This window comes from Paenibacillus farraposensis (assembly GCF_020736845.1).
Classification (GTDB): Bacteria; Bacillota; Bacilli; order Paenibacillales; family Paenibacillaceae; genus Paenibacillus; species Paenibacillus farraposensis.
Genome location: NZ_JAFFQR010000084.1, coordinates 72,764 through 130,434 on the forward strand (window position 1 = coordinate 72,764; position 57,671 = coordinate 130,434).

General features: G+C 48.2%; 44 protein-coding genes and 3 pseudogenes. 22 read left to right on the forward strand and 25 right to left on the reverse strand.

Features of this window, described 5'->3' with window-relative positions; genetic code table 11:
- Window positions 1–57 precede the first annotated feature (57 nt).
- Window positions 58–396, forward strand: coding sequence for a hypothetical protein (locus tag JO375_RS13875; protein ID WP_229525023.1), 339 nt, complete (start codon window positions 58–60; stop codon window positions 394–396).
- Window positions 397–820: 424 nt separating this feature from the next.
- Here the strand turns inward: JO375_RS13875 and JO375_RS13880 are convergent.
- Window positions 821–1,847: pseudogene (locus JO375_RS13880) on the reverse strand (transcriptional regulator); the annotation flags it as partial.
- Here JO375_RS13880 and JO375_RS13885 point away from each other — a divergent pair.
- Together JO375_RS13885 and JO375_RS13890 are read left to right on the forward strand one after the other, a co-directional pair.
- A complete protein-coding gene (locus tag JO375_RS13885; protein ID WP_377529323.1) occupies window positions 1,832–2,140 on the forward strand; it encodes a hypothetical protein in 309 nt (102 codons plus the stop codon). The pseudogene JO375_RS13880 and the gene JO375_RS13885 sit on opposite strands and share 16 nt — an antisense overlap.
- Before the next feature lie 292 nt (window positions 2,141–2,432).
- Window positions 2,433–4,526 carry a pectate lyase family protein gene (locus tag JO375_RS13890; RefSeq protein ID WP_229525024.1) on the forward strand — a complete coding sequence of 698 codons (2,094 nt, stop codon included), beginning with the start codon at window positions 2,433–2,435 and terminating at the stop codon, window positions 4,524–4,526.
- An 87-nt stretch (window positions 4,527–4,613) separates the two neighbouring features.
- On the opposite strand, the gene JO375_RS13895 is transcribed toward JO375_RS13890, so the two are convergent.
- The 3 genes from JO375_RS13895 to JO375_RS13905 all read right to left on the reverse strand — a co-directional run bounded on the left by JO375_RS13895 (window position 4,614) and on the right by JO375_RS13905 (window position 9,774).
- Window positions 4,614–4,958 carry a hypothetical protein gene (locus JO375_RS13895; RefSeq protein ID WP_229525025.1) on the reverse strand — a complete coding sequence of 115 codons (345 nt, stop codon included), beginning with the start codon at window positions 4,956–4,958 and terminating at the stop codon, window positions 4,614–4,616.
- Window positions 4,959–5,095: 137 nt separating this feature from the next.
- Window positions 5,096–8,116 (reverse strand): DEAD/DEAH box helicase, encoded by a 3,021-nt coding sequence (locus tag JO375_RS13900; protein ID WP_229525026.1) that lies wholly within the window; start codon window positions 8,114–8,116, stop codon window positions 5,096–5,098.
- Entirely contained in the window at window positions 8,113–9,774 is a 1,662-nt protein-coding gene (locus tag JO375_RS13905; protein ID WP_229525027.1) for an SWIM zinc finger family protein, read from the reverse strand. Before JO375_RS13905 ends, JO375_RS13900 begins: the two co-directional genes overlap by 4 nt.
- A 96-nt stretch (window positions 9,775–9,870) precedes the next feature.
- On the opposite strand from JO375_RS13905, the gene JO375_RS24555 reads away from it, so the two are divergent.
- From JO375_RS24555 to JO375_RS13920, 3 genes are all read left to right on the forward strand, one after another.
- The gene (locus tag JO375_RS24555) at window positions 9,871–9,999 is read left to right on the forward strand and encodes a hypothetical protein (protein WP_267497697.1); all 129 of its coding nucleotides are present in this window, start codon (window positions 9,871–9,873) and stop codon (window positions 9,997–9,999) included.
- A gap of 418 nt (window positions 10,000–10,417) precedes the next feature.
- Window positions 10,418–10,597, forward strand: coding sequence for a hypothetical protein (locus tag JO375_RS13910; protein ID WP_229525028.1), 180 nt, complete (start codon window positions 10,418–10,420; stop codon window positions 10,595–10,597).
- A 211-nt stretch (window positions 10,598–10,808) separates the two neighbouring features.
- Window positions 10,809–11,513: an endonuclease/exonuclease/phosphatase family protein gene (locus JO375_RS13920; protein WP_229525099.1), complete on the forward strand. Its 705-nt coding sequence runs from the start codon at window positions 10,809–10,811 to the stop codon at window positions 11,511–11,513.
- Between the two features lie 62 nt (window positions 11,514–11,575).
- Here the strand turns inward: JO375_RS13920 and JO375_RS13925 are convergent, their stop codons facing one another.
- The gene (locus JO375_RS13925) at window positions 11,576–12,073 is read right to left on the reverse strand and encodes a DinB family protein (RefSeq protein ID WP_229525029.1); all 498 of its coding nucleotides are present in this window, start codon (window positions 12,071–12,073) and stop codon (window positions 11,576–11,578) included.
- Window positions 12,074–12,422: 349 nt separating this feature from the next.
- Between JO375_RS13925 and JO375_RS13930 the strand changes: the two genes are divergently transcribed.
- Window positions 12,423–12,938: a MarR family transcriptional regulator gene (locus JO375_RS13930; protein WP_229525030.1), complete on the forward strand. Its 516-nt coding sequence runs from the start codon at window positions 12,423–12,425 to the stop codon at window positions 12,936–12,938.
- Window positions 12,939–13,003: 65 nt separating this feature from the next.
- Here JO375_RS13930 and JO375_RS13935 read toward each other — a convergent pair whose 3' ends face one another.
- Window positions 13,004–13,933, reverse strand: coding sequence for a response regulator (locus JO375_RS13935; RefSeq protein ID WP_229525031.1), 930 nt, complete (start codon window positions 13,931–13,933; stop codon window positions 13,004–13,006).
- A gap of 5 nt (window positions 13,934–13,938) precedes the next feature.
- Window positions 13,939–15,246 (reverse strand): sensor histidine kinase, encoded by a 1,308-nt coding sequence (locus JO375_RS13940; protein ID WP_229525032.1) that lies wholly within the window; start codon window positions 15,244–15,246, stop codon window positions 13,939–13,941.
- 204 nt (window positions 15,247–15,450) lie between these two features.
- Between JO375_RS13940 and JO375_RS13945 the strand changes: the two genes are divergently transcribed.
- The 6 genes and pseudogenes from JO375_RS13945 to JO375_RS24795 all read left to right on the forward strand — a co-directional run.
- Window positions 15,451–16,713 carry a cation:dicarboxylate symporter family transporter gene (locus tag JO375_RS13945; RefSeq protein ID WP_322098736.1) on the forward strand — a complete coding sequence of 421 codons (1,263 nt, stop codon included), beginning with the start codon at window positions 15,451–15,453 and terminating at the stop codon, window positions 16,711–16,713.
- 246 nt (window positions 16,714–16,959) lie between these two features.
- Complete coding sequence (locus JO375_RS13950; protein ID WP_229525033.1) at window positions 16,960–18,471, forward strand: methyl-accepting chemotaxis protein; 1,512 nt, start codon at window positions 16,960–16,962, stop codon at window positions 18,469–18,471.
- A 148-nt stretch (window positions 18,472–18,619) separates the two neighbouring features.
- On the forward strand, window positions 18,620–18,982 hold the full coding sequence (locus JO375_RS13955; RefSeq protein WP_229525034.1) for a DUF1304 domain-containing protein: 363 nt from the start codon (window positions 18,620–18,622) through the stop codon (window positions 18,980–18,982).
- Window positions 18,983–19,046: 64 nt separating this feature from the next.
- Window positions 19,047–19,281, forward strand: a pseudogene (locus tag JO375_RS13960) (hypothetical protein); the annotation flags it as partial.
- Window positions 19,282–19,667: 386 nt separating this feature from the next.
- The gene (locus JO375_RS13965; protein ID WP_229525035.1) at window positions 19,668–23,759 is read left to right on the forward strand and encodes an RCC1 domain-containing protein; all 4,092 of its coding nucleotides are present in this window, start codon (window positions 19,668–19,670) and stop codon (window positions 23,757–23,759) included.
- A 95-nt stretch (window positions 23,760–23,854) separates the two neighbouring features.
- Window positions 23,855–24,109 (forward strand): annotated as a pseudogene (locus JO375_RS24795) (GNAT family N-acetyltransferase); the annotation flags it as partial.
- 187 nt (window positions 24,110–24,296) lie between these two features.
- On the opposite strand, the gene hxlB reads toward JO375_RS24795, so the two are convergent.
- The 8 genes from hxlB to JO375_RS14010 form a co-directional block, all read right to left on the reverse strand.
- The gene (hxlB, locus tag JO375_RS13975) at window positions 24,297–24,845 is read right to left on the reverse strand and encodes a 6-phospho-3-hexuloisomerase (protein ID WP_229525037.1); all 549 of its coding nucleotides are present in this window, start codon (window positions 24,843–24,845) and stop codon (window positions 24,297–24,299) included.
- Between the two features lie 148 nt (window positions 24,846–24,993).
- Entirely contained in the window at window positions 24,994–25,692 is a 699-nt protein-coding gene (locus JO375_RS13980; RefSeq protein ID WP_229525038.1) for an orotidine 5'-phosphate decarboxylase / HUMPS family protein, read from the reverse strand.
- 47 nt (window positions 25,693–25,739) lie between these two features.
- The gene (locus JO375_RS13985) at window positions 25,740–27,041 is read right to left on the reverse strand and encodes an MFS transporter (RefSeq protein WP_229525039.1); all 1,302 of its coding nucleotides are present in this window, start codon (window positions 27,039–27,041) and stop codon (window positions 25,740–25,742) included.
- The gene (locus JO375_RS13990) at window positions 27,038–28,000 is read right to left on the reverse strand and encodes a sugar kinase (protein ID WP_229525040.1); all 963 of its coding nucleotides are present in this window, start codon (window positions 27,998–28,000) and stop codon (window positions 27,038–27,040) included. Before JO375_RS13990 ends, JO375_RS13985 begins: the two co-directional genes overlap by 4 nt.
- A gap of 16 nt (window positions 28,001–28,016) precedes the next feature.
- Complete coding sequence (locus JO375_RS13995) at window positions 28,017–28,889, reverse strand: sugar phosphate isomerase/epimerase family protein (protein WP_229525041.1); 873 nt, start codon at window positions 28,887–28,889, stop codon at window positions 28,017–28,019.
- A gap of 534 nt (window positions 28,890–29,423) precedes the next feature.
- The gene (locus JO375_RS14000) at window positions 29,424–30,434 is read right to left on the reverse strand and encodes a LacI family DNA-binding transcriptional regulator (protein ID WP_229525042.1); all 1,011 of its coding nucleotides are present in this window, start codon (window positions 30,432–30,434) and stop codon (window positions 29,424–29,426) included.
- 481 nt (window positions 30,435–30,915) lie between these two features.
- Window positions 30,916–31,152 carry a hypothetical protein gene (locus JO375_RS14005; protein ID WP_229525043.1) on the reverse strand — a complete coding sequence of 79 codons (237 nt, stop codon included), beginning with the start codon at window positions 31,150–31,152 and terminating at the stop codon, window positions 30,916–30,918.
- A gap of 59 nt (window positions 31,153–31,211) precedes the next feature.
- Window positions 31,212–31,559, reverse strand: a complete 348-nt coding sequence (locus JO375_RS14010; protein WP_229525044.1) for a copper amine oxidase N-terminal domain-containing protein — start codon at window positions 31,557–31,559, stop codon at window positions 31,212–31,214.
- 330 nt (window positions 31,560–31,889) lie between these two features.
- Here JO375_RS14010 and ppdK point away from each other — a divergent pair, with 330 nt between their 5' ends.
- Window positions 31,890–34,562 (forward strand): pyruvate, phosphate dikinase, encoded by a 2,673-nt coding sequence (ppdK, locus tag JO375_RS14015; protein WP_229525045.1) that lies wholly within the window; start codon window positions 31,890–31,892, stop codon window positions 34,560–34,562.
- Window positions 34,563–34,848: 286 nt separating this feature from the next.
- Window positions 34,849–36,147 (forward strand): ABC transporter substrate-binding protein, encoded by a 1,299-nt coding sequence (locus tag JO375_RS14020; RefSeq protein WP_229525046.1) that lies wholly within the window; start codon window positions 34,849–34,851, stop codon window positions 36,145–36,147.
- A 193-nt stretch (window positions 36,148–36,340) separates the two neighbouring features.
- On the opposite strand, the gene shc is transcribed toward JO375_RS14020, so the two are convergent.
- Together shc and JO375_RS14030 are read right to left on the reverse strand one after the other, a co-directional pair.
- The gene (gene shc / locus JO375_RS14025) at window positions 36,341–38,233 is read right to left on the reverse strand and encodes a squalene--hopene cyclase (protein WP_229525047.1); all 1,893 of its coding nucleotides are present in this window, start codon (window positions 38,231–38,233) and stop codon (window positions 36,341–36,343) included.
- A gap of 170 nt (window positions 38,234–38,403) precedes the next feature.
- Entirely contained in the window at window positions 38,404–38,988 is a 585-nt protein-coding gene (locus JO375_RS14030; protein WP_229525048.1) for a helix-turn-helix domain-containing protein, read from the reverse strand.
- Window positions 38,989–39,059: 71 nt separating this feature from the next.
- Between JO375_RS14030 and JO375_RS14035 the strand changes: the two genes are divergently transcribed.
- The 5 genes from JO375_RS14035 (at window position 39,060) to JO375_RS14055 (ending at window position 45,938) form a co-directional block, all read left to right on the forward strand.
- Window positions 39,060–40,346, forward strand: a complete 1,287-nt coding sequence (locus tag JO375_RS14035) for a Gfo/Idh/MocA family protein (RefSeq protein WP_229525049.1) — start codon at window positions 39,060–39,062, stop codon at window positions 40,344–40,346.
- A 193-nt stretch (window positions 40,347–40,539) separates the two neighbouring features.
- The gene (gene adhP, locus JO375_RS14040) at window positions 40,540–41,556 is read left to right on the forward strand and encodes an alcohol dehydrogenase AdhP (protein WP_229525050.1); all 1,017 of its coding nucleotides are present in this window, start codon (window positions 40,540–40,542) and stop codon (window positions 41,554–41,556) included.
- Window positions 41,557–41,772: 216 nt separating this feature from the next.
- On the forward strand, window positions 41,773–42,795 hold the full coding sequence (locus tag JO375_RS14045) for a LacI family DNA-binding transcriptional regulator (protein ID WP_229525051.1): 1,023 nt from the start codon (window positions 41,773–41,775) through the stop codon (window positions 42,793–42,795).
- 179 nt (window positions 42,796–42,974) lie between these two features.
- Window positions 42,975–44,450 (forward strand): glycoside hydrolase family 32 protein, encoded by a 1,476-nt coding sequence (locus JO375_RS14050; RefSeq protein WP_229525052.1) that lies wholly within the window; start codon window positions 42,975–42,977, stop codon window positions 44,448–44,450.
- 69 nt (window positions 44,451–44,519) lie between these two features.
- Window positions 44,520–45,938 (forward strand): sucrose-specific PTS transporter subunit IIBC, encoded by a 1,419-nt coding sequence (locus JO375_RS14055; RefSeq protein WP_229525053.1) that lies wholly within the window; start codon window positions 44,520–44,522, stop codon window positions 45,936–45,938.
- 255 nt (window positions 45,939–46,193) lie between these two features.
- On the opposite strand, the gene JO375_RS14060 is transcribed toward JO375_RS14055, so the two are convergent.
- Entirely contained in the window at window positions 46,194–46,982 is a 789-nt protein-coding gene (locus JO375_RS14060) for a helix-turn-helix transcriptional regulator (protein ID WP_229525054.1), read from the reverse strand.
- 197 nt (window positions 46,983–47,179) lie between these two features.
- Between JO375_RS14060 and pyk the strand changes: the two genes are divergently transcribed.
- Window positions 47,180–48,595, forward strand: a complete 1,416-nt coding sequence (gene pyk / locus JO375_RS14065; protein WP_229525055.1) for a pyruvate kinase — start codon at window positions 47,180–47,182, stop codon at window positions 48,593–48,595.
- 66 nt (window positions 48,596–48,661) lie between these two features.
- Here pyk and JO375_RS14070 read toward each other — a convergent pair whose 3' ends face one another.
- The 7 genes from JO375_RS14070 to JO375_RS14095 all read right to left on the reverse strand — a co-directional run bounded on the left by JO375_RS14070 (window position 48,662) and on the right by JO375_RS14095 (window position 54,727).
- Window positions 48,662–49,057 carry a hypothetical protein gene (locus JO375_RS14070; protein WP_229525056.1) on the reverse strand — a complete coding sequence of 132 codons (396 nt, stop codon included), beginning with the start codon at window positions 49,055–49,057 and terminating at the stop codon, window positions 48,662–48,664.
- 241 nt (window positions 49,058–49,298) lie between these two features.
- Complete coding sequence (locus JO375_RS14075; RefSeq protein ID WP_229525057.1) at window positions 49,299–50,417, reverse strand: GerAB/ArcD/ProY family transporter; 1,119 nt, start codon at window positions 50,415–50,417, stop codon at window positions 49,299–49,301.
- 295 nt (window positions 50,418–50,712) lie between these two features.
- Window positions 50,713–51,006, reverse strand: a complete 294-nt coding sequence (locus tag JO375_RS25050; protein WP_377531989.1) for a hypothetical protein — start codon at window positions 51,004–51,006, stop codon at window positions 50,713–50,715.
- Window positions 51,007–51,057: 51 nt separating this feature from the next.
- Window positions 51,058–51,309 (reverse strand): hypothetical protein, encoded by a 252-nt coding sequence (locus JO375_RS14080; RefSeq protein ID WP_229525058.1) that lies wholly within the window; start codon window positions 51,307–51,309, stop codon window positions 51,058–51,060.
- A 74-nt stretch (window positions 51,310–51,383) separates the two neighbouring features.
- A complete protein-coding gene (locus tag JO375_RS14085) occupies window positions 51,384–52,589 on the reverse strand; it encodes a Ger(x)C family spore germination protein (RefSeq protein ID WP_229525059.1) in 1,206 nt (401 codons plus the stop codon).
- A gap of 45 nt (window positions 52,590–52,634) precedes the next feature.
- On the reverse strand, window positions 52,635–54,230 hold the full coding sequence (locus tag JO375_RS14090; RefSeq protein ID WP_229525060.1) for a spore germination protein: 1,596 nt from the start codon (window positions 54,228–54,230) through the stop codon (window positions 52,635–52,637).
- A gap of 155 nt (window positions 54,231–54,385) precedes the next feature.
- Window positions 54,386–54,727, reverse strand: coding sequence for a DUF805 domain-containing protein (locus tag JO375_RS14095; RefSeq protein WP_229525061.1), 342 nt, complete (start codon window positions 54,725–54,727; stop codon window positions 54,386–54,388).
- Between the two features lie 326 nt (window positions 54,728–55,053).
- On the opposite strand from JO375_RS14095, the gene JO375_RS14100 reads away from it, so the two are divergent.
- On the forward strand, window positions 55,054–57,489 hold the full coding sequence (locus JO375_RS14100) for a LamG-like jellyroll fold domain-containing protein (protein WP_229525062.1): 2,436 nt from the start codon (window positions 55,054–55,056) through the stop codon (window positions 57,487–57,489).
- Window positions 57,490–57,671: the final 182 nt, after the last annotated feature.

Consider the following 57,671-nt stretch of genomic DNA (forward strand, 5'->3'; position numbering starts at 1 on the left):
TTTTTTTTCAAATTCGCTCATAACGATAACCCACCTTAAATTTTTTTGATAAATCCAATGAAACCAATCAAAATAATGGCAAAAACCGCAATATTGGCAGCAATGACCGCTCTATTACTACCATACGGTGCGCTTGCTTCTGCAAGTGAAGCACCAAGCCCGTTATCTTCTACAATACAAGCCGAAACAGGAAAATGGGAAAAAACAGATGAAATAACATCTGAAAATGGACAAGTTTATAAATATACAGATCCAACTAATGTTGGAGATGATGTTTATTACTATTATGTCAATTATGACAATCTAATGCAAGAAAAAGGTAATAAAGGTTTGATCTGCAGGCGATGCAGGAGCTGCTTTTTTGTTACCTTGGCGCGGCCGACCTTCCGGTACTGATCAGGCTTACTATGAGCAATCGTTCCAAGCATAGTCAGCCTGGCTACTACTGCGAATGCAAAGTTTGTATCTCAACCAATTTATATACATTTAATGACATGAGAATGTATATAAGTCTCAGATAAATCATTTTATAGAATAATTATGATTGTTATGTGGGGGAAGTAATAGTTTTACAATGTCCGCAAGCATGTCCGAAACCATATTGTTCATAAAGAGATCATGCAATCGTTGTCTGGCACTTTCCATTTGTTGATGTAATGTTAAAGTTTCATCTATGTTCATACCTTCACTACCTCCTGGTGAATCTCATTTTAGGAGGTGATGAATAAATACATCATGATCGTTTTTTAGCTGAAAAATCGCAAAATAAACAAAAAAGACCAGTATGAAAGCTGGTCAATAGTAATGAACCAGTAAAAAGCTAGTTACCATCTAGAACAAAGCCATCTTTTTGGTCAATTCTTTCCCACATTTCATAGTGAGCCAGTATTTCAGGAGTGGCATAGGCTTTGAAACGCTCAAACAGGCCAACACAATTGGAAATGAGTAGTACATGGTTCATTGTAACAGCTTTTTCAAAAGCAATTATTAAATATTTGAAACCATATGGATATCTACCTTTATTCAGACTGTATTTAGCCAAAAACGTACGTATTCTTCCGGTAAAACTTGCTGTGCATACGTATCAGAAGATGATGGTTCCTGATACGCTGCAATTTGAGGTTCAAAGCGCTTTAAAATGTGGTCAATATCTAAATTGTAACGATTGGCTGCGTCAACAACATTCAAGAGCTCGGCGAAAATTTCTTGTTCACCTGATATATATTCTACGTAATCTGGAAGCACACTGACGTCTCCAGACATGAGCCGGTTTATGTAAATATTAATTTTCGCCCACCCTTAATATAGTTGCAATCACCCCTTGCATCACAAGCATATGCACACAACAAGTCTGCGTAAGCTATGTATACAAATAGCGGTCTGCTAGGCTTTTTATGAGATTCTTGTTTCATACCATAGCTGATTTTTGCTCTATGTCTCATCATCTGTGCATATTTATATACTTTATCTCACTGACTCGACGCTCTATATAAGTTTGCTAAGTTTTTCAATGCATCCAGTTGGTCAACTTCATCTAATCGATCGACAAAAGGTTCAAATCTAGCAGCCGTTTGTAGATTTTGGACTTGATCTTTCCCTATTCGAAGTCTGAACAACCGATACTGACATACAGCAAGCCGTTCTGAATGCTGCTTTCTTTCACTCTCAGCTACATTTTCATAAAGGTAAGCAGCTGCGTCCCGGTATCCTTTTTGCAGCAATTCCTCAGCTAGTTCAAAGAGTGAAAGAGTGTAGATAGGATTGTCTAGCAGCATACTCACAACGCACTGTAAGCAATCCAACCGTTCAAGCTCCACGCAGCGATGTAAAAATGGGTGTATTTTCCGTCAATATTCAGTGGTGTTTGTGCAATTTAGCTGATAATTTAACCTATTTCAAAAGTGCACTTTTATGCAAGCAATGTATACTCGACCTGAAGGGGAATGTAGGTGTTAGTCCCATTCCTGTTGCTAAGGGTCCTACGCATAAAGAAAATAAAGGAATTCGGTCTTCGTCACAACAAATGGTTGAAAGTCTACAGAAACTCATGCGTGAACATCCAAAAGCCAAGCAGGGCGAATACGCCGAATGGCTTGGCGTGTCACAGGATCGTATATCTCAGCTAAAAAAATTATTATAGGAATAATCCCGATTTGAATAAAACACCTTTAATGGGTGTTTCAGGAATATAGAGGCCATAGAAAAAATAGCGATTCTTGTGATTTTAGGAAATTGCACTTGGTGTGTTCACGAAAATGGATGGCAAATTTAATAGAGAATTTAAGACAAAAGATAAGTAATTAGGCATATTTTAATATTTTTTTATATGTCTATAATTATGGGAGGTAGTGCTAGAACATGCAGTGATGTAGCTATGGAAGGTTTTTTGACTGTTTGACACTCAAATAATTATTTAATAAGGAGGATGTTACATGAAGTCGAATTTGATGAAAAAATGTGCAAACGTAATGTTGACCAGTTCGTTGGCGCTGTCTCTATCGTTACCGTTGCTAGGTCATGCGTATGCAGATGGAAATTTACAGGTGAGTGATAACTTTGAACAAGGTGAAGCTCAAGACTGGAAAGTAGATTCGGGGAATTGGTCTGTTGTCAAGGGAGGGGATGGCTTCACATACCAGCAATCTGGTCGAAGTGAAGGCTGCTCTGTTAAAGGCGATGCTTCCTGGACGAACTATAGTGTGCAAGCAGATGTGTATGTAGATGATTTTAACGGCTCCAATCGGGTATATATCGCAGGCAGATACACAGATGCCGATAACTTCTATGCAGCTTCGTTGTACAACAAGAAGGGCGGAGCTCTCGAAATTCGTAAAAACGTAAACGGTTCCATGAAGACACTGGCTACCAAAAAGAATTACAAACTGGACACCCATACTTGGTACAGAGTAAAGCTGGAACTGTCCGGTTCGGAAATAAAGATGTACGTCAATGATAAACTGGAGTTGTCCGCAACAGATGCCAGTCTTACTGCGGGAGCTATTGGTTTGGTAACCTCCAAGACAACTGCTCAATTCGATAATGTGATCGTATCCGGTACCTCCCCGGAAGGGGATACAGGTACATCACCTGTGAACCCGGTACCAGGCAAAGATCAGCCAACTCCTGGTGTGAATAATAACGCAACCTCTAAGAACAACTATAATTTGACCGGCTTCTCGTATGGTAATACAGGCGGTGGAAACATTGCAGAAACCGATGCTAATTACAAAAAGGTCTACAACGCTGTAGATCTCAACGAAGCACTGAAGAAAGGAACCAAAGTCAAGGTTATTGAGATTATGAACAATCTCGATCTCGGCTGGAATGAAATTCCTAGTGCTGCCAAGGTAATTCCTTTTGGTGCCAACAATCCTGTACAGACACACCCTGTTCTGAAGAAAACAGGTGTGAGCAAAGTCTATTTTGAGAACTTGCATGGAATCACGATTTTCTCGGCAAACGGCGCTAAAATCAAACATGCTGGCTTTGTTATCAAAAACTGCTCTAATTTGATTTTCCGCAACCTCGAATTTGACGAGCTTTGGGAGTGGGATGAAGCAACCAAAGGCAACTATGACAAGAACGACTGGGATTATATTACCATTGAAGGTACAAGCTCCAAGGTGTGGATCGACCATTGTACATTTAACAAAGCCTATGATGGCTTGGTAGATGTGAAAAAAGGAAGTAACGGAGTTACGATTTCCTGGTCTTTGTTCAAAGGAGATGACCGCAGTTCCAACAGCTGGGTGACCCAACAAATCAACGCTATGGAAGCTCACAAATCTTCCTACCCTATGTACGCTTATTTGAGAAGCAGTGCAGTAGGCATGAGTAAAGAAGATATCATTGATATTGCAGCAGGACAAAAGAAAGCTCATCTGATTGGTGCTACAGAAATGGCTGGTGACAATCCGGATCTGGAAGTAACGCTGCATCATAATTACTACCTGGATATTCAGGATCGCATGCCTCGTCTGCGTGGTGGTAATGCCCATGTATATAACATCGTTATGGACGATGCCGGATTGGCCAGAGCCAAAACAAGAATTACGCCTGACATGGCAAAAGCGATTGCTGCCAAAGGATACCACTTTGACGTCGTAGGCAACGGTGCGATTTCAACCGAAAATGGCGCGGTACTGCTTGAAAAATCGTATTTAATTGATGTATTTTCTCCAATTCGCAATAATCAAAATGATGCTAAGAAAGCCGAATATACAGGTAAAATCAAAGCAGAGGACGTCATCTTCTCGGATAAAGGCACCGTATTCAGAGGAGGCAGCGAAGAAGCAAACAGTCCGTTAGCTCCGTATCCTGCGACGGCAAAGGATTTCTCCTGGAATGGATTCACAAAACTGCCATACAGCTATACAGCCGAAAACCCTGAAAACCTGGTTGCTCAATTGCAGGGCAAGGATGGAGCAGGTGCAGGCAAGCTGAACTGGTCAAAAGAAAACTGGCTCAAAACAGCATACAATGGAGCCGCTTCGAAAGTTGTGCAAGCAGTGGAAGATTCCGAATAAATAAATATATATAAGCAGCCAGGACAGATATGCTCTGTTCCTGGCTGCTTTTTTGTTAACTGCATTTAGGCTGCGTTCGGTATGTTCTTAGCCGATAACAACAAATGAGGATACGCCAGCAGGTACCGATCTAACCCGGAATAACGTTCCATCGTCTCTAAAGGTACGCAGAGTAAAAGCCTGGTTCGTAGGTGTGCGGACTCTGTTGAATCGGACCGTACCAAAACTGTCGAAGTTTGCAGCTTGTACAAAGCTTCCATCTAGACGCCGGAGTGTAGCAAAGAATCCAGTCGTGTTAAAAGGCACACCGTTAGTGTTAGCCCAGATGACTGTAAAACGGCGAAGGGTTTGTGTCGGGCTTACATTGCGATATCTCGTAATAGGAACCTTTCTGCCTGTGGATTTCAGTGTTTGCGGAGGACGAATGGCCACTTCAAATCAACTCCTTTGTTGTGATGAGATAGTAGATGCATACAAAGGAGTTTTGGATTGTGCTATGAACTACTTTTAAAAGAAATAGGTACATGTCGAACTCAAAATGGCATGGAAGCGGAGCAGGCGGGACCTCCTCATGCCCAATCGCGCCGCAGCGTGAAGAGTTCTCTCAATGCGTCTGTCGACAGCTCGGTAATCCAGCCCTCGGTGCTGGAAATGATCTGGTCGCTAAGCTGTTGCTTGCTCTCCAGCATTTCGTCAATGCGTTCTTCCAGCGTGCCCAGCGCAATGAATTTATGCACCTGAACGTCCTTCGTTTGTCCCATTCGGTAAGCGCGGTCTGTGGCCTGATTTTCGACGGCCGGATTCCACCAGCGATCAAAGTGAAAAACGTGGTTGGCCGCTGTCAGATTGAGCCCTACACCACCAGCCTTGAGTGACAAAATAAATACAGACGGCTGCGCTTCGGGCGGCAGTGCGTGAGATTGGAATTGATCAATCATCCGGTCGCGTACGGTTTTGGACGTGCTGCCGTTCAGGTAAAGCACAGGCTCTTGCAGCTCTTGCGCGAGTACCTGCTGAAGCATCTGGCCCATGCCAATATATTGTGTGAAAATAAGGCAGCGCTCGCCTTCCGCCCGCAGTTCCTTAACCATGGCCAGAATACGCTCAAGCTTGGAAGAGCGACTGACAAGCGCTTCGAGCTCAGATGGGCTATATCCGGAACTCGCGACCTCCAAAGCTGTTTCCTTGGTCAAAAGAACAGGGTGATCACAAAGCTGCTTTAGCTGGGTCAGAGCGGATAAAATGGCTCCTTTCCGCTCAATGCCCTCCAGCTTTTGCATCCGTTCCATCAGCTCTTTGACAATCTGGTCATAGAGCGCTCCCTGCTCGGAGGTGAGATGAATGTAGGTTTTCATCTCGTTCTTGTCAGGCAAATCCAGCTGTATAGCCGGGTCCTTTTTTTTGCGCCGCAGCATGAAGGGCTGAACCAGCTTTTGCAAATCGGTCATTCGCTGCTCGTTATGCTCTTTCTCGATGGCATTCATGAACCGATTGCTAAAGGCGCGCAAGCTGCCCAGATAGCCGGGATTGATGAAATCATAGATGGACCATAGCTCTGATAGCCGATTCTCAATAGGCGTCCCGGTCAGTGCTATGCGATGACGCGCAGGGAAGCTGCGAACAGCTGTGGATTGCTTGGTCTGTGCATTTTTAATGTTTTGCGCTTCATCCAGGCAAATCGAGTCCCAGGTCATGCCTTGAAGCAGCTCTTGATCAAGGGCGGCAGTGGCAAAGGAAGTCAGGACGACATCGGCTTGCTCGGCTTCTTCGCGGAACAACTCTCCCTGATCCCGCTTGCTTCCATAGTGCAGCAGGACCTTCAATGAAGGGGCGAACCGGTCAAGCTCCTTCTGCCAGTTGCCCAGCACCGAGGTCGGGCAAATCAGAAGGGAGCTGGAGCGTGTGCCCGTCTCCGCCGCAATATCTTGCAGATGCAATAAATAGGCAATAAACTGCACCGTTTTGCCAAGTCCCATGTCATCTGCCAGACAAGCGCCCAGCCCAAAGCGGCGCAAAAAGGCAAGCCATGCATAGCCGTCTCGCTGATAGGTCCGCAGCTCGGCTTGCAGTCCGTCCGGCGTGTCCAACGCAGGCCACTCCGACTGTCTGCCGAGCTGGCTGATCAGCTTCAGCAGATGGGCGTTCAGCTCGACCTCCAGCCGGATGCGTGCCGCATTCTCCGGTTGTTCGCCTGAGCTATCGCCTTCAGGCTCATCGCCATCGCCGAGCAGGTGCAGCTGCAGAATGTCCTGAAAGGACAAGCCCTGACTGCTGTCGATCCCGGCCATCGCCCGGCGAATTTGGGCGAGCAGCGCGGGATCGAGCGCGATCCATTGCCCCCGGAAGCGCACCAAGCGCTCATTGCGGGCCACCAGCTCGGCGAACTCGGACTCGCTCAGATCAGCATCACCAATGGCAACACGCCAATCGAACTGGACAATCGAGTCCAGTCCAAACAGCGAGCCGCTCTTGGTGCTCGCTCCTGCGCCTTCGCCTGGGCGAACCTTGGCCCGCAGCTTCGGCTTTTTGCGGGTAGCGGCCTCCCACCAGGCCGGCAGCAGCACCTGCCAGCCGCCTTCCAGCAGACGCTGGCTGTCGGTCGTCAGGAATTGCCACGCCGCTTCATCCGTGAGCGGGCGATTCAGCACGTCAGCGCGGCTTCCGCTGCACAGCCCGGCTGGCAAAATCGCGCTCAAGCGTTGCAGCCATCCGGCTGAGCGCTCGCGTACATGCGTCGCCCACGCGTCGGGCCATGAGCCGGACGCGTATCCATCCGCGCCAAGCTGTACAGGCACGAGCAGCGCCGCGTCCTGCTTGTCCTGCAGCACCAGCTTGAGCTGCCAGGTCGGCTCGTCGTCCTCCGGTGCTGGCTCCAGCAATTGTAGCAGTGGGCGAAATGGCGCCGTGTCCGCTTTCCAGCCGATGGCCACAAGCCAGGCCCGCGCATCGAGACCTGCGGCTACCGAGCGGCCCGGGGCGAAGAGGCTTGGGTACTCTCTTCGCAAATCGGCAGCTTCCGCTTCGGTGCCGTACCAGCGCTGGAACACGGCGGCCGAGAACGCTGCTGCCACCCCTTCGCGCTCTTCCTTTTCCAGGCTGTCGAGGAGCCGGGTAAGCTTCGTCAGTTCTAGGCTTTTCAGCACTTTTTTTGCTGATAACGAATCTGATGATTCTCGTGATTCCTGCATCTCCAGTGACTCCGCATCCCAAATCCATTGCAGCTTGCCTGCCTGAAAGGCGGTGAAGCTGGGCACATAGCCTTTTGCTTCAATGCAGCGGGCAAGCAGAGGGATGGAGCGCAGCCAAGGGGCATGAACCTCGTCCCAGGTCCATTCGATATGCTCCAGCAGCTCGCCCTCGGCCAGAAAAGGAATCACCTGATCGGAGGGAAGAACGATAACATCGGTGCCCTGAACGTGCTGCACCTCCAACTCAGTGCCATAAAACGAAGTTTCATGCCAAGCAAACAAACGCTGCTTTAATATTTGGCCGGAAATGCTGTAATTCATGGAGGAATCGCCATAGATCAGCGCGTCTCCATAGGTGGTTAACCGGATGTGTACCGTGATCGTTTCGGTATATTGGCTCATGATAACAATTTCCCTTTCCGTAATTCCTCCTGAAGCGCCCGAAGGCGGCTGTGGCGGCTGGTGAAGCTGGTGAAAAACAGCTCCCAGCGCGTCTCCTGCTTCATTTTCTTGTATAGCTTGAACAGCCGTTTCAATAGCTTGACCGCCGCTTTATAGCCGGCTCTGTTTTTTTCCAGCACATATCGTTCTACTGCCTGATGGTAGAAGGGGAGCAGCAGCTCCGGTGCGTTCTTTTCAATGGGCTGCAAAACGCTCACGCGAAAGCTCAGCGGCTCGCTGCGTATACTTAGCTGATAGTCGATCCATTGCCGCCATTTTTTATGGGCAAGCAGTGTTTCTTCATACATTCCCCCGGCAAAAGGCAGCATGCTGACCAACGTGTCCCACATTTCCGGCTCTGCTGCTGGAAGGTGATGCAGGACCAGATTCCAGTCGTGTATATAGTCCTGCAAATGATCGTCCCGATGGCTGTGAAGCAAGGGACCGATATGCCGTAGCCCATCCTTGAGCCGAGACCATTCCCCGGCTTCACGCAGCGCGTGTAAGAATAAGATCAGCTGATTTGAGGAGATTTTCAATGGAAAAGCCTGTTCAGCTTCTTGGAGCAATGTCCAGGCATGATCATCCTGCGATTGGTACACGTGCATCCAGCTTTGGGCCAGCATCCAGGGAAGTCGTGCCAAAGCCGTACCCAGTTCCTCCTCGGCGGCCTGTAGATGCTGTAATTCCTCTGCATATATGCGAGGGTTTTGCTGTTCGGGATACACCCAGTACAGCCAGAACCGATAATACGCGTCTGAAAAATAAGTGCCGTTCCGCGATTCTGTCAGCATTTTTCGCCGCAAATAGGCCAATGTCTCAGCCATGCGGGCTTCCTGCTTTGGTTCATTCATTGGCGGGGGCGGCCCCTCCAAATCACGCTCGATCGCTTCTTTAAGTTCATCTGCGGCAATTTGCGTGTAATACCCCATATAGGAATGAGCGGGGTAGCCTGGCATGGGGGACTGAGGTACCAGCTTTTCGAGTACACGCAGATGTGCGTGCAATCCAAATAGCTGCTGCATGCCAGGCGCAAGCGGCGGTTGCACAGCATAGATCGAGGCCAGGGCACGCTGGACGTATTGGGAGTTTTGGGTGTTTACAGGGTTGAAAGCGATGCACCGATCGAACAGATCGTGCCACTCCGAAATGGGCATGTCCGCTAGCCGGCTAGCTGTTTTGCCGAGAGCGCTCCTGGCTGCTTCCCTGTGATCTGTTGCCAGGTTTGGCCGGGAAGCAGAAGCAGGTGCAGTGCGTGTATCCGCTTTTGCAGCCAACCGAGTAAAGCCCGCTGAATGAGCATTCAACAACGCGTGCACGGGACGTTTCTGCTCGTTCGCGTATTTTAGCAATACGGCGATCATATGCTTGCAGTTAGTGCGAACCGGACACGTGCATCTGCTGACAGCAAAAGCGCTCAAGTGGAAATCCACCTCATACAGCTCGCTTCCATCCACCACAGCCGCAATATGCTCGCCATCAGGCATGACGAATTCCTTTACCTTACCTTGCTTGAAATATTGAAAGCCTCGTTTGATCGTTACATCATTAAAATGGTCAGCGACGTTTTGGATAAGCTGCTGCCACTGTATATCATCCATGAGATAGGCTGGTTTCATATGCATTGTCTCCTAAGAGAGAATAGTCTTTTTGATGTTAGCTTAACTCTTCTATTATATCAGTTTACACACGTAAATTGAGAAGGAGGAGCGATTTTGCCCATGTCACTTGCACTCACACTGGGCAATCGGTTGAAGGGAATTGTGGCGATGAATGGCGGGATGTGCTCCAATGGTTGCGTGAGGATGCGGGAATCTTGTATTGATGGCAATATGTATGTATAGTAAAATATTTACAGATGGTGTAGTAAGCACTCCGGAAAGGAGAACCTAAGACGATGGGGACCGCGATTGTACTTTTACTCACGGCACTGGTTAATCTCGCAGCTGCTTGGATGAATTTTCAGACAGCTAAGACAAATAACCGCCGGGTAAGTAAAAAGCCCCTTACGTTGCAGCGTAAGAAGGCTTGAGTCATCAGCAAGGTTGGGGAGCAATCCCCTTCCTGCACCCTATCATCTTATGCTTATCTTACCCTCTTCATTCTCCGTTGTAAATTATTTTGTAAATTATATTTTACTAATTCGAGTAACTATAAAGGAGGCATCAGGATGCAAACTGTTACCCTTATTATCGCTGTGGTCGGCCTGGTTATATCACTGGCTGCTCTATCACAAGCAATTAAGAATAGGAGGTAATCACTTTGGCAAGGAATGCGCTATCCTTTAGATTTCCAGAAGAGTTCGCTACAATGCTGCGTACCTGGTCATTTGTTACCGAAAAAGATCAAAGAACTATTTTGCAAGAAGCCTTCACAGAATATGCGAATAATCACCCGGACACCAAAGAGAAGGTTCTTCAAGTCATAAAAATGTTAAAATGACCTGTCACAAAGATAGGTCATTTTTTTATATTCGTCTCCCTTTTTTATCCCCGGAAAAAAGCTCCTTTAACACGCCTAAAGAAAGCTCGGCGGTGGAGGCCACCACGATATCCGCACCCTGCATTTGCGAAGGTGCTCCTACACTAACCGCGAACATCCCGGTGCCCTTGATCGCCTGAATTCCCGCCTGTGCGTCCTCTATACCAATACAATCCGCAGGCTGAAGGCCCAGGTTGGCGGCTCCGGTCAGGAAAATGAACAGCAGTTTGATGTCATTGCTTTGCAGGAAGTGAATCAGTCCATGGAAGAAGCGCCTATGTCCCCGGACGAATTGGGCTTCTACTATAGCGCTGATCCTGAAATCGTCATTAAGCGTGATAACTATGCCTATGTGCTGAACGGCTTATTGTCCGATGCCTATCACTGGACATGGGCTCCTGCACATGTTGGTTTTGTCAAATACGACGAAGGTTTGGCGATTTTGTCCAGGACACCGATTACAGATTCGGTGAATGAATATGTATCCTCGCTGCGGGATTATAATAACTACCACTCGAGTAAAATTGTGGGTGTTCAGACCGTGGTGGACGGAGAGCAGGCATGGTTTGTCAGTGGACACTACAACTGGTGGAAGGATGAGGAATCCTTTCGTAAGCTCTGGGATCGTACCACGAAAATATTGAATCCTTTGACCCCGGCGCCTGTGTTCATGATGGGGGATTTCAACAATGCGGCTGAAGTGCGCGGCGAAGGGTATGACTATGTGCTCCAATCCGGTTGGGCGGATACCTTTGTGAACGCAACCGTACGTGATGAAGGGCACACACAGGTTCAAACTTCGCGTGTTGTGCTGAACGGGAAGACGGGAGCGGTTGTATCCGATCATTTCGGGGTTGCTGTGGAAGTGGAGCTATAGTTCATCACAAAAAGGAAACAGGCTGCCTGCTTATGCAAGCGGCCTGTTTTTTAAGGTTTGTGTTACGCGGGAAAGCCGCCTCCAGGTGGCGGCCAAGCTCCATAAATACGGCGCAGCAGCACAATTTCACCCAAATGGTAGGAGTTGTGGGAAGCGATATTCCGCAGCATCCCCGCTTTTGTTTCACCGGGGAAATGGGCCAATGAATCATCGAGCTGTGCGGTTTCGGCAATCTGTACCGCCCGGTCTACGCCTTGTAAAAATTGTTGGATGGCGGCCTGCCAAGCCTCTTCGCTTTGCGGACCGGTTTCTTCAGGCCAGCTTTCCATGACATTGCCCGGAAGCTGGGGCTTCCGTCCTTCCAAATGCTCCAGCATAAATTGTTGCCAGTAGATCATGTGCTTCAGCAATTGATAAATGCTGTAAGGCATTTCTGTATGTTTCTTTCCTGCCAGCTCGGCATCGATATCCGGTAACGCGCGGGCCACTCGAATATGTCCGCGTTCACCGACCAGCGACTTAACCAAGGCTTGACTGAAGAGTTGGTTTGCATCTGACATGTATCATCGTCCTTTCTATTAGAGAGCTTATATCTGGTTTGTACTCATTTAACAATTATACAATTTAATTTTCAAAAATGAAAATAATAACGTGCTAGAGAGACGAGGAATTTAAAAACTAGTTGATAATCATTATCAATTAGACTAAAATAAAATTGTTTCGATAGAAACAAAGCATCATAGATTTATATGATTTTATATGGATATGGAATGTTAATATAGAAATGATTAGGTGGAGGAATATGACTTCTATAAAGGAGTGTGATGTATAGATTAAGAGGTGATTGATGAAAGAAACATGGGTTATAATGAAAGGAGGAGGATGTCAAAGGAGTGACCATCTGTTTGTATGGAAAGAGCTACGTCAATTCAGCATATCTATGATTTGCTAATTAAAATGAATCACCAGTTGGAGCAGCATCAGCAGAAAGGGAGCATGTCCTTTCTTGAAGAAATCCATGAGCACTTTGACGGGATTGCTACGCTTAATATCACTGATGTCCACGTCATTGACTGCATCGGGAGACATGAGCCGATTAATGTTACCACCTTGGCCGAGCGGATAGAACTCAGCAAAGGTACGGTGTCGAAAGTCAGCGCCAAGCTGCTCAAGGAAGGCTGGATTCGCAGAACCCAGCTTAACGATAATAAAAAAGAAATTTATTTTCGGCTGACCTCGTCAGGGAAAAAGCTCTTTCTCGTGCATGAGCGGCTGCATGCCAAGATGCAGCATCAGCTAATTCAATTTTTAAATCGTTACAGCTCTGAAGAACTGGAAGTCATAAAGCGTCTGCTGTCCGATGGCATTGGTTTTCTGGAAGCCGTGGAGTGGCAGGACAAGAGCCTGGAATCAAAGGACATGTAGAGTGAATTGCACCTGTGTAATCCTGTGTGATAGACACATGATAGGGGGATACAGGTGCATTTCTTTTAGTGTAATAGCCGCTTGGCTTCCGTATAGAGCACTTGCACAAATTTTTTTGTATTAATTCGGGCCTGGGACAGTGAAGGCTCCACATTGTTTTGCAGCTCCAGCATTTTTTTGCGAATTTCCGTGAAATCAAAAAATTTGGAGGCATAATTCTCAAATTTGGGATGGGTATAGTCGGTCAATCCGAGCGATACGATATGGCTTAGCGTCTGGAAAATGGCGCGGCGGACTCGCTGCTCCGATGCCTTGATTTCCTTGCTTAGCTCTGCCGCAGAGGCCGTGTCCCCGAGCCGTTTTAACGCTACATTGGCGAATATGTCCTTTAGCGGCGGAAACAGATAAGGGGACAGATTGCCTGTTTCCTCCTCATATTGGTCCAGATACTCAAGCATGTCCAGCAAATCCATACTTCCCGCCTCACCGATCATTCCCATTTCGGAGAGCAAAAACTGTCCCGAAGTCACGATGTTTCGGGTCGGTTCTATCGCTGCCGATGAACTATTTGAAGTGAACATCGATAGCCCTTGCAGTGTGCGCTGGATATCTGTAATCGACTGCTGCATTCGCAGGCGTTCGGCCACCTTATGAATAACCGCAATAATCTCCAGCCGGTTCAAAGGCTTGGCAATGTAGTATTCAATGCCAAGGGAATAGGCCTCGCCGATCATGTTTTTGGATTCAATCCGGGAGATCATAATGATTTTCCCTCTGAATTGATCTCCGAGCGCACGCACCGTCTGAATGCCGTCACGAAGCGGCATCAGCAGATCAATCAGCAATATATCAATCCGGTTCAGTTCCAGCAAGCCGCTGTTCACATGGGAGCCGTCCTCTGCTTCCCCGGCGACCTCCCCTAGACCTTCGTCTTCAATAATGTCTGCCAGCATAGAACGAATTCCCTGATCATCATCCACAATATAAAAACGCATCTGGACTATCTTCCTTTCTCCGTCAGTTTCCGTAAAGGCAATATAACTCTAAAAGTGGTCTGTATCTTGCCAGTATTGTTTTTTTCATTATTTTGTGCCAGTTCAATCGTTCCCCCAAGGCTCTCCGCGACCTCGCGCACATAAAACAATCCCATGCCGGTCGAAGGCTGTCCCTTCTCATCATACTTGGTCGTGTACCCTGGTGTGAAGACCATTTCCCGTTTGCGCTCAGGAATACCTGGGCCGTTATCGGTGACACTAAGGGAGACAATATCCTTTTTTTCTAGCAGAAAGCGAATGGCAACGTCAATTCTTCCACTGTCTTTTATCGCTTCAACCGCATTGGATGCGAGGTTATTAATAAGGGTCAGAACTGTATAAACATGCAGCTTGGGCAGCGAAGCATCGGAATTCAGGGTGAAGCAGATCGACTTGTCCAGCGAAAGCGCATATTTGCTGTTGGTGCGGACAATCAGCTCGCCAAGCTTTTGTGGTGTCATATAATGGACTTCGCTTTCGGAATCAATGAGTTTGGACAAACCGGCATAAATCCGCTGACTGTCTTTCTTGATCTCATGAACCTGTCCGGAAATGCGAAGGGCCTGTCTGGCATAATGATCCCTATCCTTCAGAGATTCATTCTGCTGCAGCTCACGGTACAGTTCGTAGCTTTCACGGGTAATTTGCTCCGCGTGCGACAGGGTTTTGCCTAACTGGACTGACTCCTCATATAGATCGGATACAAGGAGTAAAATCCGCTCAGTTTGCTGCCTTTGCGCCTCTTCATGCTGAATTGACTGGTTCAGGCGAATGATATTATAGAACCCAAGCACGAAGAAGCTGCGGATCATGGCCATGAAAGCCACTTTCCCGATCTTGATGATGTCCCAGAAATCACCGTTAATGCTTCGCCGGACACTAAGTTCCGCGACGCTTGCTGCAACCTCTATTCCTACAGCGAGGATGCCCACGCGAAGCGCGCGGTAAGGCTCTGCATTAATGCCCAGGACCTGGAAGAGCAGCCCGTAGACCATATAATAAAAGAAGGCAGGCCCGTGCAGTAGCAGCAATTCTTCAAAGGAATAGCCGGGTTGGAGGAAATGATTGAGTAAGATACGAAAAGCAACTACAGCTATTCCGGTAAGCACACCTGATAATGCAGGCGGAATATGGCGAATGGATAACAGAAAGAAAAAAAATACAGGCGTCCCGAAGCTGAGACGGAATGTATTAGCGAACGGGTGAATATTTAATTCGCCTGCCAGCGGCACGATGATAAGCATCAACAGGAAAAGGAGTGTATTTACTTTCATTCATATTCACCTCCGTGTATTTATTTCAGAAAGGCAATGTAAGATAAATTCACAGGCTCTATCTTGAAGTCTGTGAATTTATAGAAAAAAATAAATGAATATGTAGATAATTGTCGGTTTTTATAGTTCAGATTGTAGTATAAATAACATCATTTAAATATTAAGAACAGCATACTGCAAAAATATACGGCCAGGGGGTACAAAGTGAAGAAGATAAATTTGACGATGCAAATCTTTATCGGGCTGACTTTAGGGATTATTGTTGGCGCTTTATTTTACGGCAATCCGGGGGTGGAAGTCTACTTAAAGCCGATCGGTGACATTTTCATTCGTCTGATCAAAATGATTGTCGTGCCAATTGTAATTTCAACGCTCATTATCGGCGTAGCTGGCGTCGGGGATATGAAAAAACTGGGCAAGCTCGGCGGGAAATCTATCCTGTACTTTGAAATTGTGACGACCATCGCCATCATATTCGGATTGCTCGTTGCAAATCTGTTTCGTCCTGGAGTAGGTGTGGACATGTCCCACCTGGCCAAGAGTGATATCCATAAATACGTGGAGACGGCGGAAACTACAAGCCACAACTTCATGGATACAATTGTTCATATTGTTCCTACCAATATTATTCAAGCGCTGGGCGCAGGGGATATGCTGGCCATTATTTTCTTCTCCGTCTTTTTCGGACTGGGAATCGCAGCGATTGGTAACAAGGGCAAGCCTGTGCTGAATTTCTTCGAGGGCGTAGCCGACGCCATGTTCTGGGTAACCAATCAGGTGATGCGCTTGGCTCCGTTCGGCGTATTCGCTCTGATCGGAACGACAGTAGCCAAGTTTGGCTTGGCTTCATTGTGGCCGTTATTGAAGCTTGTTTTATCTGTGTACGGTTCCATGTTATTATTCATTGTGATTGTTTTTGGAATTATTGCCAAAATCTGTGGTATTCGCCTCTGGACGATGATTAAAATCTTGAAAAGTGAGCTGTTGCTTGCTTACTCGACCGCCAGCTCGGAGAGTGTTCTGCCCAAGATCATGGAGAAGATGGAGAGGTTTGGATGTCCAAAAGGAATAACTTCCTTCGTGATTCCGATCGGATATTCCTTCAATCTGGACGGATCTACCTTGTATCAGGCGCTGGCGGCAATCTTTATCGCCCAGATGTATGGTATTCACCTGCCGATCTCTTCACAGATTACGCTGATGATCGTGCTGATTATTTCTTCCAAAGGTATTGCAGGTGTGCCGGGTGCTTCATTTGTCGTTCTGCTTGCCACACTGGGAGCAGTGAACCTGCCGCTGGAAGGCTTGGCCTTTATCGCGGGTATTGATCGTATTCTAGATATGGCGCGTACGGTAGTCAATGTATTGGGCAATTCGCTGGCCGCTGTGGTTATGTCCAAATGGGAAGGCGAATATGATAAGGAAAAAGGCGAAAAATACGTTGCTTCTCTAACGAATAACCAATAAGTTAAATTATTGATAAAAAGGGCGCTCTTGCAAATTGTGCAAGGGTGTCCTTTTTATTTGTAAATTTGTTAAAAAAATTTATATTTCGACATTTTCCGATGTTTTTGTATGAATATTTAGGCATAAGGGCTTGAAAAATGATTCCTTTTACCTAATTAAATTAAAGTTTAATTTATAATGATTCTTTGGAAAATTCCGATATTAAACTATACCGTTTTATATCTTGCCTAGAAGGGAAGAGCATATATGTTTTTCAAGAAAAATGAGATCCACTCACTTGCTCCTTTAATAGAAGAAAGCCGTAAACTTTTACAAAAAACACAACAGAAGGATTATTCTGCCGCAATCCGAGTTGCCTCAGCATCTTCCGAGATTCGGGAAATCGCAAACAATGTTAACCAAGCGCTTGAGTCCCTTAAAAATGATGCTCAATATGTTGATATTCGTCTGAAGCTCGTTACCAAGGCGATAGATGTTGGCTTATGGGATATGGAAGTTATTGCAGGCGATCCCGTTAATCCCAATAATACATTCACGTGGACAGATGAATTCCGTTTCATGCTAGGGTACCAGGATGAAAATGATTTCCCCAATGTATTGGACAGTTGGGCATCCCGACTACACCCTGAGGATCATGAATGGGTATTGGAAGCTTTGTCAAATCATTTGCTGGATCATACAGGGAAGATCCCTTACGACATTCAGTATCGCTTGAAGCTGAAGCATGGAGAATACCGCTGGTTCCGAGCCACCGGAACGACGATTCGCGATCAGCAGGGGGTTCCGCTTCGTATTGCAGGTGCTTTGCTGGATGTGCATGACCAGAAGATCAAATCTGAGGAATTGGAAGCATTAGCTACCAGATATGAGCTTGTTAACCGTGTATTAATCGAAGCTCCATATGACATTATCCTGGTCAACGGAGATGTAGAACATCCGGATAGTCAATTTTGGTGGTCGCCACAATTTCGCAAAACACTGGGCTTTAGTGATGAGAAAGACTTTCCGGGTGCGCTTAGCAGCTGGAGTTCACGCTTGCATCCAGATGATGTTGAAATAGCGTTGAAAGCTTTGCACGACCATTTGAATGATTATTCAGACCGCACTCCCTATGAAGTCACCTGCCGCTTGCAGAATAAAAATGGCGAATATCGCTGGTATTATAATAGTGGAGTAAGCATACGCAACAGCAAAGGAGTGCCAATTCGCATGGCAGGAACCATCCGTGATGTAACGTTGGAGAAACAAAAGCAGGCCGTTGCGGACGAACTCACGCTCAAAATACAGCATCTCTCCGATTCCATTGCGGAAATGGTGAACGGCGTAAACTCCGTTAGCAACCAGGCGCAGGAGCTGGCTACGGCTCAGGAGCAATCGACGGCGGCAGCGAATCAGGCCAAGGTCAGCGCAGAAGAGACGCAGAACATCTCCAATTTCATTAAAGAGATCGCCAATCAAACGAATCTGCTTGGCCTGAACGCCGCCATTGAAGCCTCTCGCGCGGGGAATCAGGGACGCGGCTTTGCCGTGGTTGCAGATGAAGTAAGAAAGCTGGCTATTCACAGTGCTGATGCCACCGGAAATATCGAGACCAGTCTGGATGAAATGAAGTCGCTCATCGAACGGATTTTGCATAATATCGGCAATATGACCACGCTGACACAAAAACAGGCAGCACTAACGCAACAGGTAAACGCAGCTACGGACGAGATTAACAGCATGTCTAAAGCTTTGCTGGATTTTGCGAGAACGATGTAAGGACGCGAGAACGATGTAAGGAATTGTTCGGGAATAAGGCCGGGCCTTGGGTTCAGCCTCTTTACTGTTTTTGGAAGATCATTTATACTTTTGGAGGATATAGCTGGAACATCTCATGAATAACTTTATATGGAAATGAGGAATAGACTTGAGCCTGCTTAGTTCAATATTGGTCGGAATCGTTGCACTGGAGCACGTGTATATCTTAATACTGGAAATGTTCCTATGGACGACTCCACGAGCAATCCGCACGTTCGGTACCTCAAAGGAACTGGCGGAAGTAACCAAATCTCTAGCAGCAAATCAAGGGCTGTATAACGGCTTTTTGGCTGCTGGATTGGTGTGGGGCTTGTGCTATCCGGACGCTGTGGTAGGACGGAAAATTCAGCTGTTCTTTGTCATTTGCGTGGTAGTGGCCGCGGTGTATGGTGCGATGACAGCCAATAAATCTATTTTATTAAAACAAGGATTACCCGCTATTCTGGCCTTAATCAGTTTATCGGCCCTATAATACACCCTTAACGGGTGTTTTTTTGTTGAATTCCATCACATCATGTATGAACTGCTAACGGTACACGATCCGAGGCATCCATTCGTGGAATGCCGCTGCGTTCGGACGGGAGTCTGAGCTGTCCTTGGAGGAAGGAAGCGAAGCCGTTACATCCGAGCTGACGGCAAGCCGAGCATGATCGGCTAGAGCGGGTGCTGTCACTTGGTTGGGACGTACAGGAAGTACGGCCCGTGACTGATAGTGCGGCGGGGTTGTACCGGATTGTGCCTGCTGTGCAGACCATGGGCGGCCTGCCTTGATCCTGTCTGTTATTTAAGATGATTTCCTTCCTTTAAATTTGGCCGTTCCTAAAGTCAACATGTTGCGGCTATCGTCGGGCGAATAACTTCAGGTTCTTTTTGCCTTAACCACTAAGGGTTTGATTGCAAAAATCCGATGATATATATGTATTTGAGCGGGCGCCTGGCGAATGTTAAATAAAACATATGAAATATGGAAGTTATCTTTAGGACGTTCCCTACTAAGGGATTATTCGGTTTCCTAACCGAGCGAAAGCACTCCCTGGTTGTCAGGCTCAATATAAAAGACAAGTAAGAGAAAGGAGAATGATGTTTAATGAATGATTATGTTACGTGATGAAAGTCATCTTATGCCTGAGAAGGTCAGATTTGGAGGGTTTAGCTTGTTGAAAAGGAAATCTTTCATAGCTATTTGGGTATGTATGTTTGCTTTGTTTGTATTCTCTTCCAATGTTTTTGCTGTTCCATCGGACCTGGTCACAATAAAGAGCATTGCCGGCGGCGACAACCATACATTGTACCTTACGGAGTCCGGAAAGGTATATGCAGCGGGCAACAATGAATTCGGACAATTGGGTTCTGGTGATACTCAAATGCGGGAAATTGCTGTGCGGATTGATCATTCGAAAGAAATTAGGAAAATTAGCGCGGGCGGCAATCAGTCTGCCTTTGTCGATGCAACGAATGATCTTTACGTTACAGGCGCAAACAGCGAAGGCCAACTTGGCCTAGGAGATACTATAAACAAATCATCATTTATGAAAGTAAGCGGCTTGCCGCCTATCGTAGATGTGGCCGTCGGCAGGGATCATATACTTGCGCTGGATATGGACGGAAACGTATGGGCATCCGGGAGTAATGATGCCGGCCAATTAGGTCTGGGGAATTTTTCATCGCAGCTTAACTTTACAAAATTATCGTCATTGAACGGGGTTGCCTCTATTTTTGCAGGGAATAAAATATCGGCAGCTATTTTGACCGACCATACCGTTATGATGTGGGGCTCAAATTGGGCCGGCCAATTAGGTCTTGGAGATGATGTCACGAGAAATTCACCGACAGCATCCCCAATCCATAACGTCACAAAAATCGCGTTTGGATACTACTCTACGTTTTTCATTAGTTCGGGAACAACGTATGCAGCAGGGTATAATGCTAACGGGCAACTCGGAGATGGAAGCACTTCGTATGCGCTGACACCTGTTCCTGTCGGTGATTTTATGGATGCTGCCTCCGGATCTGTTCACTCCATTGCGGTAAAACGAGATGGCACTGTTGTTGGAACAGGGAGCAATTTTTACGGCCAAATCAATCAATCAAGCCCTTGGGGAAGTACGAACTGGACATTATTTAACAACATCCATAACGCAAAAGCAGTTATAAGCGGCGAATCTTACAGCGCCATTCTAACTTCTGATGGAAAAGTGATTGGCAGCGGCTGGAACGGATATGGACAACTTGCTATAGGAACAAATTTAACCAACGGTTCCTTTTCTGCAACAATAAAGGGCTCGGCTCAGTCCATTAGCATAGGATTAAATCATGTAAGCGAAATTAACAAAATGGGCCAGTTATTCAATTGGGGGAGCAATCTTGTCGGACAGTTGGGTAACGGCGGGGTTTATGTGCAATCTCCGCAAATGATTTCAAGCGTTCCGGGGACCCTAAAGAAAGTAGTCTCAGGCAACTCTCATACCCTAGTGATGACAGACAATAACGGTGCCATCGAACTATATGGAACCGGGAACAACGCATTTGGACAATTGTCCGACGGAACGACTAATAGTAAGTATTCTTTTGGTCGGATCGGTGTCGGTTTGCCTAACATAAAGGATATTGCCGCAGGCGATAATGCCTCATACGTTCTTGATCAAAGCGGAAATGTCTGGTCCTCCGGAGACAATGCGAAAGGACAGCTGGGACTGGGTGATTTTACTCCTAGATCGACATTTGTCCAAATGCCGAGCCTGAGCGGAATTCAAGCTATCTCTGCCAATGGGGCCACTTTCATTGCCCTTAAAAGTGATGGAACGGTTTATACTGTCGGAGAGGGAGTAAAAGGGCAGTTAGGGAATGGAACTAATACGAATTCCAATACTCCTGTTCAAGTGAACGGTATAACGGATGCTGTCAAGATTACAGCCGGCTACGAGCACAATTTGGTTTTGAAAGCGAATGGCAAGGTTGTTGCTTTTGGTTTAAATAATTACGGACAATTAGGCGATGGTACGAATGATAATAAGAATGTACCGGTAATGGTTTCCGGAATCGGGAAGGCACAAGATATTTTTGCAGGTTATCTCAACAGCGGAGCTATAGATCAAAGCGGGAACACGATGCTGTGGGGACGAAACGTATATGGACAACTTGGAAATAACAGCTTTGCTTCATCGAACATTCCATTAAACGTCAACGTACCGAATGTGAAGGCTATTGTTTTCGGATTGAACCAGACGGGATTGATTAATGCATCAGGTGATGTATTGTTTGCGGGTTGGAATGGATATGGACAATTTGGCGACGGCGCCACTGTTAGCAGCAATGAGCCCGTATCCATCAAATATGATAAGCCGTCTATTTCGTATAGTACAAACACAGTCCAAGAAACGGCAACCAATGACGGGACCATTACCGGGGCTTTAACCGTTACTTTGACCGGAGATGAGTTTAATGACACCGTAACGAATGATGTTTATGTTGGCAACTTGCCTACTGGAATTACATATACCGTTACAAAAGACAGTGCTTCTAAGCTTACTCTCCAATTTGCGGGACAAGTAGTACAACATAAAGCAGCGGATAGTGTGACTAATGCCTATGTAACTATTCGGAAAAGTGGACTGGTACATACCCCTCTCGAGGATATTACAGCAGGCTTATTTTCTATTCCTTATCTCGACCCGAATTTGCCGTCCGTTGTCTCGGATGTCACTGCAACGTATGGGGGGAGCACAGCGACAATTCGTTGGACAAAAAACCCTTATGCGACTTCTTATGAATTAAAAAGGAACGGGACAACGATCTACACGGGAACTGATACCGAATATACGGATTCAGGTCTTGTGCAGGGGACAACGTACACGTATACGGTTGTTCCCGTGAATCCAAACGGTAAAGGGGAAGAAAAGAGCATTTCGTTCGTGATGGATAGCAAATACCCGGGCAGTCCCGGAAACCTCACGGCTGTTCAAATGAGCAGTGTCACGATGTCCGTGTACTGGGATGTCGTTCCAACGGCGACAAGCTATATATTGAAGCGGGATAACGTCGTGATTTATACGGGAAGCGCTACGAGCTTCACGGATACGATTGCGGACGGCAAGCGCTATGAATATTCGGTTGCGGCGCAAAACGCATATGGAGTTGGCAACGCAAGCACGCTGACAGTAACGACGGATACGGATACGGATACAGATACGAATGAAAGTGAAGCGCCTCTGTCGCCGCAAAATCTCACAGGCCAACCGCAAAAAAATAGTGTGCTTCTGACATGGAATGCTGCCGCCGGGGCGACCAAGTACAAAATTAAACAAAACGGAAAAGAAATTGCTCAAGTAACTTCTCTCCATTATTTAGTGGATCAATTAAACAGTAATACGCTCTATACTTTTACGGTAACGGCTTCCAATAATTATGGAGAGAGCGCGCCAACGGAAATTATCTTGTCCACTCTTTCCATGAGCGGTGACAATGACAACAGTCAGAACGGCAGTAAAAACGAAAGCTCTGGTCAAGCCCAAAAAGGACGCAAGCGTAGCGATCCAAGCAGCGATAACGAAGATAGGCTTGGCCAAGGCAGTGAAAACAAAAGTAAAGACAGCGATCCAGGCAGTAGTAACGAAATCCAGTCTGGTCAAGGCAACAATGAAAACAAAGGCAGCGCTCAAAGCGGCAGCATTATTCAACATACGTTTGAAGATATTTATGATCCGCAATGGGCAACCGAGGCCATCATAAAGCTCTACAATCTGAAAATTATTAACGGCTACTCCGCTAAGGAATTTAAACCGAAAAAGAACATTACACGAGCGGAGTATGTCAAAGTGCTTGTTCTCGCCTTGGGAGAACCTGCTGCAGTTGAACAGGATAAAACCCCGGATTTCGAGGATGTAACCAATCCTGATTGGTATTACAACTATATTAAACTGGCGAGAAGGATGGGGCTTGCAAAAGGAGATGCATATAACCTTTTTTATCTTAATAAGGAAATAACAAGGAAAGAAGCCATTGCGATATTGGTTAGAGCTTTACGGTATCGTGAATCAATTCCAAAAAGCGAAAACCCGGAAAACCAGTTGAATAAGTTTAAAGATACGGCATCATTGAGAGATTGGTCTTCCGATGAAATCGCACTTTCTATCGAAAAACATCTGATAGAGGGATATGAGGACAGTACTTTAAGATTGGATAATCAAATAAACCGTGCTGAAGTGTGCGTATTGGTTACTCGGCTGCTGGACCGTCTTCATGGCAAATAACCATAAATGAAACAGGGCTGTTTCATAAGTCATCGGAGGATGACCTGTGGACAGCCCTGTTTTACAGTGGCAGGTATTCAGAAAGTAGAAACCTGGACGCTGATTCCAAGGGAGGAACCTCCGTATATTTGCATCGGCTGGTAGTCAATCGGGATCGTCCCGAGAAGGGACTAGGACGCGAACTGATGCAATGGATTGAACAAGGCATCCGTTTTGCAGGCAAGGATCGAATCCGCTTGGATTGTATTGCGGGGAATGACAAGCTTAGCCAGTTTTACAAACAATGTGGCTATACCCATATGGGGGAAACAGACGGTTTTAATATTTTCGAAAAGATGTTAACTAAGTAAAATTCCTACAGGTATGCAGAGGGGAATTTTAAAATAGACAAAGAGGCTGTTTCCAAAAGTCATCAAATATGACGGCGGGAATTCTTAGTTTCGGCTTTCAGAGGGGAAGCCTAACACACAACAAGCCGCTCCGGCGATTAACAGCCTGAGCGGCTTGACTCTAGCGTGCGGTGGAGGTATGGCGCCGCTATTCCAAATTGCTGTGCTGCTTGAACGCAGCGGCGTTGTCGACGCCGCGAGACTCTGCGTAGCACAGGCAGACCGCGTCTAGCATGAGGTGGACGCATTGGTCAAACAGCGAGCCTAGCGGCTGCACGCTCGCGCCTTCGCCTTCGCGGCGGTGCTTCGTCGCCGCAGGAATGGCGAGCACCCGCATGGCGGACCGGGCGAGCGGGGATTCGGCGTCGGTCGTCAGGGCGATAACCGATGCACCAAGCTCCTGCGCCTTCTCTGCAGTCCAGACGACGCCATGCGTTGTTCCGGAGCCGGAGACGGCGACCACATAATCGCCACCGGCTATCGAAGGAGTGATCGTCTCTCCGATCACATACGAGGTCGCACCGAGGTGCATCAGCCGCATAGCAAAGGATTTGGCCATCAGGCCCGAGCGGCCTTCACCTACAACGAAGATCCGGGGCGCGCCTGCCAGAAGGGCGGCCGTCTCGTTAACAACGCCCTCGTCTACCCGCTCCAGCACAGCACGGGCTTCCGCGAGTATAGTCATCAGCTTGTTCATAATCGTTCAGTCTCTCCTTCTCTATTCGCGATCAAGTAGAATCCATCCGCATTCGAAACCATTCGGCTGGAATGAAATCCGCAACTCGGACGGTACTTTTTTAGTTTGTATATATAATCTGTTCAGTGGTAAACCGCTTGAGGTCCCGTTATCTTCTTCCCAACTCCCGGATGCGGTCCTGAAACGCGCGGGCAGCGGAGGCGGGGTCCGGGGCTTTCGTAATGGCGGAGCCAACAATGAGAACCTCCGGCTCCAACGCCAGCACCCACGGCAGCGACTCCTTCGTGATCCCGCCCGCAACGGCGATCCGAAGTCCCGTTGGGCTTTCGCATGTGGAACCGCGGACACCAGATACGTCGGAAACTATACCTCTGGGCAGCGCGTCGCTAGCACCGATCCCACTGGTTCTATTGATCCCGCTCTCATCGGTATCCGTAGTGGCTCCATATGCGCCCAACCCAGTCAGGCGGGAGCCGCCGCCCTCCTGCTGGTCCTTGCTGACATGGACGCAATGGACTGCCTCCCGGTACCGGGCAAGTGCAGCCTGTTCCTCCGGCGTCGTATGGAGCAGGTCGATCATGACCTGCCTGTCCCATGTCCGCGCCGTCTTCATGCAGAAATCAACGGTGACTAACGGAGCGGAGCCCATGACTGTCGTCACATCGGCCCCTGCCTTATAGCATAGCTCGAACTCGTATTTTGCGTTATCGAAGGTTTTGACATCCGCTACGATTGTCTTGTGGGGAAACTCACGCTTTATCGCTTCCACGGACGCCATGCCAAATTCTTTGATCAGCGAAGTGCCGACTTCGATCCAATCGATATAAGGCTCCGCCAATCTCCCCATATTGATGGCCTCCTGTATGCTCATCCGGTCCAGCGCCAGTTGAATGTTCATCTTGTAGACACCTCAAGCTTTCCCCCCGTAGACGATTCCGCCGCTTTCCGGGATCTGCCCACGGTTATAGTCAAAATTGCGGACAGCAGAAGCGAACCGGCCATAAAGAGATATGAAGCGCCGAAGCCGCCAGTGGAGCTGTTCAGGTAGCCGACGATGTACGATCCGGCAAAAGAACCGAGCGCCCCCATACTGTTAATCAGCGCCATGGCGCCGCCTGAGACGTTCCGGGGCAAAATTTCCGGCATGATGGCGAAAAACGGTCCGTAAGGGGCATACATGGCTGCGCCGGCGATGATTAGCAGAATAAAGGAAATCCAGAAATGATCCGCTCCCAGCAAATAAGAAGCGTAGAAGGCGACGGCGCCTACCATCAGAAACGGCCAGACAAAGGCTTTACGGTTCTCCATCTTATCCGAAAAGTATGACGCTGTCAGCATGCCGATTACCGCGAGCACATAAGGTATGGAGGTCAGCCACCCTGTGGCAACCATGCTCATGTCCGGAGCGACCTTGATAATCGAAGGAAGCCACATTACGAAGCCGTAGACACCAATGCTCCAGAAGAAATACTGCAGGCACAGACGGATGACAAGCGGCGATCGGAACGCTTCGCCGTAGTTCTTGACAGGCTTCAGTCCCTTCTGTTCTTCATGCAAAGCACTCTCAAGCTCTTTTTTCTCCTGTGAGGTCAGCCAGTTCGCTTCCGCAGGCTTGTCGTTGACGAGCTTCCACCAGAAGAACGCCCAAATAATCGGAGGCAGACCTTCAATGATGAACATCCATCTCCAGCCGACAGCAGCTACGAGATAACCGGAGACAATCGACATCCACAGCACGGTTGCGGGATTGCCAAGGATGAGAAAGGTGTTGGCGCGTGAGCGCTCTTTTTTCGTGAACCAGCGGCTCAGAAAGACAAGCATTGCAGGCATGACTGCGCTTTCAACAACGCCGAGACAGAACCGGATAACGATGAGAACATGAACGTTATCGACGATACCAGTAGCTGTCGCCAGCAGTCCCCACAAAATCAGCGAACCGAACACGAGCTTCTTGGCGCTCTTGTTCTCGGCGTAATGGGCGCCCGGCACCTGGAAGAAGAAGTACCCTAAGAAGAAGAGCGCGCCCAGCAGTGAAGACATCCCCGCCGAAATTTGCAAATCCTTGGCCATGCCGGCAGCCGCACCGAAGCTGTAGTTCGCCCGGTCGAGATAGGCAAGGCTGTACGTTACAAAGACAATCGGCATCAGACGCAGCCAGCGCGAAGCGACAAAGCCGCCTTTGTTCGAGTTGTTCATCTCGTTCTCACTCCTGTCAGATGATAGTGAAGATATGCCTTAAGCTCTTCCTTAGTCGGGTATCCGTCGTGGTCGCCTACAGACTGCACCGCAATCGAGCCAATTGCGTTTCCCTGCCGAATTGCTTCGGTGATGCTTAACCCCCTCAGAAGTCCCGCGATCAAGCCTGTGGCAAAGCCATCCCCGGCCCCGACCGTATCCACAACCTTCTTCACCTTGAAGCCCTGAACCGTCCCCTCTTCATTCGGGGTGCGGAAATATGCTCCTTCCGGTCCCAGCTTGACGGCAACAAGCGAAACGCCCTGGTTCAGATAAAAATCGGCGATTTTCTTCGGGTCCCTTGAGCCAGTCAGGAATTCCCCCTCTTCGATCCCCGGCAGCACCCAGTCCGCCCGGCAGGCCAGATCGTTAATGACCGCCCTCATCTCCTCTTTCGAAGACCAGAGCGAAGGACGCAGATTGGGGTCAAAAGAGACGGACCTGCCCGCACCCTTCATCGTCTCCATCGTCGCATAGGCGAATGCGCGTGTGCTCTTCGTCAGCGCGGGCGGAATGCCGGTCATGTGCAGATGTCGGAAGCCGGTCAAATAGCCGGAGTCTACATCAGCCTCGCCAAGCGAGCTTGCGGCGGAACCTTTCCGGAAATACTGCACTTGCGGATCGCCCTCCAGCACCTTCGACTTCAGCTGGAACCCGGTGGGATAGCGGGAATCGTGGGTAATCCCGTGGATGTCCACCTGCTCCCTGGCGAGATACTCCGCGATATAATTGCCGAAGGCATCCTCGCCCAGCCTGCTGATCCACCCGGAAGATAGTCCAAGTCTCGAGAGGCCGACGGCAACATTAACCTCCGCCCCGGCGAGGCGGCGGATGAAGGTGTCAATGTCCTTCAAGGGGCCGGGTTGGCCCGCTACGAACATGACCATAGCCTCTCCAAAAGTTACCGAATCTTTTAACATGACTGCCATTCCTCCTTCAGTCTCTCTCTTTTCGTCCCTTTTCAGGCATGCCTTGAGCTTGCCGTAGCATCTTCAAATATCCTGAAAGACTATCCGGTCCAGGAATCGTAAACTCAATCGCCCGGAACGCGCGTTCCGGCAAATAAGCCAACAGCACTCGCCAGAACGCATCTTCTTCCTGGGGAATGGGAACCGTTTGCAAAGTATTGTCGTCCGAATATACGACATGCTTGAAGTGAATGTAGGCGGTGTAAGGAGCCAAATCCAGCGCCGCCTTCACGGGCTCCTCTCCTGCATACATCCAGTTGCCGGTATCGAACGTCATTCGCACTCCGTCGAGCCCGGAACGCTCCACCGTCTGGAAGAACGCTTTCAAATTTCCGGCGTTGCCTCCATGTGGCGTTTGGTCGTTCTCGATCAGTAGGGTCAACTGTCCATGCAAGACCCGGTACTGATCAAGCAGGCCCCCCAGACGGGTCAGCTGCTCGTCGCTGCTCCGGCTTGCCTGGCCTTCCGAAGCCTTCCGGACCCCGGGTGCTTCCGTCACATTTTCCTCTGTATCGGCCTCGGCCGCTGCCATGAAATGCCCAAGCGATACCTTCAGCATCTCCGGCCTTAGAATCGCCGCCTCCTCCAGAATCTCCGACAGCTGCGTTTCATTCAGCCTTCCGGATTCGTCCCACAGCTCCATCGGAACCGAATATACGCAGCGCAAGCCGCTGTTCCGGTTGGCTTCGCAGCAATCCGCAAGCGGCAACTTGCTCGGCGGGAACAATTCTCGCCTGATTTCGATGCCGTCTGCGCCGGCGGCGCGAACCGTCGGCGTCCATTCATGCTGCAGGCCGGGTGTATTGCCAAATACAGAGGTTGGAACAAAGACCGCCTTCATATTGTCATCCTCCTTCATGCTCAGATCGACCTATGAGGTTCCCAGAAAAGCCAATCTCTTTGTAAATCGATTTAGTAAACCGATTTACGTAATTCTTGAGTTCATTATAATCCTGGCGTCTTCGTTTTGCAAGCCCTTTCATTAAAGCGTTATCTTAATTCTAAAAGGGAGAAAATAGGCCTAGGTGATTGCATCCAGTGAAGGAATTTATCGGTCAACGGGTATTCCCAGAATAAAAACGTCACTTTTCCACCCACGGTCATTGGCGTTGTTCGTAGGTTACTCTTCCAACTAGCTCTGGCCTCAAATCCAGATCGTGTTCCTTGGCCCGTGTATTTGTCTCCTGCTTCTATCAGATTCCGCCTCGCGGTGCAAACCTGGTCTATATTTAACGTTAGTTACTCGCCAGCCCCAGTTCTGGACTTTCACCCTGAAGATATCGCCCATTGCTAGGCGTACTACAACAAAGACAGCTCCCGGTCCCAGACCTGAAGCTGTCTTTGTTAAAAATGAATTTTGTCCCTCTCAACACATTCAACGGGCCTGGCCAGATGATTCTCGCACCGCAAGCTCGCATTCAAAGACGAACTCGGCCGCATCCGGCGCCTTCTCCGACCGGATGCGGGTGATCAAGCGCTCAGCCGCCTTTCTGCCCATCTCCAGCGAAGGCTGGTTGATCGTCGTCAGCGTCGGCGTCAACAGGTGGGCGAATGGAATGTTGTCGAATGCGACCAGTGCCAAATCCTCTGGCACCCGCAGCCCCTGTTCCTTAACAAAAGCAAGTGCTTCAAGCAGAACCAGATCATTACCCGCAATGAGCGCCGTCGGCGGCTCCGGCCCCTCTAATCGCTTGCGAAAGCGGTCTTTAAGCAAGGAAATTTCCGCATTAATGATGTTGTTACATATCTCGTAGTCCAGACCGAGCACACTCATGGCCGCCCGGAACCCCTCCGTCCGCTCGGTTCGCGTGCTGATTGTGAGCGGTCCCGTAGCCAAGGCGATGCTCCGATGCCCCAGCGACGCCAGATGATCCACTGCCCGGGTGACTGCCTCCCGGTTATTGACCACAATTGTATCCGCTTTTACGTTTTCTACGCGACGGTCCATGAAGAGGATCGGATATCCCTGCTCGGCGAGGCTTTCATATAATGGCCCGTTCTTGCCCGTAGGCAAGAGAATTATACCGTCGACCTGCTTGGTCAGCAGCATTTCGGCATATTTCTTCTCCTTTTCCTCGTCCTCGTCGCTGTTACACAGAATGACGCTGATATTCTGCTCCTGGCAATAGTCCTCGATGCCCCGGCAGATTTCCGTGGAGAGCCGGTGCATAATGTTGGCCACGATGACGCCGACCGCACCGGTCCGCTTCTGCTTCAGCCCTCTGGCAAGCACGTTGGGCCGGTAGTCGAGGGCCTTGATCGCTTCTTCGATTTTGATCCGCGTCTCCTGACCCATATGCTGGTATCTTTTGTTTAGAAATTGGGATACGGTGCTTTTGGATACGCCGGCGCGCGACGCCACATCCCCGATTGTCGCTTTTCCCACAGTTCTCTACTCCTCTGCCCGATTATATTCCTACTATATGACGCATCGGAGTGCTTTGTCTAATTAGATACTTAGCCCGGGAACCGTAGTTATACTTGCTTATGATGACTTATTGGGAGGTTACTTTTACGGTTAATGCTGCTATGGTCATACCCCTATCAAGTAAACAGGACTAAAAAGACACTTTTAGCAGCAGCCGTTTCTCGGTCTTCAATAGGGGAACGGTTGTTTAATTTTTTCTGGAATCTACTTTGGTTATTGAATCAGATATTTCACATACCTGTTGTTCTGCCTCAGCTAAGATTTCGGATTTGCTTAAATAAATCTTTTCTGTTTTCAGGTGAGAAAAAAAGGACTCTATGCAGGTTCCCCTAAAACGTCTTTTGATAATACAAATATGAGCCAAACTGTAATTAAGATGCATATTGTCAGAATAGTAACTAGCAGTAGTCCTTCTTGTTCTGCCCGAAAAAAATCATTATTATTGCTGTTCCGCAGGTATGGTTGCAATAATGTCTTTCCCTTTATTAGGAAGGGATTTTTCGCCCTCATAGATGACATTTCCATTTTCATCGAAAGTTCCAAATTTAACTTGCTCTGTCTTCCACAAGTCCTTAAAGAAATCTATTTTCCCTGTGAAGGATGGTCGATCTCCCCATTCCTTACTACTTACTTGGAGCACATTTGGAATCACACTCTTGTTGTTTGGTTTATTCATGCTTATTTGGCCTTCCCATTTAACCCAAGCAGCCCCATCTTTAACCTCAGCATATTGAGCTATTCCTCTATAGGCATAAATAAAGCTGTTGCTCTTTTTGTTGGGAAGTAATAAGTTCCTCCATCCCCTCCTTCTTCAGTGCCGGCGAGTTCCTCATGTAGAGAAATCCTTGGTAATTGGATAGCTGCGTTTCTGGATTCTTCTAGTTTATTGCTGGCAAAGCGTTGAAGTAGAGTTTGACTAGGCTTATAAATAACAACTGTTTTGGAATCAGGATTCCACAGTACTTTTGCATTTAATGCTTCCCCTATAAAACGAAAAGGTACATATACAGCGCCTTCTTTAACAGTAGGATTTACCCCCACAGAAACCTTCTTATCGTTGACAAACGCACTATTACTACCCACGGTTAGTTCAGTTTATTTTTCTCTGAATCGGTTACCGTAACCGTGCCATTGAAATTATGGCCTCTTTTTGTTTTAAACTTTCATACTGGAAGGAAATGATCCGGGTGTAGTGAATTCAACAGCGTCAAGTTAGTTCAAAATATATTTTAATCACAAATTAAAGTTTTAATAAATAAGTTTATTCATTGGATTAAAACATCATAAATGAATGTTATTAGCATATATTACGTCATATATATTGAAAAACCCTCCTGCTTTGTGTTACAACTTTATATAGACAGATAAATTTAATTCAGGCATATATCTCAATAAGTGGAGGGAATAAATTTAATGCAAAAGAGAGTGTACTCATTTAACGAAGGTAAGTTGGGGATGAAAGCGCTATTAGGAGGAAAAGGCGCCAATCTCGCGGAAATGACGACACTGGGTCTCCCGATCCCTCCTGGCTTTACAGTGACCACCGAGGCGTGTCGAGCCTACTTTACTTCCGGCAGCAGACTCCCGGAGGGCTTATTGGGGGAGATCGTAATTGCCCTGCACGAGGTTGAGGAAGCCCAATCGGCTATATTCGGAGATACGAAGCGGCCTTTGCTGGTATCTGTCCGTTCAGGCTCGGTAACCTCGATGCCTGGTATGATGGATACGATTTTGAATCTGGGTCTGAATGATGAAACTGTTCGTGGATTAGCAGAACAGACGAGCAATGAAACCTTCGCCTATGACTGTTACCGCAGATTTATTCAAATGTTTGGCGAGGTAGTGCTAGGTATAGATGCCATCCATTTTGAGAAGCTTCAGGAACAGAACAAGCAAACCAACGGGCGTGCCAGTGACCAGGAGGTTAGCGCAGAAGAATGGAAGGAATTGATCGCAAATTATAAAAATCTTGTTGAAGAGCACAGCGGACAACCGTTTCCACAGGATGTGTATCAACAATTGCAACTGGCGGTAGAAGCTGTATTTCGCAGCTGGAACAATATGCGTGCCAAGGTGTACCGAAAGGCTTATGGCATTCCGGATGAACAAGGAACAGCAGTGAATATCCAGGCCATGGTGTTTGGCAATCTCGGGAACGATAGTGGAACCGGGGTGCTGTTCACTCGCAATCCCTCCACAGGCGCTAAGGAATTGTACGGTGAGTATATGGTGAACGCCCAGGGCGAGGATGTTGTAGCCGGAGTACGCACCCCGAACCCTATAGCACAGCTTTTGGAGGAGCAGCCGCTAGTCTATGATCGTCTGGAAGAGCTGGCTTCCTTGCTGGAACGTCATTACCGGGATATGCAGGATATCGAGTTCACGATTGAAAAAGGTAATTTGTATCTGCTACAGACGCGCAGCGGCAAAAGAACGGCGCAGGCGGCTGTGAAAATAGCTGTAGATTTGGTGGAGGAAGGGATTATCAGTAAAGAGGAGGCTATCCAGCGAATCGAACCGTCCCATATGGATCAATTGCTGCATCGCTCTATTGATACCTCCACACCGCTGACGGCGATCGCCCAAGGTCTGCCAGCCTCGCCCGGTGCAGCAAGCGGGCGTATCGTATTCGACGCGGATACAGCAGAGAAATGGTCGAAGGATGGGCAGAAAGTCATCCTGGTCAGTGTAGAGACCTCACCCGACGATGTTCACGGGATCATTGCCGCTGAAGGCGTGCTGACGAGTCGAGGGGGGATGACCAGCCATGCTGCTGTGGTTGCCAGGGGCATGGGAAAACCCTGCATTTGCGGCTGTGACGCACTGAGTATTGATCTGGACAGTCGGAGCGTTAGCATTGGTAAACGTACTTTCCAGGAAGGGGAAAATATTTCAATCGATTCGACCTCCGGGCAGGTGTACGAAGGCAGTCTGTCGCTGAGCGAGCCGGTTATTACACCGGAGCTGTTGAAGCTGCTGGAGATTGCAGACGGCATCCGGACGTTGAAGGTCTACACCAATGCCGATACGCCACATGATGCAGTCAAAGCCAGAGAATTTGGAGCCGAAGGCATCGGACTTTGCCGGACGGAGCATATGTTTTTCTCGGGCAATCGACTGCCTATCGTTCAGGCGATGATTTTGGCCGATGATCAGGAGGAGCGGGTTCTTCATTTGAATCGTCTGCTCCAAATGCAACAATTTGACTTTGAGGCTATGTTCAGTGCGATGGACGGTTTATCGATGACGATTCGCCTGCTGGACCCGCCGTTGCATGAGTTCCTGCCGAATCTGGAACAGCTTCAGGAGCGACAGCAGGAGCTTGAGCTTTCCGGTGGCCATGCGGAGGAGCTTCAGCGTCTTAAAACCACCATCTCCAAGGTACACGAATTGCGTGAAATTAACCCTATGCTGGGTCTGCGCGGTGTTCGGCTGGGCATTCTGTTTCCAGAGATATACGATATGCAGATTGAAGCGATCTTTAAGGCCGCGGAAGCCGCACTGCGCAAGGGCGTAGATGTGAGACCGGGGATTATGATTCCTCTGGTCGGTCACCCTAATGAACTCAAGCAAATGAGAGAGCTGGTTGATAAGGTAGCCGCTCAGGTGCTTAGCGAGGAATTCAAAGGGTTCAGATATCGGGTGGGAACCATGATTGAGGTTCCAAGAGCCGCCCTGCTGGCAGATAGCGTCGCCCAGTATGCAGACTTTTTCTCCTTTGGAACCAATGATCTGACACAAATGACCTTTGGTTACAGCCGGGATGATGCCGAAGGTAAATTCCTCGGTTCATATATGGAAAAGAATATTCTGGAAGCCAATCCTTTTCAGGTGTTGGATCAGGATGGCGTGGGCAAGTTGATCGAATGGGCTGTTGTCAAAGGCAGAACGAAGAAACCTTTTCTGGAGACAGGTATCTGTGGTGAGCATGGCGGAGATAGTGAATCTATTCTCTTTTGTCACCGCAGCGGACTGGACTATGTTAGTTGCTCACCGTACCGGGTGCCATTTGCCCGCATTGCCGCTGCCCAAGCAGCCTTGCTTGTCGGAGCGGAGCAGCCTAAGAGAGCGGCGTCCGCTTTGTAGCTGATACATCTTCATAGCATATTCAAGGGGCAGTCCCATAAGTCATCAAGAAATGGCTTAGGGGCTGCCCCCTTTTCCATATTTCTGGAATAAACTACCCATGGGATAGCCTCTTGTTCGTTTTACGACCCATTACATCCATATGCTGTAGGAAAGAAAAAATTTATACATAAATGATATTGGGGATATCGCGTCTCTTTTCTCTACATATGATGATAGGGAATGATCTGTAAGCGCTTCAATCCAAAACGACATATAACTATGTGAGGTACAGGAGGCGGTAGAGATGGACGATTACATGAGCTGGATCAAGATTGGCTTTTTTCTCAGCGTACTGTTTTTACTTGCAGCGGCATGCAGTACCTCTCCCAAGCTGGAGAACGCAGAGGGGCAAAAAGTGCGGCTGACCATGCAAGTCTGGGGCAATCCTGCCGAGGTGAAGGTGTATCAGCGGGCACTGGATGCCTTTGAAAAGGAAAATCCGAATATTGAGGTTAAGCTCGTGCCTGTACCGGGAGATCAGTATGAGCAAAAGCTGTTGACGCGGCTTCAGGGAAGTCGCGGACCGGATGTATTTTATTCGTATGAACCGACGATTGCGGGTTTGATTGAGGCGAAGCAGGTACAGCCTTTGGGTGAATTTCTAAAAAGTGATGCGAGCAATGTGAAGGCAGAGGATTTTCCGGAAGGCTTGTGGGGGCCAGCGAAGCGTGCCGGGGAAAGTTTCGGGATCACTCCCGATTCGAACCCGATGGTGATGTACTATAACAAAAAGGTATTTAAGGAAGCAGGCGTGAAGACACCGCAAGAATATGAGGACGAAGGCCAGTGGAACTGGGATGCTTTTGAGGAAGTCACATCAAAGCTGAAGGCTGCCGGAAAGCAAGGCTATATTGCGGAAAGCTGGTGGGCGCATTGGTATTCATGGGTGTGGTCGAACGGTGGACGGATTTTTGATGAGCAAGGCAAGTATGTACTGGATCACAATGAAAAGGGCAAGGAAGCCTTCCGTTTCATGTACGATATGGTGAACAAGAGAAATGCAGTATACCTCGGATCGCTTCCTGAGGGGCAAGGGGCAGATACGATGTTCATGTGCAATCAGGTCGGCATGCTGGCAGCGGGAAGATGGCTGGAGCCTTTGTTTAGCCAAAATGAAAACCTCGATTTTGATTATATTTACTGGCCCTCGAACACGGGCAAAAATGAACCTGTCGCCATACCGGTTGCCTATGTAGCCGTAAACAGACAGAGTCCGCATTTACAAGAAGCCATGAAGCTGGCAGCGTTCTACGTCTCAGTGAAGGGGCAGGAGGCCCGACTGGTTGAAGGCGGGAATGCGATGGGTACGCTGGCCGCTGCAGATGAAAGTATCATGAAAAAGGCGACGATTGAGCATTCCAGCTACTTGACCGAAGGACGGAACAAAGGGCATGTGCATGGCTCTGCACTGGCCTATGATGCCCGGGTGCCGGGCTTAACCTCGGATATCACAGAAGCGATTGACCTGATGCTCCTCGGGAAACAGGATGCTGATGCCACGATTGAGAAGCTGAATCAGCTCATATCCAAGGCGGTCAAGTAAGCACGGGATACGACCGTGACGGGGGAATATGTCGGGATCGGCCGTCGGATTTTTCAGGGTCCAGAAAGGCCGTTTTCCATGATCCCCACATCGGTATTGCTGGAATCAGTTAAGGCAAAGCGATCCGGTAAGGCAAAAAAACGTCCCGACTCCGTTTCCAATCTGGAGCACCGAGGCGTTTTTTTTTCAAAAATTACCCTCCCCCGTATTTCTTAACATAATGGCCCAGCGCCAGAAGCGGCCAGATGTACCGGTAGCTGTGATAGCGGATGTAAAAATACCCCGGTAAACCGGCACCGGTCGGATACGCGCTTGCCCAGCCGTCTTCGTGCAGCAGTTCGATCAATCTGGCGGTACCTCGCTCGATCTCGGGCGTAGGCCGGTTGTGCACCGCGATCAGCGCGTCGAGCGCCCAGGCCGTTTGCGAAGGCGTGCTGGCGTAAAGCGGTACATAACGCTCTGCCTGATCGCTGCGGCACGATTCCCCCCAGCCGCCGTCCGCGTTTTGGATGGCAAGCAGCCAATCCGCCCCTTTGGTTACAGCGGCATGATCGGAAGGAAGCCCCACGGCCTTCAGGCCCGTTAGCGCCGCCCAAGTCCCGTAAATGTAGCATATCCCCCAGTGGCCGTACCATGAACCGTCCGGCTGCTGATGGCTGGTCAGCCAGTCGGCTCCGCGTTGGATAAAGCCGTGCCGGATGCCAAGCTTGGCAAAATTCCCAAGGTACTCCAGCGCTCGACCGGTGAGATCCGCCTCTGACGGATCGGTGGCCGCCGATTTCGCCCCTTCGATCGCCAGCCAGGTGAGCATTTGCTTGTCGGTGTTTTTTTCAAAGGCCGGCCAGCCTCCGTCGTCGTTTTGCATCGATATCACCCAGTTAAGGCCGCGGTTCCAAGATTCGAGATAAGCGGGATCGCGTTCGGACAGGCTGTGAATGGCGCGAAGGGCGGCCGTGGAGTCGTCGACGTCGGGGATGATCGTATTAGTGTCGGAAAATCCCCAGCCGCCGGGAGCGGCACCGGGGTTGTGAATCCGCCAATCTCCGGCTTTGCGATGCTGCTTGGACCGTAAATAGGCGGCAGCTTTTTGCATCGCGGGATACCTGGCGCTCACTCCGGCTTCCTGCAGCGCATAGGCCAGTAGGGCAGTATCCCAGACGGTGGAGGGGGAGTTTTGGATGGTGGTGTATCCGTCAACCTTGCAGCGCATGGCGAACAAGCCGTCAAGCGCGTGCGTGATCACCGGATGCTGCGGGTCGTATCCAAGGGCCAGCAGCGCGAACAGCATCAGCACGGTGCTGCTGGCGTACGTGTACAGGGTTCCGTCTTCCTCAATCCGTTCCAGCATATACTGCTCCGCCTTTTTTACCGCCGTTTGGTGGATTCGCTGCGGTGTGCCGACCAGATGGACGAGCGCGGACTGGATGTGCTCCAGCAGCTTGCGGTTTTCCCGGGAGAGCGGCTCCTCGTCTGGGCTTCGGTTGGTATAAAGCTCGCTTAAATCGGGAGTATGGGGGGATTTAACGGAAAAACCCCGATCGGTCATAATGAGCAGCGGGACCAGATGGACGCGGGAATAGGCGGAAAAATCAAAAAAACTGAGCGGCAAAGAGGAAGGTAGCAGCAGCATTTCAATCGGAATGAGCGAAAGCGGGGCGGGCCATTTCCTTTGCCCGGTCGCAGCCAGCAGCGCATTGGTTAGGAGGCTCGCCGCTTTTCCAATGCCGCCCTGGTCCAGAATGTAGCGCTTTGCCCGCTGAACCGGTTCGTCTTTTGGCTGACTGTACCCGGAGTACAACAACGCGTAATACGCTTCGACCGTCGCGGAAAGGTTGCCTTCTTCCTCATCCTTATACCACCTCCAGCAGCCTTCAGGTTGCTGCGCGGCAAGGATGCGGTCATGCAGCCCCCGGATCAGGTCCTCCTTCTCCACGTTTAACGTGCGAAAAAGAATGATCGTGTATGTGTCGAGCATCGTCCCGTTTTCAAAACAAAAACGCCAGGTGCCGTCCGGCTGCTGCCTTTGGATGAGCTCGCCGGACAGCCGGCGGATCTCCTCGCGGATTCCGGTAATGTTTTGGCCCATTCCCTGCTCCCTCCTTGTCATCGTCATCCCCATTATATGAGACCCGGGAAACCAATTTTCACGTTTGTAAAAAAATATGCCGGGCAAGCGACGTGGCGGAATGCGGGCGTAAAATCATCGCGACCACTTGTTGCAGGATGGCTTTTCCGTTTTTTTCACGGCTGACAACATTAGGCGTTCCTCTGCTCCTTTTGATGCTTTTTTCGATACTGCAACGGGGTATGTCCGGTGAAATGCTTGAATACACGGCCAAAGTGAGCGATGGTGTCAAAGCCAGTTTTTTCAGCAATAGCGGTCACCTTCCAGCTTGTTTCTCTCAGATATGCCCGGGCCTGCTGCACCCGGATGTCCTGGAGATACTCTATCAGGGTAAAGCCTGTGGTCTGCTTGAAAATTCGGCACAAATATGTGCTGCTAATATAAAAATGCCCTGCCAACTGCTCCAGCGACAGCTTCCCGGCATAGTGGGCATGCAGATATTCAATCACCGAATACACTCGCTGCTGCTTCTCGCTGCGCTCTGGCGCTATCGTATCGGGAGCGGCCGATTGTATGCGGTGGATGCGGATCAGCAGCCGGATCAGCAAGCTTTGGAGATACAGATGGCGGCAGGCGTGTTCTTGATGGTATTCCTCCAGCATTTGCCGGAACAGTTGCTCCAGCTCGCGCTGCTCCTCTACTGAAGGTCGGAGCAGGAATCTTTTCCCAGGAAGAAGCGTGAGGATAAAATATGTATGCTTTTCCGATAAATTCACAATAAAAGCGAAGATTTTGCTCTTTTTTATACTATAAAATAGAAGCAATTCATGTAAAGGGTGTGAAGGTATTGGCTAAAACCAAATATGCACTTGTAGGCATCGGAGGCAGAGCCGAATTTTTTTACGGTGAGGTTGTCACCGCTTTCAAAAGAACATCGGAGCTGATCGCATTCTGTGACGTAAATCAGACAAGAATGGATTATGCCAATCGGCTGCTGCAGGAGAAATACGACCATGAGCCGATTCCGACCTACAAAGCTCATGAGTTTGAACGGATGATCGCGGAAACAAAGCCGGACATCGTGATTGTCACGACGATTGACCGGGTGCATCATCGTTATATTATTCGGGCAATGGAGCTGGGCTGTGATGTCATTTCCGAGAAGCCGATGACGGTGGATGAGGACAAATGCCAGGATATTTTGGATGCAATAGACCGCACGGGACGGAATTTGCGTGTCACCTTTAATTACCGCTATGCGCCCCATAATACGAAGATCCGCGAGATCATCATGGATGGAACGCTTGGCGACATTTTATCGGTCAATTTCGAATGGTTGCTGAACACACAGCATGGTGCGGATTATTTCCGGCGGTGGCATCGGGATAAGCGCAATAGCGGCGGTCTGCTGGTGCATAAATCTACGCATCATTTTGATCTGATGAACTTTTGGCTCGGCTCGAAACCGGAGACCGTATATGCGATGGGCGATCTGAAATTTTACGGCCGGGAAAATGCCGAGCAGCGCGGTGTGACTGCGTTCTATCAGCGGGCTTACGGCAGTAAGGCCGCGGAAAATGATCCGTTCGCATTGCATCTTGACCGCAACGAGCATCTGAAAAGCATGTACCTCGATGCGGAGCATGAGGATGGCTATCTGCGTGATCAGAGCGTATTTGGTGACAATATCAGCATCGAGGATACGCTCAGTGTCATGGTGAAGTACAAGAACAAGGCCGTGATGAATTACTCGCTGAATGCTTACATGCCTTGGGAAGGCTTTATCATTGTATTTAACGGCACCAAGGGACGGATGGAGGTTCGGGTATCCGAGCAATCCTATGTTAATTCTGGTGGCAGCAAGGCAGATGAGGGGGCGCTAAAAGAGAAGACGATCACGATTTATCCCCATTTTGCAGCACCTTATGAGGTCGAAGTGGAGGAAGGCGCAGGGGGGCATGGCGGGGGAGATCCGGTCATGTTGCGGGACATTTTTGATAAGCCGGCAGAGGATCGTTTTCATCGTGCTGCTTCACATATCGACGGCGCATGGTCCATTTTAACAGGCATCGCTGCCAACCGCTCTATGCTTACAGGTCTACCGGTAAAGGTGGATGAACTGGTGCGTTTGTAGCGAGGCAGCAAGATAATAATCAGACAGTCCCCTCCTTATTGGGCTCGCGGAGGGGGCTGCTTTTTTGTTGATGTAATTGGAACTTTTATATTGTGAATTATTGCACAAATCCCCTGCGTGAGTATAATGAATTAGAGGAAAGGTTGAGATATATTTGTGTATTACAAGATAATTCTATATAAGGAGTGATCACATGAAAGCAGCAGTTGTTACCAAAGACAAGAGAGTCAGTGTAGAAGAGAAACCTTTGCGTTCCCTGAAACATGGAGAAGCTTTAGTCCAAGTGGAATATTGCGGGGTTTGCCACACAGATTTACATGTGAAAAATGCAGATTTCGGTGATGTCACAGGCAGGGTTTTGGGGCATGAAGGCATTGGAAAAGTTATTGAATTAGGTGAAGGGGTAACCAGTCTTAAAATTGGTGATCGCGTAAGTATTGCCTGGATGTTCGAAAGCTGCGGTCACTGCGAATATTGCTTAACCGGGCGGGAAACGTTGTGCCGTGAAGTTAAAAATGCGGGATACACCGTAGACGGTGCAATGGCAGAACAGTGCATTGTCACAGCTGACTACGCAGTCAAAGTACCGGATCGTCTTGACCCTGCCGCTGCAAGCAGTGTAACTTGCGCAGGGGTTACAACATATAAAGCAGTTAAAGTAAGTGAAATCAGACCAGGACAATGGATCGGTATCTTCGGCATTGGCGGCTTGGGCAACCTGGCTGTACAATATGCAAAGAACGTGTTCAATGCTAAAGTCGTAGCCTTTGACATCAGTGATGAAAAGCTCGAACTGGCCAAAAAAGTCGGTGCCGACTATGTCGTTAACAGCCTGAAAGAAGATCCGGTCGCCCGGGCCAAGGAGCTAACGAACGGTGCTGGTCTGGATGCAACCGTGATTACTGCTGTTGCCAAAACACCTTTCAACCAGGCAATCGATGTTGTGAAGGCTGGCGCGCGTGTTGTAGCTGTAGGTCTTCCAACCGATAAGATGGATCTCGACATTCCGCGTCTCGTTCTGGACGGTATTCAAGTGATCGGCTCCTTGGTCGGCACTCGTGAAGACCTGAAAGAAGCGTTCCAGTTCGCTGCCGAAGGTAAAGTCGTTCCTATTGTACAAAAACGTCCGATTGAAGACATTAATCATATCTTCGATGAGATGGAGAATGGCAAAATCCAAGGGCGCATGGTCATTGATTTCACGAAATAAATGCCAATCTTCGGGTAGGCCCTGACCCAGACAACTTCGACTTTTAAATTCAGCTTATGACAAGCGCCGTTTCTTTCTTCGTCGAAAGGAGCGGCGTTTTTGCATGCGATGGGTCAGTGAGTCACAGCATCCCACCCCCTCTATATGTTATGATAGGGTTATGAGAAAAGAGACGGTTGGGAAGTTTGTTAAAATGAAGACACCCCGGAGGGCCCGATGAACAAGACAATTGCAGATATAGCCCAAATGGCCGGTGTGGCCAAAAGTACAGTATCGCGATATTTAAACGGAGGTGCTGTCAGTGTAGATACGAGACGCAAAATTGAACAGGTGGTCAAGGCTACAGGTTATGTGCCCAATACCTTTGCCCAGAGCCTTAAAGCGAAGCGGACCAACATTATCGGAACTGTTGTGCCGCGCCTGGATTCCTTTGCGACATCTCACACGCTGATGGGCATTGACGAGGAACTGCGCTCCCGGCATTATCAGATGCTGATCTCCAATACGAGCCAGGATGTGAAGCGTGAAATAGAAGCTCTCTATGAGCTGGGACGACAAAAAATTTCCGGCATTATTTTGCTGGCTGCCCAAATTACAGACGAGCATCTGACCGCGATTCGCGATATTCGCATTCCGGTGTTGCTGGTGGGCCAGCAGCATGAGCAGATTCATAGCCTGATCCATAATGACTACCACGCAGGATATGATATTGGCGCGTATGTTCTTTCACAAGGACACCGTGAAATTGCCTATGTCGGTGTTACAGAGAAAGATGTTGCTGTCGGTGTGCAGCGCAAAGAGGGCTTTAAGCAGGCTGTTCGGGATGCCATGCCTGCGGGGACTTATTCAGACGATGCGTTGCTGGCTGCAGGGTATGATATCAGATTCTATGAAACCGGATTTAAAATGTTTGATGCACGCATGGCTGCGTCTGCCATTTTAGACCAGTTCAAGCCGTCATTAATGGTGTGTGCAACCGATAATATTGCGCTTGGCGTGATCAATGCGGCTTATTCCAGAGGGATTGCAATCCCGTCGGAATTATCAGTGACCGGCTTCGGGGGATACGATATTACAGAGGTCATACACCCTGCGCTGACAACTGTTCAATACCCGTATATGGAGGCTGGACGCGTAGCGGCGCAAAATATTATGCGCCTGGTAGAGCATCAACCGGTAGAGCAAGTGACAGTCATGAATTATGCACTTATTGAAAGAGAAAGCGTTGACAAGCGCTGAACAGATGGATTATAATTTCTTCGAAACCGGTTCCATAGTATTCGGGCACAGATTGGAATCGGTTGCAAATCCATGGATGAGTTATTTTTTTAATCAGTCTGGAACCGGTTCCTCTTCTTTTTTTATTATATTGGAACCGGTTCCTGTTACAGAAGTTTTAATAAAAATGAGGTACACCTATGAAAATGACAAATGAGCAAAAGTATCGACTGATTGAACAGGCAGAGCCCGGCGAGATCGCCAGCTTGCAGGAGAAGGTCAAGCAATGCCATTGGCGGCAGACGTTTCATATTCAGCCATCGACAGGCTTGCTCAATGATCCCAATGGCTTTTCCTATTACCAGGGTGAATACCATTTATTCTATCAGTGGTTCCCTTTGGGAACGGATCATGGAATGAAGTACTGGTATCACTTGAAGTCCAAAGATTTGGTGACATGGAACAATGCAGGCATTGGCATCGAACCGGGAGATTACTTTGATTCGCATGGGGCCTATTCGGGCAGCGCATTGGAGCATGAAGGCAAGCTGTATATGCTGTATACGGGAAATACACGGGATGAGCACTGGATCAGACATCCTTATCAATGCATGGCTGTTATGGATGAGAGCGGTCTCATTACAAAATGGAAGCACCCTGTTATTTCCAATGTGCCGACAGGGTATACTGACCACTTCCGTGATCCTAAGCTGTGGAAGGACGGCGATCGCTTTTACTGTGTGATTGGCGCCCAGAGAACGGATCAAACAGGCTGCGTCGTTCTTTATCGATCAACGGATCTCCACACCTGGCAGTTCGAGGGAGAGCTGCGCACAGAACTGGGGTCGTTTGGCTACATGTGGGAGTGCCCGGATTATTTTGAACTGGACGGCTCGGGCGTATTGGTCTTTTCTCCTCAGGGCCTGGAGCCTGCAGGGGATGAAAACCACAATATTTATCAATCAGGGTACATCATCGGCAAGCCGCTGAATATCGGAACAAGGACATTTGAGCATGGGGCGTTCCGTGAGCTGGACAGAGGCTTCGACTTCTATGCGCCGCAAACGATGGTTGATCCGCAGGGGCGGCGAATCATGGTCGCATGGATGGGATTGCCGGATATCGACTACCCGACAGACCCGAACGGCTGGGCTCATTGTTTGACGCTACCGAGGGAACTTATCCTTCATGAAGGCAAACTTTTACAGCGGCCGATCCCTGAACTAATTACGCTGCGCAGAGGCCATGAGGATCGGATAGCCGATACATTATCGTCAGAGCGAAAAACCTATGAAGGCTTCAAGGGTAGGGTCTATGAGCTGATTTGTGAGGTTGACCTTCTGAGCGCGAAGGCGTTCGGTATTGAATTTCGCGCGAGTGCAGCCGAGAGAACTGTGATCCAATATGATGCCGTCAAACGCAAGCTTATACTGGATCGTTCGCAATCGGGCGAGCCTGTGGCGGCTTCGTATGGTGAAGTGCGGCAGTGCGCATGGGACAAAGATCATATCAAGCTTCATTTGTTTGTAGATACGTCTTCGGTTGAGATTTTCGTCAATGATGGGGAAGAAGTGTTCACCAGTCGTATTTTTCCGCACCCAGAGAGCGACGAAATACACTTTTTTGCCGACAAGGGAGAGGCGCTCTTCCAAGCGGTGAAATGGGATATTACATGAATAGGCTAAATCATCAAGTGGATCGTTAAACATCAATAATATAACGGAATGAACGAGAGGATGAACATCATGGCGGAAAATCGGGAAATTGCCAAAGAAGTGATTGAAGCGATTGGTGGGAAGGAAAACATCGCTTCCTTCGCCCACTGCGCTACACGTCTGCGGATTATGGTGCATGACAAGGAGAAGATTAATCAGAAAAAGGTTGAGGAAATCGATAAGGTAAAGGGCGCTTTCTTTAATTCAGGTCAATATCAGATTATTTTTGGTACAGGGACCGTAAATCGGATTTTTGATGAAGTTGAAAAGCTGGGGATCACCGGTTCTTCTAAAGAAGACGTGAAAAATGAGGCGAAAAAAGAAGGGAACGTATTCCAACGCTCGATACGCACCTTCGGTGACGTCTTTGTGCCGATCATTCCTGTGCTGGTTGCTACAGGGCTGTTCATGGGTCTGCGCGGCTTGCTCACACAGCCGCAAATCCTCGCTCTGCTTGGCATGACCGCAAAGGACATTTCACCTAATTTTCTATTGTTTACACAGGTGTTAACGGATACCGCTTTCGCTTTTCTGCCTGCGCTGGTCGCCTGGTCAGCCTTTAGAGTATTCGGAGGCAGCCCGGTATTGGGTATTGTGCTTGGCCTGATGCTGGTGAACCCGGCTCTGCCCAATGCTTATAGTGTGGCGGACGGCTCGGCCCATCCCTTGACGATGCTCGGATTCATTCCTGTGGTGGGCTATCAGGGCTCGGTATTGCCAGCCTTCTTCGTAGGTTTAATCGGAGCCAAGCTGGAGCGGGCGCTGCGCAAACGGGTGCCAGAAGCGCTGGATCTGATCCTTACGCCGTTTTTGACACTGTTAATTATGATTACACTCGGGCTGTTTGCCATCGGTCCGGTTTTCCATTCCTTCGAAGAATGGGTGCTGCACGGAACGACATTTGTACTTGATCTGCCTTTTGGTATCGCAGGGATTGTCATCGGCTTTTTGCATCAAATTATCGTCGTTACGGGTGTGCATCATATATTTAATTTTCTGGAAATCCAGCTGCTTGAAAAGACTGGTGTGAACGCATTCAACGCGATCATTACCTGCGCCATGGCTGCTCAAGGCGCCGCTTGTCTGGCGGTTGGACTGAAAACGAAGAATGCCAAGCTGAAAGCGCTAGCACTTCCTTCCTCGCTGTCTGCTTTTCTCGGGATTACCGAGCCGGCTATTTTCGGTGTCAACCTGAGATATATGAAGCCTTTTGTAATGGGCCTGATTGGTGGGGCGGTTGGCGGCTTTATCGCTTCGATCTTCCATCTGGCGGCTACAGGCATGGCCATTACGGTCATTCCGGGCACGCTGCTTTACATGAACCATCAGCTGCCGCTTTACATTTTGGCCAATTTGGCTGCTATGGCTGTAGCGTTTGTTCTGACCTGGATGTTCGGCTACAACGATAAAATGCTGGAGGAAGTCAAAACAGCGGGTTCTTCCAATTAAGAATTAACACCGGTCAGGTGGTTGGAGTAAGCACACGTATATAAATGAACTGTGACGGCCGTTCTGTCTTGGAGTTCTCTCGTCCTTTTAAACAAGGGCTGGGAGAGAAGGTATCCAAGCGGGGCGGCCGTTTTTGTGATAGATGCAGCTCCATTTCCGTATCCGTTGAACTAGTAACCTGTGATTGAACTTGGGTTCATATCACTGCTTATCTGATTGAGTTTTCATACCGGCTGTTAGCCACTTAGACATGCTCTAGACGATCGAAGAGCGTTCATCCAAAAATTCGGACGGGGAGCAGCCTGTCAAGCGTTTGAAAATGCGATGAAAATAGGAAACATCACTATAACCGACATATTCTGAAATTTCACGAATGGTCAGCCGGGACTCGGTTAGCATGTAAATGGCCGTTTTAATGCGTTGCGTATGTACATGCTCGCTGATGGTTTGGCGTGTGACCTCGCGCAGCAGTGTGGCAGCATAGTTGGGTGTTTTGCGGATGGCGTCGCCAAGCTCCTCTTTCGTTACTTTTTCGCGATAATGATTTTGGATATACTGCTTCATATGCTCCACAAGCCGTGCTTTATCGCTGGAAATGGCGCCTTTGTCCCATTCCTGATTGGTATAAATCATCGCCTCGGTCAACAGGCTATCAGCCATCAGCATATAGTAGCTCGGGCGCTCCATCCATTGGTAATACGCCGACTTGATCCGTTCATGCAGCATGTCGTAGCATCCAAGCTTGATCGAAACCGGCTTGTTCTTGTTCAGTATGGGAAGTACGTTACCCGTACATGTTTTACGGCAATGTATCACATACTTGGTATGGAAAAGCGTAGGGATGCTCTTGCCATAGTAAGGCAGATGCCCGGGCAGAATCAGAGCCTCTCCCTTGCCGAGAATAATTTTGCGATCGTTCACCCAATATACACATCTTCCAAAGGTGACTAAAATGAATTGGAAGTCCGCGTTGCTGCTATCTGGATCAGCCTTTTCGTACCAGTCTACGCCATGGTCCTGTCGCATATCTGTAATTGTAATCATGAAGTCACTCTCCATGTCTTCAAAATTCATTGTACTGTACTATAATACAGTCATCATACTATAGTTCATGGTCCTGTCGCACGGATATCGGTAAAATAAAGTCATACAAGCTGTAAATAGTTAAAGAAGCAATGCGGTATAGAAACCATACTGGAAACTGGCCAAACCGTAAAGACATTCAGGAGGATGACAATTCTATGCTTAAAACAAAAATTATTTGTACGCTGGGACCTGCCTGCGACTCCATTCCTTTGTTAAAAGAAATGATTCAAGCCGGTATGACAGTAGCCCGCTTGAACATGGCTCACGGGGAACTGGAGGATCACGTTAAACGTATTGAAAATGTACGACAGGCTGCGAAGGAACTGGGTACCTTTGTTCCTGTCATGATGGATATTAAAGGGCCTGAAATACGGATCGGCAAACTGAGAGAAGCATCCTGTCTGCTCAAACCAGGCAACCAGCTCATTCTGACCACAGAAGAAATTTTGGGGGATGAGCATCGTATTTCGGTGAATTACCCGGATATGCCCGAGGATGTCAATCCAGGCGACCGTATTTTGATTGACGATGGCTTGGTGGATCTGACTGTAACCTCCATTGAGGGTTCGGAAATGAAATGTAACATTGTAAGCGGCGGTGTATTGAAGCCGAGAAAAGGTGTGAATCTGCCAGGGGTTCATACGACTCTTCCAGGAGTAACGGAGCGCGATGTGAAGCACATCCAATTCGGGGTGGAGCAGCGTATCGAGCTGATTGCGGCTTCTTTTGTGCGTAAAGGCGACGATATTCGTGAAATCCGTGAGATTTTGAAAAGCCAACATGCCGAGCATGTACAAATTTATTCCAAGATTGAAAATGCCGAAGGCATGGAAAATCTGGATGACATTATCGAGGCTTCGGATGGCATCATGGTAGCCCGGGGTGATCTGGGTGTCGAAGTCCCGATTCAGGACGTGCCTGTGATGCAAAAGGAAATGATCGACAAGTGTAATCTGGTCGGCAAACCGGTTATCGTAGCTACGCATATGCTGGAATCCATGCAGGTTAACCCGCGTCCGACGAGAGCTGAGGTTAGTGACGTATTTAATGCGGTTATGCAAGGAGCCGATGTAGTCATGCTGTCTGGCGAATCTGCTGCAGGCAAATACCCTGTCGAGTCCGTTCGGACGATGGCAGCGGTAGCCGCCAGAGCAGAATCACAATTTGATTACCAGGAGCAGTTCGACAAGCGCAGAGCCCGCCAAACCACGAACATCACCGAGGTCATCAGTCAGAGTGCGGTTAGCTCGTCTCTTGAACTGGATGCCAAAGCGATTATTACCTCGACTGCCAGCGGATTCACAGCACGGATGGTATCCAAATATCGTCCAAAGGCACCGATTATTGCGGTTACCCCGAACAATACGGTGTTCGCTAAAATTTGTCTGTTGTCCGGGGTATTCCCGGTCAAAGGGGATAAAGTGGCAACTACGGATGAAATGTTCGAATCCTCGATCCGCAACGCCCTGAATGCAGGGTATATCCAAAAAGGGGATACCATCGTATTGTCGGCGGGCGTCCCTGTTGCACAGGCCGGTGCGACAAATCTGATCAGAGTGCATCAGGTGTAAAAATAAGAGGTAGCAAAAAAGGCGCTGATCCTTGTAGGTTCAGCGCCTTTTTAACGTGTACCTGTCTTACTGGCCAAACACACTTTTGGCAACAACCTGTGTCAATTCTGCCTTATGAGCCTGGTATTGCTCAAGCGTAATGCTCTTATTAGCCAGTCGTTGATCCAACTGCTTCGTCAGTTGGGCGACCTGCAGGTCAACGACAGCTTGCGCATCCCGTTTATTGGTTAAGGCGATATCCGCCAAAGTTTGACCGTTATATAGGGCATCATACAATTGCTCTTCCGAGGATACACCCAGTGTCTCTAACAGCTCATCATCCTTGGATGCGTCATCATCCTGTACCTGCGAAGCCCTCGCTGAAGCGAAAGCAGCATTAGCCCGGCTTCCCCATGTAGAGGACTGACCAATCGACAACGCCATCAACAGTGTGCAGATGATTATAATTCGTTTTCGATTCATAAGTGTAAAATCTCCTTTGTTTCATTAAATTCTGGCAGAGTGGAACGGTATATGGATATCCAAGCGGGATTCAAATTTATGCCTTTAGCCGATCTGGCTTATGTAGTTACCAGATTCTTAAATACATCATACATCCCCAATCTTAGTGCTAGCTTAATTCTTGTTTAAAATAAACTAAAAGAGCACATTGTAAACGGGCAGCGGCAAGAAATGTTCACCCGATGCCGTATGAGGGATGTGTCTATCCATTGTCTCCTTTTTTTTTCTTTGACCAAAGTTTTCGTATCCCATGCAGACAAAGGAGCAGCAAGGGTAAAATAAGGCCTATAGATAACGTATAAGATACCCATGCTGTTCCATCCCAGGTTATTTGGTAAGGAACATTGGGGTATATGATGACCGACATCATGACCATGATCATCCCGAGAGGCAGAATTAGAGTCCGATAATCTTTCAAATTGAAGATTTGAGCTATGCCCACTACAATTGCATATAAATATATAGTGATCCTAAAAAAGAGTGAAATAAACCACATAACGGCTACAAAGGCTTCGATGCGCTGCAGAAAATTGCCGATGCTGATTTTTCGTGCTAATACATAGGTTGGAAAGAGACTTCTTGCTGTTAACTCTGGCCCTAAAGCCAAAATTGAATATACAACGATCACAGATATTATGAGCCCGCCAAACATGCTTCCGTAAAAAAAAGCCTTACGAGCCTTATCCGTACGATTAACAGTTGGCAAAATCATTAACAAAATGATTTGGGGTAGAAACAAAACACTAATAAAGGACAATGCAGCAGGCCAGATCGGCCCTATGCCCGCCTCAAACACGGGCTGGACATTTTCTATTTTGAACTTAGGTGCAATTAAAATACACGCAAGAGTAAAAAAGAAGATAAATAAGGGGAACAATAGTTCAGCAGAACGGGCCAATGTTTCAATTCCAAGACGCACCCCCATGACTACAATGAACACAAAAAGAAAATTCAGCGATTGAACCGGCGTTTCCGGCATAATTTGAGTACTCAGAAAATTCCCTACGTCATACAACACTGAGGATGGCCCGCTCAAGAAAAGAGTCACGATTAACAGCAGAGAAACGGTTTTGCCCAGCCATTTGCCGAGCAGGGTTTCAATGATTTCAACCAATGTCCTCTGTGGATAAAGGGTCGCCATCGTGTTATAAATCCATACGAGGAAAAAACCGGCTCCCACCCCAACGAGCGCGCCGATCCACGCATCCTGTTTGGCTATGAAGGCCATGCCCGAGGGGATTACCAGGATTCCGCTGCCGATTGTAAATAAAGTCGTTAAGAGCATAAATTGACGTCCAGAGATTTTGCCTTGATTTGACACCCTCATCACTCCTGATTTCACTTATTGTCCTGACACCGGTTTGGAAGTTATCGTCTTCCCTTGGTTGCACAGCATTATCCCTCTAATCTTTATTAGCGTCATTCTTCTTTGTCCACAACCTTTTTAGAACATGTATACCTAGCAGCAGTAAGGGGAAAAGGAACCCGATGGATAGTGAACGGGCTTGATCGGAGCGATTTACAGCAGCCGGGAAAATCATCAGCAAAATGATATGAGGCAGATACAAAAAGAAGGTTTACCGCTAGAATCGGTGTTTCCGGTATCATTTGGGTGGTCATAAAATTTCCCGAATGAAATAATACCGTAACCGGCGCATTGATAAAAATTGTTGTAAAAAACAGAAGGCCAACGGCTTTGCCTGACCATTTGCCAAGCAGGGACTCCATGATTTCATCAGGGTCATCTGTGGGTACAGGGACGTAATTTTGATATATAGATACAAAATGAGGGGCCCACCCCCGACTCCTGCGAGCGCGGCAAGCCACGCATCCTGCTTGGCTACAAATGCCATCCCGGAGGGGATGATAAGGATTGCGCTTCCGACCGTATATAAAGTCGTTAAGATCATAAGTTGACGTGCTGAGATTTTACTCTGCCCGGACACCACTTTCACCTCGTTTTATTTTATTAAACCGATGTGGATCAGGAAATCGCTAAAGGGTTTGTACACGACCGCGATCCAATCCAGAGGCGTAGGAATAGTCCAGGCTAATGCCTTGGCGCTACTGATTCCGACTCCAAGAAGGAGAAGGATAGAAAACAACCAAAGCTCTTTTTTCAGTCCCTTCTTCCACATATAGGGGACCTCGAATATGCTAATTGCAGCAGCGACCAGCAGTATTCCGATTATACTCACCACATGGGGCAGCATCTTTCAGCACCTTCTTTTCCATGGGAATGGTCGATACAGGGGACAGGCCCCAAACTGGAGCCCGGTGTGCAAGCTTACTTCTTCAAATCCTGTATAAATGAGCTGCCAACTGTGCCCAAGCGCCGAATCTTGAAATCAACCTTGATATGGACGGGCAAGTCTGCAAAGTGCTCAAGGTCCCAATTTTTTTTCAGTGTCTTCCAGGCCTTCGGGTCAGCGCGATGAATGGCTTCACCGAATCCAAAAATGTCTGCTTTGTACAATTTTTGAGCTTTTCTGACGGTCGATTGCATAATCTCTTCTATCTTTTCTTCCTCTCTCTTCTCAATGTCATAAATCGTACTCGCCTTGGTCAAATCCAGGCTGTTACACTCGACTTCTCCCACGTTGGCCTCAACCCGCACTTTAATATGGATTTGGGGCTCCTTCCTGTTGACGCTCCCTTTCATGGAGGTTTGGGTCCGAATGCTCTCCGTGACGACTTTGCCGCCGCCGGGGCAGGCCGCGAAGCCAACAGAGCTCTGCACTTTGCCGAGGATGAAGCTGTAGCCTCTACTTTCAGTTTCATTTAACCACCCGATTAATTTGTCTTTTCTGAATACAGCGAGTCCGGAATACTGTAAAAGGACGGGCGGTTCAATCATTTTGGCATTGCTGCTCGATTCTCCCATTTCTTTATTGCCAACGATCCGAAGTCCTGTCAAGACAGGCTGCCTTCCTTCACTGGTTAGAGCTGCAATCAATTCATCCAAGGTTACAGTCGTACTGGGTGACCAGTTTTTCTCTGACGATTCCAGAGAGGAGAAAAGATTATTTGCTGGAATCGGGACCAAGGGTGTCATCATTTTTAACGTATCCTCCGCGCTGTTGTCCTTTGTTACCACAAGATAAAAATCGCTGCGGAATTCATTGTCTCTGGAGAGTAAATCCAGAGATTTGGCCATGCCTTCTGTGGCAACCGACTCACCGATGACGCATATGCGCAGGTGAGAAAAATACATTTTCCGGGGACTAATTGTTGTTATTTTTCGGATTGCTTCAAATATGGTATCGGCTTCGTCTGTATACAACGTGGCTGGAGCCCCTTGGCTTCCCCCTTTTTTGGATGATACCGCTCCAGGGTCCACGACCTGGACGGAGACCCGAAATCGATCCCCTTGCTTATCGATCCCCAAACCAACGACAATGGCCAGTTCGTTCAATTCCCTGCGGTTCCAACAGCCCGTTAGAAGCAAGACCAGTGTAAGAATCAGGAGCAGACAGGCTGACTTTTTTTTCATAGTTGTCCATTCCATTCCTTTCTATTTATGTCCTGCACTCTCGAGTTAATCCCGCGATTCTCGGGGCGGGGTGCTGTTTCGGCGCTTCACGTTCTTCTGATTGATTAACCGGGGACGTGAAATCATCATCCAGTGAGGAAGCCGAAATAATGTATCCTTGGTATCCGTCGGTACTATAGGTGCAAAAGGTGTCATATATGGGATGCCAAACGAACGCAGGCTGCACATATGCAGGATGAGGGCAATGCCTCCGACGATAATCCCGAACAATCCGAATGAAGCGGCCAGTCCCATCAAGGGGAAGCGCAGTATACGAAAAGCGATGGACATATTATAGGCAGGAAGGACGAAGCTTGAAATCGCGGTGATGGATACGACAATAACCATCACCGCTGATACGATCCCGGCTTCGACAGCCGCTTGTCCGATCACAAGCGTGCCTACGATAGAGACGGCCGCTCCGATATACTTGGGCATTCGGACGCCGGCTTCCCGCAGTATTTCAAAAGTGAATTCCATCATGACCGCTTCGATAAAGGCGGGAAAAGGTACGGCTTCCCTTTGTGCCGCCAGACCGATCAGCAGCGGGGTTGGGAGCATCTCCTGATGAAACGTAGTAATGGCCACATACAAGGACGGCCCGAGCAGGGAAATAAAGAGCCCGATGTAACGCAGAACCCGGATTAAGCTGCTGATGTCGGCACGCTGATAATAATCCTCAGCAGCATGCAGGAAGGAAACAAATAGTGCAGGTACGATAAGGACATAGGGAGTCCCATCCACCAAGATGGCAATCTTTCCTTCTAAAAGCTCGGCTGCGATGACGTCCGGACGTTCGGAGTGGTACACTGTCGGAAAAGGGGTAAATGTCTCGTCCTGGATTAACTCCTCGATATACCCGCTTTCGAGAATGCTATCTACATCAATACGATTCAGCCGCTCATGCACTTCTGCGACCAACTTATCGTTCGCGATGCTTTTGATGTACATGACAGCGACATCCGTCTTGGTCACGCGGCCGATTTGTTTCGTCTCCAACCACAGATTCGGATCTTTAATTTTACGCCGGAGCAAGGCCGTATTCGTGCGCAGTGTTTCCGAAAATCCTTCCCGCGGCCCGCGAACGACATTTTCTGAGGCAGGCTCGGTAACCCCTCTATCCTTCCATCCCCTTGCGCTGGCTACGATTCCCTGTGTCTGCCCGTCAATTAAAATGACAGCATCTCCAGACAACAGAGCGTTATATAGGTTTTTAAAGTCGGTAATATCATGGATGTCACCGATGGTCAGGGCGTGATCTTTCAAAATTTGCATGATATTAGAGGAGGTTTGAATCCTGTCTTCTACGTCCCCGGAAAGGCTGTTATCCAGCATCATTGACTCCATGATGAAGTCGGAGACTATATTTTTATCCGCCAAACCGTCGGTATAGAGAATTGCGATGATTTGGTCACCATCCTTGCCGATGCGAACTTCTCTGATGATGATGTCGGTGCTGTTACCTACGGTTTGTCTGATCCGCTGAAGATTCTGTTCAAGATTTGCACTGAGCGCTTCCCCTGAATGTACAGATTTACTCTCGCTGTGCTGAACCAGCGGCTTTTTAAATTTGTTAAGGGGGCTTCTTTTCCGAAAACGCATGAACGTTCTCCCTCTCTTTTGAGGATACTTTTAATCCAGTATAGACACAGGTGCCTCCTGATAAACTTCTTGCTGGAATTTTGAGAGGAAAGAGGAAGGAGTATGAAAAAGACCTCCTTCACAAGAGTGAAAGAGGTTTTAGACATCTATAACCATTACAATTTAGGATTTTTCCCATATTGATTGTCGCCAGGGTGACTGTCTAAGCATTCGAATACAAGCAGAACAATGCTACCGAAAGGGACCAGAGCGATCAAAATCCACCAACCGCTTTTGCCCGTGTCGTGAAGTCTGCGGACAAGAACTGCCAGAGACGGTAACAAAACAGCCAAGCTATAGATTAGTGTCAATACAAAAGGTAGTCCCAAGAGGAAATCCATCAAGTATAATACCAAGCAAGCTATCGCATTGAACAGAGCAAACATCCAGTATTCAGTACGTCTTGCTCTGCCTTGAAATCCTATATAGTTTTGCAGCACTTTTAAATACCATTGCATATATTTTCACCTCCTAATGAAGTTTCGCAATACATTTATTATCGTTAATAATTAAATAAATAATTTATAAAAATATAAAATTACATATTGAATTTCCCATACCCATTGCATAATATAAAGGTACGGTTAACCGCCAGGTTTGAATCGTCCCTCTTAACAGAAGGGAGTATTTCTCTATAATTTGAAAGCGCTTTAATTATTATTGGGAGGTGATATCGACAATGAATTAAATTGTTAAAGAGGCTAATAAAAATATAAGCCTGACCGCCTTACTTTATAGAGCCTTAATTTATCAGGTATATTCAAAAATGAGGGGAGACTAGTTTATGAAAAAATTATTCTTTCGCAAGGTAACGGCAGCTTCTTTGGCAGGTGCGCTGCTGTTGCCCGCCTCTTTTGCGGGCGCCGAACAAACGCTCAATCCGGATGCAGATGCAGTTCAAGCTGCGGGGCAGATTATCCTAATGGATCAAAGCCAGGAGAACATTACAATTCAAAGCAAAAAGACTGTTTCTTTCAAGGAAACTTCCGTACATGATCCATCCATTCTGAAAGTGAAGGATACATTTTATATTTTTGGTTCCCATCTTGCGGCTGCCAAGTCCAAGGAGCTCATGAATTGGGATACGATTGCCACAGGAGTGGCGAATGGTAATGTATTGATTCCCAACGTCAAAGAGGAATTAAAAGAAGCGCTGGATTGGGCGCAGACAGACACGCTGTGGGCAGCGGATGTTATTCAACTGGCCGATGGCAAGTTTTATATGTACTATAACGCCTGCAAGGGGGATTCTCCGCGTTCAGCCATGGGTGTAGCAGTTGCCGACAAAATTGAAGGGCCTTATAAGAATAAAGGCATTTTCCTGAAATCCGGCATGTGGGGTCAACCGGGTGCGGATGGCACGATCTATGATGCTACCAAGCATCCGAATGTTGTGGACCCGGATACTTTTTATGATAAGAACGGCAAGCTGTGGATGGTATATGGCTCTTACTCGGGAGGCATCTTCATTCTGAAGATGGATGAAAAAACAGGGAAACCGCTGTCCGGCCAAGGATACGGGAAAAAGCTGACAGGCGGTAACCATGCCCGTATGGAAGGGCCGTACATACAGTACAGTCCGGAAACGGATTATTACTACTTATTCCTGTCTTATGGCGGCTTATCGGCAGATGGCGGCTACAACCTTCGTGTGGCCCGATCCAAAACCCCGGATGGTCCATACTACGATGCCGAAGGCAACGACATGATCAAGGTTAAGGCGAATCCAGACAAGCCTCTTTTTGATGACGCTTCTATTGAACCGTATGGAGTCAAGCTGATAGGCAATTACCTGATTCCAAGAGAAATTGGCGATCCGGGTACAGGACTGGGTACAGGGTATGTTTCACCCGGACATAACTCCGCTTATTACGATCCCAAGACGAAAAAGCATTTTTTGATTTTCCACTCCCGTTTCCCGGGTAGAGGCGAGCAGTTTGAAGTGAGAGTACATGAAATATTCATGAACGCTGACGGTTGGCCCGTAATTGCCCCTTATCGTTATTCGGGGGATGAGGATTCCCTGAAAAAGCTGTCGGAGAAGGATGTCCTCGGTCAATACTCGTATGTCAATCACGGGAAAGAAATCTCGGCCAATATTAAGCAAGCTGTGACCGTTAGTTTGGAAAGCGGTGGGAGGTTGTCTGGGGGAGCGAATGGTACATGGAAGCTTTGCACAGGCAATCAACTGGAGATTACAGCGGATGGTACGAAGTACAAAGGTGTATTCCTGCGCCACCGTGACCCAGACACAGGCAAGAAGACGCTTGCTTTCACTGCTCTATCCTCCAAGGGTGTTGCGATCTGGGGGACGTTAAAGACTGAGCTGAAGGCCAACAAAATTGTGGCTGCTGTGCAGAAGGATCTGAATCTGGGTGATTTGAGCAATGTTTTATATCATTTGACGCTGCCTACTCAGGCCGCACAGGATACCACTATTTCGTGGGAGTCCTCTCGCCCTGAGAACATTTCCGTGACAGGTGCAGTGTACCGTCCCAAAGCGGGCTCTCAGCCTGTAGCAGTCACATTGACAGCGACTATTAAGAAGGACAAGGCAATAGCGAAGAAAAACTTTGCAGCCATTGTTCCCGCACAGGCTCAAGGTTCACAGCTTGCGCGCTATTCATGGAGCGAAGATCAAGGGACACGGGTCGTGGACAGCACCTATAACCATTTTGACGGCAACATATATGGTGGTGCGGCATGGGATAAAGACGGAAAGATTGGCGGCGCCCTTGTGCTGGACGGCAAGGATGGCTACGTGCAGCTGCCGGCTACGGTAACAGATGCGGAGGATTTTACCTTTTCCGCTTGGGTAAACTGGAAGGGCGGCGGAGCTTGGCAGCGGATTTTTGACTTCGGCAATGGCCTGGCCCGCCATTTGTTCTTGACCCCTTCTCAAGGAAGCGGTGTACTCCAGTTTACAATTCATGAGGGAACGGATCAAAGCCTGCTTTCCAAAGCACCATTGCCTGCAAACCAGTGGACGCATGTGGCGGTTACATTGGAGGGAAATACCGGGAAGCTGTATGTAAATGGTGAGGAAGTAGCTGTTAATGACAGCATTACCTTTAATCCAAAAGAGCTGCTGACGAGCGAAGCTTATCTCGGCAAAAGCCGCTTTGCTGCCGATGCGTACTTTAACGGCAGTCTGGATGAGGTGCAAATCTATAATAAAGCGCTAACAGCAGAGGAAATTAAAGAACTGTCTAAGCAGTAATTCGGAAATATGAATATGAGCTGATTACATGCAGGAGAGGGGAATTTTTTTTAAGATGCCCGTCTCCTGCGAATATGCGTTGCATTTTTATTTTTTGTGCACTGGTATAATATGAAACAATGGAGGATATAATGTTTTAGGTAGGCGCTGATGTTTGATTTTCAAAGGTTGACTTTCGTCTC

What these genes read in the sequence shown, in the direction of transcription:
- JO375_RS13875 (WP_229525023.1), top strand. Translation starts at nt 58, where the DNA reads ATGAAACCAATCAAAATAATGGCAAAAACCGCAATATTGGCAGCAATG.
- JO375_RS13885 (WP_377529323.1), top strand. Translation starts at nt 1,832, where the DNA reads ATGGGTGTATTTTCCGTCAATATTCAGTGGTGTTTGTGCAATTTAGCT.
- JO375_RS13890 (WP_229525024.1), top strand. Translation starts at nt 2,433, where the DNA reads ATGAAGTCGAATTTGATGAAAAAATGTGCAAACGTAATGTTGACCAGT.
- JO375_RS13900 (WP_229525026.1), bottom strand. Translation starts at nt 8,116, where the DNA reads ATGAGCCAATATACCGAAACGATCACGGTACACATCCGGTTAACCACC.
- JO375_RS13905 (WP_229525027.1), bottom strand. Translation starts at nt 9,774, where the DNA reads ATGAAACCAGCCTATCTCATGGATGATATACAGTGGCAGCAGCTTATC.
- JO375_RS13925 (WP_229525029.1), bottom strand. Translation starts at nt 12,073, where the DNA reads ATGTCAGATGCAAACCAACTCTTCAGTCAAGCCTTGGTTAAGTCGCTG.
- JO375_RS13930 (WP_229525030.1), top strand. Translation starts at nt 12,423, where the DNA reads ATGGAAAGAGCTACGTCAATTCAGCATATCTATGATTTGCTAATTAAA.
- JO375_RS13935 (WP_229525031.1), bottom strand. Translation starts at nt 13,933, where the DNA reads ATGCGTTTTTATATTGTGGATGATGATCAGGGAATTCGTTCTATGCTG.
- JO375_RS13940 (WP_229525032.1), bottom strand. Translation starts at nt 15,246, where the DNA reads ATGAAAGTAAATACACTCCTTTTCCTGTTGATGCTTATCATCGTGCCG.
- JO375_RS13950 (WP_229525033.1), top strand. Translation starts at nt 16,960, where the DNA reads ATGTTTTTCAAGAAAAATGAGATCCACTCACTTGCTCCTTTAATAGAA.
- hxlB (WP_229525037.1), bottom strand. Translation starts at nt 24,845, where the DNA reads ATGAACAAGCTGATGACTATACTCGCGGAAGCCCGTGCTGTGCTGGAG.
- JO375_RS13980 (WP_229525038.1), bottom strand. Translation starts at nt 25,692, where the DNA reads ATGGGGAGATTGGCGGAGCCTTATATCGATTGGATCGAAGTCGGCACT.
- JO375_RS13985 (WP_229525039.1), bottom strand. Translation starts at nt 27,041, where the DNA reads ATGAACAACTCGAACAAAGGCGGCTTTGTCGCTTCGCGCTGGCTGCGT.
- JO375_RS13990 (WP_229525040.1), bottom strand. Translation starts at nt 28,000, where the DNA reads ATGTTAAAAGATTCGGTAACTTTTGGAGAGGCTATGGTCATGTTCGTA.
- JO375_RS13995 (WP_229525041.1), bottom strand. Translation starts at nt 28,889, where the DNA reads ATGAAGGCGGTCTTTGTTCCAACCTCTGTATTTGGCAATACACCCGGC.
- JO375_RS14005 (WP_229525043.1), bottom strand. Translation starts at nt 31,152, where the DNA reads ATGAATAAACCAAACAACAAGAGTGTGATTCCAAATGTGCTCCAAGTA.
- ppdK (WP_229525045.1), top strand. Translation starts at nt 31,890, where the DNA reads ATGCAAAAGAGAGTGTACTCATTTAACGAAGGTAAGTTGGGGATGAAA.
- JO375_RS14020 (WP_229525046.1), top strand. Translation starts at nt 34,849, where the DNA reads ATGGACGATTACATGAGCTGGATCAAGATTGGCTTTTTTCTCAGCGTA.
- shc (WP_229525047.1), bottom strand. Translation starts at nt 38,233, where the DNA reads ATGGGCCAAAACATTACCGGAATCCGCGAGGAGATCCGCCGGCTGTCC.
- adhP (WP_229525050.1), top strand. Translation starts at nt 40,540, where the DNA reads ATGAAAGCAGCAGTTGTTACCAAAGACAAGAGAGTCAGTGTAGAAGAG.
- JO375_RS14045 (WP_229525051.1), top strand. Translation starts at nt 41,773, where the DNA reads ATGAACAAGACAATTGCAGATATAGCCCAAATGGCCGGTGTGGCCAAA.
- JO375_RS14050 (WP_229525052.1), top strand. Translation starts at nt 42,975, where the DNA reads ATGAAAATGACAAATGAGCAAAAGTATCGACTGATTGAACAGGCAGAG.
- JO375_RS14055 (WP_229525053.1), top strand. Translation starts at nt 44,520, where the DNA reads ATGGCGGAAAATCGGGAAATTGCCAAAGAAGTGATTGAAGCGATTGGT.
- JO375_RS14060 (WP_229525054.1), bottom strand. Translation starts at nt 46,982, where the DNA reads ATGATTACAATTACAGATATGCGACAGGACCATGGCGTAGACTGGTAC.
- pyk (WP_229525055.1), top strand. Translation starts at nt 47,180, where the DNA reads ATGCTTAAAACAAAAATTATTTGTACGCTGGGACCTGCCTGCGACTCC.
- JO375_RS14070 (WP_229525056.1), bottom strand. Translation starts at nt 49,057, where the DNA reads ATGAATCGAAAACGAATTATAATCATCTGCACACTGTTGATGGCGTTG.
- JO375_RS25050 (WP_377531989.1), bottom strand. Translation starts at nt 51,006, where the DNA reads ATGATCTTAACGACTTTATATACGGTCGGAAGCGCAATCCTTATCATC.
- JO375_RS14080 (WP_229525058.1), bottom strand. Translation starts at nt 51,309, where the DNA reads ATGCTGCCCCATGTGGTGAGTATAATCGGAATACTGCTGGTCGCTGCT.
- JO375_RS14085 (WP_229525059.1), bottom strand. Translation starts at nt 52,589, where the DNA reads ATGAAAAAAAAGTCAGCCTGTCTGCTCCTGATTCTTACACTGGTCTTG.
- JO375_RS14090 (WP_229525060.1), bottom strand. Translation starts at nt 54,230, where the DNA reads ATGCGTTTTCGGAAAAGAAGCCCCCTTAACAAATTTAAAAAGCCGCTG.
- JO375_RS14095 (WP_229525061.1), bottom strand. Translation starts at nt 54,727, where the DNA reads ATGCAATGGTATTTAAAAGTGCTGCAAAACTATATAGGATTTCAAGGC.
- JO375_RS14100 (WP_229525062.1), top strand. Translation starts at nt 55,054, where the DNA reads ATGAAAAAATTATTCTTTCGCAAGGTAACGGCAGCTTCTTTGGCAGGT.